Source organism: Desulfovibrio desulfopostgatei (genome assembly GCF_053570645.1).
The window spans coordinates 3,034,206-3,090,966 of the sequence record NZ_JBRBQS010000002.1 but is presented as its reverse complement, the minus strand read 5'-3'; the positions used below and the strand labels follow the sequence as shown (position 1 = coordinate 3,090,966).

The 56,761-nt window shown below is 59.0% G+C and carries 50 protein-coding genes and 1 pseudogene (2 of these 51 only partly in view); 19 read left to right on the top strand and 32 right to left on the bottom strand.

The annotated features are described in order from the left end of the window. The 4 genes from ACUZ9Q_RS13460 to ACUZ9Q_RS13445 form a co-directional block, all read right to left on the bottom strand. Positions 1-636 carry the 5' portion of an aminotransferase class IV gene (locus ACUZ9Q_RS13460; RefSeq protein ID WP_215648210.1) on the bottom strand. Its footprint begins 315 nt before the window's first position, so 636 of the gene's 951 nt are visible here — the first part of the coding sequence; the start codon lies at positions 634-636; its stop codon lies beyond the left edge, outside the window. 61 nt (positions 637-697) lie between these two features. Then, positions 698-1,744, bottom strand: a complete 1,047-nt coding sequence (locus ACUZ9Q_RS13455) for an aspartate-semialdehyde dehydrogenase (protein WP_291446080.1) — start codon at positions 1,742-1,744, stop codon at positions 698-700. A gap of 215 nt (positions 1,745-1,959) precedes the next feature. After that, positions 1,960-3,324, bottom strand: a complete 1,365-nt coding sequence (gene asnS, locus ACUZ9Q_RS13450) for an asparagine--tRNA ligase (protein ID WP_227118693.1) — start codon at positions 3,322-3,324, stop codon at positions 1,960-1,962. A gap of 105 nt (positions 3,325-3,429) precedes the next feature. Further along, positions 3,430-3,873: a DMT family transporter gene (locus ACUZ9Q_RS13445; RefSeq protein WP_192112617.1), complete on the bottom strand. Its 444-nt coding sequence runs from the start codon at positions 3,871-3,873 to the stop codon at positions 3,430-3,432. Positions 3,874-4,132: 259 nt separating this feature from the next. On the opposite strand from ACUZ9Q_RS13445, the gene ACUZ9Q_RS13440 reads away from it, so the two are divergent. Beyond that, the gene (locus tag ACUZ9Q_RS13440; protein WP_192112618.1) at positions 4,133-4,609 is read left to right on the top strand and encodes a hypothetical protein; all 477 of its coding nucleotides are present in this window, start codon (positions 4,133-4,135) and stop codon (positions 4,607-4,609) included. Between the two features lie 241 nt (positions 4,610-4,850). On the opposite strand, the gene ACUZ9Q_RS13435 is transcribed toward ACUZ9Q_RS13440, so the two are convergent. The 4 genes from ACUZ9Q_RS13435 to ACUZ9Q_RS13420 all read right to left on the bottom strand — a co-directional run bounded on the left by ACUZ9Q_RS13435 (position 4,851) and on the right by ACUZ9Q_RS13420 (position 10,604). Continuing rightward, positions 4,851-7,694 (bottom strand): transporter substrate-binding domain-containing diguanylate cyclase, encoded by a 2,844-nt coding sequence (locus tag ACUZ9Q_RS13435; RefSeq protein ID WP_449248033.1) that lies wholly within the window; start codon positions 7,692-7,694, stop codon positions 4,851-4,853. A 135-nt stretch (positions 7,695-7,829) separates the two neighbouring features. Continuing rightward, positions 7,830-8,735, bottom strand: coding sequence for a DNA polymerase III subunit delta' (locus ACUZ9Q_RS13430; protein ID WP_449248032.1), 906 nt, complete (start codon positions 8,733-8,735; stop codon positions 7,830-7,832). Positions 8,736-8,758: 23 nt separating this feature from the next. Then, entirely contained in the window at positions 8,759-10,036 is a 1,278-nt protein-coding gene (locus ACUZ9Q_RS13425) for an adenylosuccinate synthase (protein ID WP_233483400.1), read from the bottom strand. A gap of 202 nt (positions 10,037-10,238) precedes the next feature. Then, positions 10,239-10,604 carry a hypothetical protein gene (locus ACUZ9Q_RS13420; protein WP_192112622.1) on the bottom strand — a complete coding sequence of 122 codons (366 nt, stop codon included), beginning with the start codon at positions 10,602-10,604 and terminating at the stop codon, positions 10,239-10,241. A 448-nt stretch (positions 10,605-11,052) separates the two neighbouring features. Here ACUZ9Q_RS13420 and ACUZ9Q_RS13415 point away from each other — a divergent pair, with 448 nt between their 5' ends. The 3 genes from ACUZ9Q_RS13415 to ACUZ9Q_RS13405 all read left to right on the top strand — a co-directional run bounded on the left by ACUZ9Q_RS13415 (position 11,053) and on the right by ACUZ9Q_RS13405 (position 15,603). After that, positions 11,053-12,330, top strand: a complete 1,278-nt coding sequence (locus ACUZ9Q_RS13415) for an IMP cyclohydrolase (protein WP_449248031.1) — start codon at positions 11,053-11,055, stop codon at positions 12,328-12,330. A gap of 201 nt (positions 12,331-12,531) precedes the next feature. After that, positions 12,532-14,385, top strand: a complete 1,854-nt coding sequence (locus ACUZ9Q_RS13410; protein ID WP_449248030.1) for a cobyrinate a,c-diamide synthase — start codon at positions 12,532-12,534, stop codon at positions 14,383-14,385. A gap of 18 nt (positions 14,386-14,403) precedes the next feature. Further along, positions 14,404-15,603, top strand: coding sequence for a glycosyltransferase family 2 protein (locus ACUZ9Q_RS13405; RefSeq protein ID WP_308584533.1), 1,200 nt, complete (start codon positions 14,404-14,406; stop codon positions 15,601-15,603). Between the two features lie 258 nt (positions 15,604-15,861). Here the strand turns inward: ACUZ9Q_RS13405 and ACUZ9Q_RS13400 are convergent. From ACUZ9Q_RS13400 to ACUZ9Q_RS13365, 8 genes and pseudogenes are all read right to left on the bottom strand, one after another. Continuing rightward, positions 15,862-16,182 (bottom strand): annotated as a pseudogene (locus tag ACUZ9Q_RS13400) (nitroreductase family protein); the annotation flags it as partial. Between the two features lie 127 nt (positions 16,183-16,309). After that, on the bottom strand, positions 16,310-17,095 hold the full coding sequence (locus tag ACUZ9Q_RS13395) for an adenosylcobinamide-GDP ribazoletransferase (RefSeq protein WP_227118714.1): 786 nt from the start codon (positions 17,093-17,095) through the stop codon (positions 16,310-16,312). 21 nt (positions 17,096-17,116) lie between these two features. Then, positions 17,117-17,758, bottom strand: a complete 642-nt coding sequence (locus ACUZ9Q_RS13390) for a redox-sensing transcriptional repressor Rex (protein ID WP_022658857.1) — start codon at positions 17,756-17,758, stop codon at positions 17,117-17,119. A 676-nt stretch (positions 17,759-18,434) separates the two neighbouring features. Beyond that, positions 18,435-18,758, bottom strand: a complete 324-nt coding sequence (gene atpE / locus ACUZ9Q_RS13385) for an ATP synthase F0 subunit C (protein WP_022658856.1) — start codon at positions 18,756-18,758, stop codon at positions 18,435-18,437. A gap of 126 nt (positions 18,759-18,884) precedes the next feature. Then, a complete protein-coding gene (gene atpB, locus ACUZ9Q_RS13380; RefSeq protein WP_192112627.1) occupies positions 18,885-19,589 on the bottom strand; it encodes a F0F1 ATP synthase subunit A in 705 nt (234 codons plus the stop codon). A 124-nt stretch (positions 19,590-19,713) separates the two neighbouring features. Next, positions 19,714-20,154, bottom strand: coding sequence for a hypothetical protein (locus ACUZ9Q_RS13375; protein ID WP_233483396.1), 441 nt, complete (start codon positions 20,152-20,154; stop codon positions 19,714-19,716). Then, positions 20,120-20,512, bottom strand: coding sequence for an AtpZ/AtpI family protein (locus ACUZ9Q_RS13370; RefSeq protein WP_233483395.1), 393 nt, complete (start codon positions 20,510-20,512; stop codon positions 20,120-20,122). Before ACUZ9Q_RS13370 ends, ACUZ9Q_RS13375 begins: the two co-directional genes overlap by 35 nt. 168 nt (positions 20,513-20,680) lie before the next feature. Beyond that, positions 20,681-22,315 carry a class I SAM-dependent RNA methyltransferase gene (locus ACUZ9Q_RS13365; protein ID WP_449248029.1) on the bottom strand — a complete coding sequence of 545 codons (1,635 nt, stop codon included), beginning with the start codon at positions 22,313-22,315 and terminating at the stop codon, positions 20,681-20,683. A 237-nt stretch (positions 22,316-22,552) separates the two neighbouring features. Here ACUZ9Q_RS13365 and rplU point away from each other — a divergent pair, with 237 nt between their 5' ends. The 5 genes from rplU (at position 22,553) to proB (ending at position 25,880) form a co-directional block, all read left to right on the top strand. Then, positions 22,553-22,861: a 50S ribosomal protein L21 gene (rplU, locus tag ACUZ9Q_RS13360; RefSeq protein ID WP_192112630.1), complete on the top strand. Its 309-nt coding sequence runs from the start codon at positions 22,553-22,555 to the stop codon at positions 22,859-22,861. 132 nt (positions 22,862-22,993) lie between these two features. Beyond that, positions 22,994-23,263 (top strand): 50S ribosomal protein L27, encoded by a 270-nt coding sequence (gene rpmA / locus ACUZ9Q_RS13355; RefSeq protein ID WP_192112631.1) that lies wholly within the window; start codon positions 22,994-22,996, stop codon positions 23,261-23,263. Between the two features lie 8 nt (positions 23,264-23,271). Beyond that, the gene (locus ACUZ9Q_RS13350) at positions 23,272-23,406 is read left to right on the top strand and encodes a hypothetical protein (RefSeq protein WP_256186036.1); all 135 of its coding nucleotides are present in this window, start codon (positions 23,272-23,274) and stop codon (positions 23,404-23,406) included. A 111-nt stretch (positions 23,407-23,517) separates the two neighbouring features. Next, positions 23,518-24,618 carry a GTPase ObgE gene (gene obgE, locus ACUZ9Q_RS13345; protein ID WP_192112632.1) on the top strand — a complete coding sequence of 367 codons (1,101 nt, stop codon included), beginning with the start codon at positions 23,518-23,520 and terminating at the stop codon, positions 24,616-24,618. A 17-nt stretch (positions 24,619-24,635) separates the two neighbouring features. After that, a complete protein-coding gene (gene proB / locus ACUZ9Q_RS13340; protein WP_215648226.1) occupies positions 24,636-25,880 on the top strand; it encodes a glutamate 5-kinase in 1,245 nt (414 codons plus the stop codon). A 260-nt stretch (positions 25,881-26,140) separates the two neighbouring features. Here proB and ACUZ9Q_RS13335 read toward each other — a convergent pair whose 3' ends face one another. Next, the gene (locus ACUZ9Q_RS13335) at positions 26,141-26,905 is read right to left on the bottom strand and encodes a hypothetical protein (RefSeq protein ID WP_215648228.1); all 765 of its coding nucleotides are present in this window, start codon (positions 26,903-26,905) and stop codon (positions 26,141-26,143) included. A gap of 347 nt (positions 26,906-27,252) precedes the next feature. Between ACUZ9Q_RS13335 and ACUZ9Q_RS13330 the strand changes: the two genes are divergently transcribed. After that, positions 27,253-27,351, top strand: coding sequence for an IS3 family transposase (locus ACUZ9Q_RS13330; RefSeq protein ID WP_449248146.1), 99 nt, complete (start codon positions 27,253-27,255; stop codon positions 27,349-27,351). Positions 27,352-27,433: 82 nt separating this feature from the next. Here ACUZ9Q_RS13330 and ACUZ9Q_RS13325 read toward each other — a convergent pair whose 3' ends face one another. Beyond that, positions 27,434-28,981, bottom strand: a complete 1,548-nt coding sequence (locus ACUZ9Q_RS13325; protein WP_192112635.1) for a lipopolysaccharide biosynthesis protein — start codon at positions 28,979-28,981, stop codon at positions 27,434-27,436. Positions 28,982-29,202: 221 nt separating this feature from the next. Here ACUZ9Q_RS13325 and ilvD point away from each other — a divergent pair, with 221 nt between their 5' ends. After that, on the top strand, positions 29,203-30,888 hold the full coding sequence (gene ilvD / locus ACUZ9Q_RS13320; RefSeq protein WP_449248028.1) for a dihydroxy-acid dehydratase: 1,686 nt from the start codon (positions 29,203-29,205) through the stop codon (positions 30,886-30,888). A 115-nt stretch (positions 30,889-31,003) separates the two neighbouring features. Further along, entirely contained in the window at positions 31,004-31,939 is a 936-nt protein-coding gene (locus ACUZ9Q_RS13315; protein ID WP_449248027.1) for an AEC family transporter, read from the top strand. Positions 31,940-32,073: 134 nt separating this feature from the next. On the opposite strand, the gene ACUZ9Q_RS13310 is transcribed toward ACUZ9Q_RS13315, so the two are convergent. The 12 genes from ACUZ9Q_RS13310 to ACUZ9Q_RS13255 all read right to left on the bottom strand — a co-directional run bounded on the left by ACUZ9Q_RS13310 (position 32,074) and on the right by ACUZ9Q_RS13255 (position 45,006). Next, a complete protein-coding gene (locus tag ACUZ9Q_RS13310; RefSeq protein ID WP_215648242.1) occupies positions 32,074-32,613 on the bottom strand; it encodes a hypothetical protein in 540 nt (179 codons plus the stop codon). 228 nt (positions 32,614-32,841) lie between these two features. Continuing rightward, the gene (locus ACUZ9Q_RS13305) at positions 32,842-33,702 is read right to left on the bottom strand and encodes an FAD/NAD(P)-binding protein (RefSeq protein ID WP_051135423.1); all 861 of its coding nucleotides are present in this window, start codon (positions 33,700-33,702) and stop codon (positions 32,842-32,844) included. Positions 33,703-33,881: 179 nt separating this feature from the next. Continuing rightward, positions 33,882-34,967 (bottom strand): 4Fe-4S dicluster domain-containing protein, encoded by a 1,086-nt coding sequence (locus ACUZ9Q_RS13300; protein WP_240825277.1) that lies wholly within the window; start codon positions 34,965-34,967, stop codon positions 33,882-33,884. Then, positions 34,964-36,412 carry a hydrogenase iron-sulfur subunit gene (locus tag ACUZ9Q_RS13295; RefSeq protein WP_192112640.1) on the bottom strand — a complete coding sequence of 483 codons (1,449 nt, stop codon included), beginning with the start codon at positions 36,410-36,412 and terminating at the stop codon, positions 34,964-34,966. The genes ACUZ9Q_RS13300 and ACUZ9Q_RS13295 overlap by 4 nt, the downstream gene beginning before the upstream one ends. Beyond that, a complete protein-coding gene (locus ACUZ9Q_RS13290) occupies positions 36,400-38,361 on the bottom strand; it encodes a 4Fe-4S binding protein (RefSeq protein ID WP_449248026.1) in 1,962 nt (653 codons plus the stop codon). The genes ACUZ9Q_RS13295 and ACUZ9Q_RS13290 overlap by 13 nt, the downstream gene beginning before the upstream one ends. Next, positions 38,361-39,293: a CoB--CoM heterodisulfide reductase iron-sulfur subunit B family protein gene (locus ACUZ9Q_RS13285; RefSeq protein WP_449248025.1), complete on the bottom strand. Its 933-nt coding sequence runs from the start codon at positions 39,291-39,293 to the stop codon at positions 38,361-38,363. The genes ACUZ9Q_RS13290 and ACUZ9Q_RS13285 overlap by 1 nt, the downstream gene beginning before the upstream one ends. Beyond that, positions 39,290-39,871 (bottom strand): 4Fe-4S dicluster domain-containing protein, encoded by a 582-nt coding sequence (locus ACUZ9Q_RS13280; RefSeq protein ID WP_022658838.1) that lies wholly within the window; start codon positions 39,869-39,871, stop codon positions 39,290-39,292. Before ACUZ9Q_RS13280 ends, ACUZ9Q_RS13285 begins: the two co-directional genes overlap by 4 nt. A gap of 119 nt (positions 39,872-39,990) precedes the next feature. Beyond that, positions 39,991-40,443, bottom strand: a complete 453-nt coding sequence (aroQ, locus tag ACUZ9Q_RS13275; protein ID WP_192112642.1) for a type II 3-dehydroquinate dehydratase — start codon at positions 40,441-40,443, stop codon at positions 39,991-39,993. Positions 40,444-40,467: 24 nt separating this feature from the next. Beyond that, positions 40,468-41,349, bottom strand: a complete 882-nt coding sequence (locus tag ACUZ9Q_RS13270) for a shikimate dehydrogenase family protein (RefSeq protein ID WP_192112643.1) — start codon at positions 41,347-41,349, stop codon at positions 40,468-40,470. Between the two features lie 257 nt (positions 41,350-41,606). Then, positions 41,607-43,097: a flagellar hook protein FlgE gene (locus tag ACUZ9Q_RS13265; protein ID WP_192112644.1), complete on the bottom strand. Its 1,491-nt coding sequence runs from the start codon at positions 43,095-43,097 to the stop codon at positions 41,607-41,609. Between the two features lie 247 nt (positions 43,098-43,344). Further along, entirely contained in the window at positions 43,345-43,764 is a 420-nt protein-coding gene (locus tag ACUZ9Q_RS13260; protein WP_227118711.1) for a rhodanese-like domain-containing protein, read from the bottom strand. A 51-nt stretch (positions 43,765-43,815) separates the two neighbouring features. Beyond that, positions 43,816-45,006, bottom strand: coding sequence for a pyridoxal phosphate-dependent aminotransferase (locus tag ACUZ9Q_RS13255; protein WP_192112645.1), 1,191 nt, complete (start codon positions 45,004-45,006; stop codon positions 43,816-43,818). An 88-nt stretch (positions 45,007-45,094) separates the two neighbouring features. Between ACUZ9Q_RS13255 and ACUZ9Q_RS13250 the strand changes: the two genes are divergently transcribed. Then, the gene (locus tag ACUZ9Q_RS13250) at positions 45,095-45,532 is read left to right on the top strand and encodes an MbtF (RefSeq protein ID WP_027180823.1); all 438 of its coding nucleotides are present in this window, start codon (positions 45,095-45,097) and stop codon (positions 45,530-45,532) included. Between the two features lie 294 nt (positions 45,533-45,826). On the opposite strand, the gene ACUZ9Q_RS13245 is transcribed toward ACUZ9Q_RS13250, so the two are convergent. Next, on the bottom strand, positions 45,827-47,626 hold the full coding sequence (locus tag ACUZ9Q_RS13245; RefSeq protein WP_227119308.1) for a 3-phosphoshikimate 1-carboxyvinyltransferase: 1,800 nt from the start codon (positions 47,624-47,626) through the stop codon (positions 45,827-45,829). Positions 47,627-48,118: 492 nt separating this feature from the next. Between ACUZ9Q_RS13245 and aprB the strand changes: the two genes are divergently transcribed. The 6 genes from aprB to ACUZ9Q_RS13215 all read left to right on the top strand — a co-directional run bounded on the left by aprB (position 48,119) and on the right by ACUZ9Q_RS13215 (position 56,528). After that, a complete protein-coding gene (gene aprB, locus ACUZ9Q_RS13240; protein ID WP_192112647.1) occupies positions 48,119-48,607 on the top strand; it encodes an adenylyl-sulfate reductase subunit beta in 489 nt (162 codons plus the stop codon). A gap of 37 nt (positions 48,608-48,644) precedes the next feature. Further along, positions 48,645-50,633, top strand: coding sequence for an adenylyl-sulfate reductase subunit alpha (gene aprA / locus ACUZ9Q_RS13235; protein WP_192112648.1), 1,989 nt, complete (start codon positions 48,645-48,647; stop codon positions 50,631-50,633). Positions 50,634-50,998: 365 nt separating this feature from the next. Further along, the gene (locus ACUZ9Q_RS13230; RefSeq protein ID WP_192112649.1) at positions 50,999-52,234 is read left to right on the top strand and encodes a CoB--CoM heterodisulfide reductase iron-sulfur subunit A family protein; all 1,236 of its coding nucleotides are present in this window, start codon (positions 50,999-51,001) and stop codon (positions 52,232-52,234) included. A gap of 5 nt (positions 52,235-52,239) precedes the next feature. Further along, on the top strand, positions 52,240-54,507 hold the full coding sequence (locus tag ACUZ9Q_RS13225; RefSeq protein WP_192112650.1) for an FAD-dependent oxidoreductase: 2,268 nt from the start codon (positions 52,240-52,242) through the stop codon (positions 54,505-54,507). 13 nt (positions 54,508-54,520) lie between these two features. Next, entirely contained in the window at positions 54,521-55,702 is a 1,182-nt protein-coding gene (gene qmoC, locus ACUZ9Q_RS13220) for a quinone-interacting membrane-bound oxidoreductase complex subunit QmoC (RefSeq protein WP_192112651.1), read from the top strand. A 103-nt stretch (positions 55,703-55,805) separates the two neighbouring features. After that, positions 55,806-56,528 carry a hypothetical protein gene (locus ACUZ9Q_RS13215; RefSeq protein ID WP_227119311.1) on the top strand — a complete coding sequence of 241 codons (723 nt, stop codon included), beginning with the start codon at positions 55,806-55,808 and terminating at the stop codon, positions 56,526-56,528. Positions 56,529-56,750: 222 nt separating this feature from the next. On the opposite strand, the gene ACUZ9Q_RS13210 is transcribed toward ACUZ9Q_RS13215, so the two are convergent. Beyond that, on the bottom strand, positions 56,751-56,761 hold the final stretch of the coding sequence (locus tag ACUZ9Q_RS13210) for a SlyX family protein (protein ID WP_022657521.1). Its footprint extends 226 nt past the window's final position; only the last 11 of its 237 coding nucleotides appear in the window; its start codon lies off the right edge, out of view; its stop codon occupies positions 56,751-56,753.

Below are 56,761 nucleotides of genomic sequence, written 5' to 3'. Positions count from 1 at the left end.
GTTGGCCACGGCCGCCTCGCCCATGATGCCGTTTTCGTCAAAGGTCACGGCCACGTCCATGCCCTTCTGGCGGGCTTCCATGGCCATGAACACATTGGGCAGATAGTTGGTATTCTTGATGCGGGCCAGATATTCCTGCTTGGGCGGGATGGCGCTGGCAAAGGCTGTGAGGCCTTTTTCATAGAAGGCCGCCGTGGGCAGGGCCTTTTTGAGGGCCACAATGTACAGGCCAGCCTGGGGGCATTCGGCGGGTGAAATGCCGAATCCGCCGGGGCCTCGGCTCAGAAAAACGCGCAAGTCGCCATTGTCCACGCCTGCGGCAAGGGCCACATCAATTATGCGCTGGCGCAGGGCTTCCCATGTGCAGGGCGGCGTGATGGAAAGGGCCGCAGCGCCGTCCACCAGCCGGGCCAGATGCGCGTCCAGCCCAAAAATTGTGCGTTGACGAAAACTGATGCTTTCAAAAAGGCCGTCGCCGCGATGGCAGATATGGTCATCAAGGGGCAGCAGCAGAAGACGCGGGTCGGTGCAGATATGTCCCACCCGGTGGTCATAAAAAGCGAGAACCTGCTCCGACCCTGGCCGGGGCGCGGAAAGCAGGGCCTTGAGATATGTTTCAGCGTCTACAGCTTGCACCGCAAAGGCCTCCAAAGCGCACGGGCGCGCAGGTCAACGAGACCCGCGCGCCCGCAGGCAATTACTTCAGGAACACGTTTTTGTCGGTCACGCGCAGCAGATCGCGCTTGATCAGTTCTTCGCCGATCTGCACGGCGTTGAGGGCTGCGCCCTTGCGCACGTTGTCGGCCACAATCCAGAGGTTCAGGCCGTTATCAATGGTTTCGTCCTCGCGGATGCGCCCCACGTAGGTTTCATCCTCGCCCACGCAGTAGGAGGGCATGGGGTACATGAGTTCGCGGGGATTATCGACCACGCGCACGCCGGGAGCCTGCGAAAGCATGACGCGGGCATCCTTGGCTGTGAGTTTCTTTTCGGTTTCAATGTTCACCGATTCGGCGTGGCAGTAGAACACCGGCACGCGCACACAGGTGGCCGTAACCTTGACCGAAGGATCTTCAAATATTTTGACGGTTTCATGAACCATCTTCATTTCTTCCTTGGTGTAGTCGTTATCAAGGAAGACATCGATGTGCGGCAGCGCGTTGAAGGCAATGCGGTAGGGATAGGTATTGCATTCCGGGTCGCGGCCATTGAAGAGGTCGCGCACCTGGCGTTCCAGTTCTTCAATGCCCTTCTGCCCGGTGCCGGAAACCGCCTGATAGGTGGAAACCACAACGCGCTTGATTTTGACGGCGTCGTGCAGGGGCTTAAGCACCACCAGCATCTGGATGGTGGAGCAGTTGGGGTTGGCAATGATGCCGTTGTGGCCCTCAAGGGCGTGGGCGTTGACTTCCGGCACCACCAGGGGGCAGCGGTCGTCCATGCGCCATGCAGCGGAATTGTCCACCACCACGCAGCCAGCCTTGGCCGCATGCGGGGCAAATTTTTGCGAAGTGCTGCCGCCGGCGGAAAAAATGGCCAAATCAATGCCCTCAAAGACATCTTCTTTAAGCTCTTGCACGGTCAGCTCTTTGTCGCCATACGGCACCTTGGTGCCCGCAGAACGGGCGGACGCAAAGGCGCGTATTTCAGTGGCGGGAAAGTCCCTCTCGTGCAGGGTCTTGAGCATTTCACGGCCTACGGCGCCTGTGGCGCCTACAACGGCTACAGTCAGCTTCTTGCTCATGGTATTTCGCTCTCCTTGGGCGATGGGCGGCGGCTCGATGCCTCCAAAAAGGTGAGCGCGTACTATACCCGGCAAAAAGGCAAATGTGAAGGGCATGGCGGCCCAGCTACGGCGCTGCCTCGGGCTTTTTTGCGGTTCGCGTACAGGCGGGTTGAAAAAAGCCAGCCCACCGCTTTCGCAACAGGCTGGCCAAAAGGTATCCTATCGGAATCGTTCTAGAATTCAAGATTTCCCGGAGTACGGGGGAAGGCAATGACGTCGCGAATATTGGTGATGCCGGTCAGCATCATGAGCAGACGCTCGAAGCCAAGGCCAAACCCGGCATGGGGCGCTGTGCCAAAACGGCGCAGATCCATGTACCACCAGTAGTCTTCGGGATTCTGACCAAGCTCCTGAATGCGGGCGGTCAGGCGGTCAAGGCGTTCCTCGCGCTGCGAGCCGCCGATGAGTTCGCCGATGCGCGGCACCAGCATGTCCATGGCGGCAACGGTTTTGCCATCGTCATTCTGGCGCATGTAGAATGCTTTGATTTCCTTGGGGTAATCATACACAGCCACAGGCTTTTTAAAATGCTCTTCCGCCAGATAGCGTTCGTGCTCGGTTTGAAGGTCCGTGCCGAATGAAACAGGAAAGGCAAATTCCTTGCCGCATTTTTGCAGGATTTCCACGGCTTCCGTGTACGAAACGCGGGCAAAGGGCGCAGCCACCATGCCCTTGAGGCGTTCAATGAGGCCCTTGTCCACAAAGCTGTCAAAGAGCTTGAGGTCGGATTCGCAGTGGGCGAGGGCGTGTTCGATCACGTGCCGGGTAAGGCTTTCGCCCAGTTCCATGAGGTCTTGCAGGTCTGCAAAGGCCATTTCCGGCTCAATCATCCAGAATTCGGCGGCGTGGCGCGGCGTATTGGAATTTTCGGCGCGGAAGGTGGGGCCGAAAGTGTACACGCGCCCAAGGCCCATGGCGAGGGCCTCGGCCTCAAGCTGGCCGGAAACCGTCAGATTGCACTGGCGGCCAAAAAAGTCGGCGGCTACATCCTTGTCGCCGGGTTCAAGGCTGGTGACGCGGAACATTTCGCCCGCGCCTTCGCAGTCCGCTCCGGTGAGCACCGGCGTATGCACCCATGAAAAACGGCGGCTCTGGAAAAACTGATGCACAGCCTGGCCCGCTTCGGAACGGATGCGGAAGGCAGCGCCGTACTTGTTGGTGCGGGAACGCAAATGCGCAATTGTGCGCAAAAATTCATCAGAATGGCGTTTTTTCTGCAAAGGGAAAGTTTCGGGATCAGCCAGGCCGAAAACAGTAACGCTCTGTGCCCTGATTTCCCACATCTGCCCCTTGCCGGGCGAAGCCACAAGTTCGCCCGTAACGCTGATGGCGGCGCCCGTGGCGGCCTGATCAAGTTGCGCGTGGGCGGTGGTGCCCGCGTCAACAATGCACTGCATATTGCCGAGGCAGGAGCCGTCGTTGAGCTCCACAAAAGAAAATTCCTTGGCATCGCGGCGGGTGCGGATCCAGCCGCAGATGGTGATGGAGGCTTGCGCTTCGGTCGCTGCGAGGGCGTCTATGATAAGGGTTCTTTGCATGGCATGTTCCTTGTGATGCGGCAATTTGCAGACACTGTAGCCCTTAGTGCGTCGCAGCTCAAGATGGCGCGCGCAGTGAAAGCCCTGTGCTGGAGTCACCTTGCGTTAAAAGACCCGCACAAGCCATGCGCCCGCAAAAAGCAGGGCAATGCCCGCAAGGCGCAGTGGCGAAACAGGGTGCTCGGGAAAGCCCACGAGGGCATAATGGTCAAGCAGCACGGAGGCCACCAGCTGGCCCGACAGCATGACGGCGGTCATGGTGGCAGCCCCCAGCCGGGGGGCAAGAAAGATGGTGCAACTCACAAAAATTGCGCCAAGCACACCACCTGTCCACATCCACCAGGGAACAGCGGAAAGCTGCGAAATGGAAGGCCATGTGTGCCTTGCCGCCAGGCTGTATACCCACAGCGCCAGCGTGCCCACGGCAAATGAAACAAGCGCGGCCTGCATGGGTTCGCCCAGAAAGCGCCGCAACAAGGTGTTTATTCCCGCCTGCACAGGGAGGCAGCAACCGGCCCCAAAAGCCAGCAATAAAAGAATGTGCTTCATGAAAAAATCCTTTGATCGGTGTCATTACCCCGATGGGCTTGAGCGCGGTAAAATGGCGGCAGGCAAGGCCAATCGGGTCAGGGCGCGGATTATATACATTTTTGCCAGTTTGCGCATGAAAAAATACCCGCTTCACCTTTTTCTAAAGATTATATAGAATGGATCAAGGTCAAGAACAAATCAGTTTCCTGCGGGCGTTCTGGTGGCCTTGCCCCGGCATTCGCTGACAGCGGGTATATTCTGAAATTGAGGGATAGGCATGAAAAAATTTTTTGGCGTTTTTACCCTGATATGCATTCTGGCGCTCACGGGCGCGGCCTTTGCGGCTACCCCACAGGCAGGCAAACCCGTGCAGGACAAGCCCGAAAAGACCGTTGACCGCGTGACCACGGTCAGCGTGTCGCTGGAAGGCACAGACAGCATTGGCGCGCGCCTCGGCACCAAGCTCAAGGAGCGCTTCAACCAGAGCAGCCTGTTCACCCTCAATGATGATGAAGAAAAAGACATCCCCAAGCTCTACGTCATGGTGAGCACGCAGCCTGAATTTGCCGGTCGCCCCGCTGTGGGGTCTGTGTATTCGGTATGCTGGGTGTTCAAGCAGGGCCGTGGTTACCTTGGCTACCTGCTGGCCCGGGATCTTGGCACGGCGAGCGTGGAAGATGTGGATGGCCTGGTGGACAAACTGGTGGAACGTACTGACGGCATAGCCGCCAAGTACAGCAGCCTGTGGAAGTAACAAAAGGCCAATGCTTGGCGCTTGCAGCAACATGCTGACGAGCATTGAGACTGGTGAATTTTATCGGCTGGCCTGATGGCTCGAACCAGAGCCGGGAGTGTACGGCTGAATCGAACAAGCTTCCTTCCAACCCCGCGCGCGCCGAAATTTGTGGCGCAAATAAAAAGGCTTCCCACGTGGCGGGAAGCCTTTTTATGTATAGCGGCAAAATAAGACGCGTTCCAAATGTTCATTGCAGGGATTACGTCGCTGCGCTTTCGCTAACTTGCTTGGCTGTATCCGTATCGTCAGCCCAGGCTTCAGGGGTTTCATCATAAAAGCGGTAGCAGTTCTTTCCAGCCTGTTTTGCCAGATACTGCGCATTGTCCGCGCGGTGCAAGGCCACATCGTAAGACGCCTCGGTGCCGTCAAACAGATATATGCCTATGCTCGTGGTGATCTCCACGCGCTGACCCTCGTGCTCGATAAATCTGTGCAGTTCTGAAAGCAGGGCCTCGGCCCGCTCCTTGAGCGCTGCGCGGGTGATATCCCTGACAAAAACGCAGAATTCATCGCCGCCGAAACGGCCCACAGCATCAGCATTGCGAAAGATGCGCTTGAGGGCATCGCTGGCTTCAAGCAGGGCGGCATCGCCCCTGACATGCCCAAAGGTATCGTTAATCAGCTTGAAATTATCCAGATCAAGGAACAGGAGCGCGTCTGTCTTATCCTGCTGCGGCCTGGCAGGCATGGCTGCGCATATTTTGTCGCGGAAGGCGGTCTTGTTCAGGAGATCCGTCAAACTGTCGCGCTGGGTGCGGCGCTCAAGCTCGGCACGGCGTCTCACTTCTTCATCAATATCAACAATTTTACCCACAAGGCGCAAGGGTGCGTCCTGCTTGCTGATGCGTGTGGCCTGCACTCGGCACCAGATATAGCGCCCCTCGGCAGTGGGGATGCGCATGACTGCAAAAGCAGTGGGGTTGCCGCTGCGGATGCGCCGCCGCAGTTCGTTGAGGGCGGGCAGATCTTCAGGATGGATGATGTGCCTGTTGGTTGGGCGGCCGGTTTCGTTAAAGAGGGGCGTGGCCTCCCTGCCGAATTTCAGCAAAAAGTTCGGCGAACAGCGGAACTGGCGTTTTTCGGTATCCACATCGAAAAAAATGTCCTGCGACTGCTCAAGCAGTATCCGGTAGCGCTCTTTTTCCTGCTCAAGCTCTTCCTGCATGCGCTTTTGCTCGGTGATGTCCACCACCACGCAATCAATGGAGCGGTGCGCATTCTCATCGCCGGAAAATGTGCCGCGCAACAGCAGGGGCAGCCATTGACCATCCTTGTGGCGAAGCCTCAGTTCCGTGGTGTTTGTCACAGGGCCGTTTTTTTTGTCTGCCAGCATGTCGAGCAGCTTTTTTGTGTCGTCAGCATGCAGCAGATCAATAAACGCGGTAGTCTGCGGCTTGTCGGCCTCGTAGCCAAGCAACTGCCAGAATCCGTTGTTGGCATCAAGAATCTGCAAGGGAAGTTCTGTAGATATGCTGATGACGCCGCCGTTGATGTTGTCGGCTATGTGGGCAAGGCGCTGCTCGCTGGCAATCTGGTTCGACAGGCTTTTGCGGCGAAGGTGCAGGGCGTAGGCCACAAGAGCGGAAACAAAGAGCATCAGCTCTGCTACAACCATCAGTAGCGAGCGGTTTTCATACACAATATCCGCCAGTGTCGGAGAAGTAGCTGCCGCTGCTATATTGCTGGAAATGATCTGGGTTCGGCTCTTTTCGTCAATGGTCAGTAGGAGGTTGTTCAAAATGCCCAGCAACATATCGGGCAGCCCCGGCCTGATGGTCAGGCGCGCTTCTTCAACATCGCTGTAGCTGGTGACAGGGTTGAACTCGCTGAAACGCGGGGAGCTCGTAAGGTTATTGAGAACCATGGAATTGCCCAGGATGGCGTTGGCTTCGCGCCGACCAGCGGCAGTCAGGCATGCTTCCTCATCAGGAAAAAGCTTGATTACCGCATTGGGAAACGTGTGGGAGGCGTACTCTGCTGCATTATAGATGCTTGCCGGTACTGCCAGTGTGAATAACGACTGTTGCTCAAGTTTTGTGTCGGGCTTGGCGTAAAGATACAGGCTGCTGCGTGTCAGCGGTGCGGTCAGGCGAAAATTTTTGTGCGATTGAAGGGCTGAAGAGGTAAACGAACCAAAGGCCATATCCAGTTTATTCTGGGTATAGGCCTCAGTAAAATTTGCGGGGCGTACAGCATAAGGTTCAAAAGTGACCTGTAAACCGCTACGCGCCGATGCATCGCGGAGGATGTCCGGGAGGATGCCACGTGCGTTCCCGGTCACAGTGTCCTGCCACGAATAGGGCTTGCGGTCAGGATCATAGCCCACGCGCAGGGGCGGCTGCTGGGCAATGTAAGCCAGTTCCGCCCGTGAAAGCGGCGTCTGAAACATGCGCGGAAGATACATGCGCCCCAGGCGATACTCCAGATCGGGCTGCTCCATCTTGAGCTGCACCATGGCCTGCTCAAGTTCCTGTATAAGTTTTGGGTTTTTGGGTGAACCTATGTAGAAAAAAGGTGTGAGCTTGCACTTTGCCAGAATTTTTTCGTCATTCCGCAACGAGAGTACGGTTTCCAGAATGGCGTCCACCTGGCCGGAGTGCATGGCTTCCCGCAGCTCTTCCCTTCCTGGGTACTCCACAATGGTGGGCATTGTGCCGCCGCGTTGCATGATAAAGTCGGTAAAGTCCTTAAGCCAGATGGGGTTGCCCATGCTCCCCACGCGTAATTGCGCGAGGCTTTCCAGATCGTCGTAAATAACCGGTGAATCATTGGGGGCCAGAATGGCCGTATAGGAAGTGCCGCCGGCGTATGCACAGTAGAGATACTGGCGGGCGCGGTCAGCCGAATACCGGGCGGGCGTGCAGATGTCGACCTCGCCCTTGTCCAGCGCGGCAAGGCAGGCGGCCCAGTCTTTTTCAACAACGTAGGTGATGTTCCACCCTGTATAGCGGGTGAGCTGCGCCAGATAGTCGGGAATGTAGCCCGTAACCTGCCCGTTTTCTACACGGTTAAACTGCGAAATGGGGGGGAGCGCCACACGCACGGTGCGCTGCTGATCAGCTAAAGCCGGATGTACAGTGATCTGCAGCGGGCACAATAAGGCAAAGCAGAACAGGAGCGTAAGAAGGAAAAAATGCCTGTTGCCCATATGCCTTAACCCAGTGACGCAGAACGCCTGTTACGATTGACCCGCCATACGCCGCAAGGCAAAAAGCCGGGCCGCCAGCGCCTCAAGGATTCTGGCCGGAGTAACTCCGTAGTTCAGGGCATCCTGAGCTTCGGCAAACCATTGGCAGGCTACCGCGCGGGCCTTGCCGCGCAGCCCGGCCAGAGCCGCATCCAGCGGGCGCGCCGGGTCATGCCTGCCTGAAAGTATTCTGCTCATGGCCTTTTGGCAGCACAGCAGCAAACGGGTAGCCCCTGCTGCGTCGATAGCTCCCTTGGCAGCAACACGGTCAAAAAAACCTTGCCCTTGAACAAGAAATTGCGCAAGGGCGTCTTCCCAAGGGCGCATGTCTTCATCATCGGCGCGGCTGTCAGGCCAAGGCAGCGTGAGGCAGAATGAGCGGGAAACCAGGGTGGGCAAAAGCTGTTCGCGCTGGGGCGCAAGCAGAACGAAGACGGTGGTGCTAGAGGGTTCTTCCAGGGCCTTGAGCAGGGCGTTGGAAGCTTCGTCGCGGGTGAGGCTGAGCCCCATAAGTATAACAACCCTGCGTCCCTGCCCGTGCGGAGCATCCCGCAGGCGAACCTTGAGTTCGCGCACGCGTTCCATGTTGAACGCACGGACAGGGCCAGGGTTTTCTTCATCTTCACGGTTGCTTATGCGACCATCATACGCTGCTAGATCAAGGTGCTCCCCAGCGGCAATCTGCATGCACACCGGGCATGTCAGGCAGGGAGCGCCGGATGCTTCCGCCTGCGGGCAGTTGATGCGGGCGGCCCAGTAGCGTGCCGCATCAAGGCGCTGGGCCTCGCTGCCGCCTTCAAGCAGCAATACCTGCGGCGGAGTCGCACCCAGATTGTCGAGTACGCTCTTCAGCCGGTCAAGGGCGGCATCAGCTATGGCGGGCAGCAGGGTGTTCATGACCTGTAAGGCCGCTGCGCCTCCTAGCGCACGATGGTCTGGCGGCGGTCAGCGCCCACCGAAACCAGCGAAACCTTGACGCCCGTCAGTTCTTCAATGCGGGCGATATAGGCGCGCACAGTGGCGGGCAGCTCTTCATAGCTGGCGCACTGGGTGATGTCTTCTTCAAAGCCGGGCATTTCTTCGTAGATGGGCGTTACGCTGCCAAGGGAGCATTCTTCCTGCGGCAGGTAGCTCAGGCGCTTGCCCTTGTATTCGTAGGCAACGCAGATTTTCAGCACCGGCAGGTTCTGCAACACGTCAAGCTTGGTCAGGGCAATGTCCGTGAGCCCGTTCAGGCGAACGCTTTCGCGCAGCACCACGGCATCCAGCCAGCCGCAACGGCGGGGACGGCCCGTGGTGGCGCCGAATTCATGACCCTGGGTGCGCAGGTAGCTGCCTGTGTCGTCCAGCAGTTCGGTGGGGAAGGGGCCGGAACCCACGCGCGTGGTGTAGGCCTTGACGATGCCCACAATGCGGTTCAGGGCCGAGGGCGCAATGCCGCAGCCAGCCGATGCATTGCCCGCCACCGTATTGGACGAGGTCACAAAGGGGTATGTGCCGTGGTCGATATCAAGGTGGATGCCCTGAGCGCCTTCGAAAAGGATATCGCCGCCTTCGGCCTGCACTTCCTGCATGCGTTCTTCCACCTCGGTGAGGTAGGGAACAAGGCGCGGTGCAAGGGCCAGCAGCTCTTCACTCACGGTGTTTTCATCGAGAGGTTCAAATTTGTAGAGCTCGCGCAGCAGAACGTTTTTTTCCTGCAGGGCGTGGGCTACCTTGGCGCGAACAAGATCCGGGTCGGTCAGGTCGCCTGCGCGCAGGCCCACCCGGGCGGCCTTGTCTTCATAGCAGGGGCCGATACCGCGTCCTGTGGTGCCGATCTTGTGTCCGGCGCGTTTGGCTTCACGGGCCTGATCCAGGCTTTTGTGATACGGCATGATCAGATGAGTCTTCTTGCTGATGCCAAGACGTGCGGGTGAAACGTCAATGCCTCTGGCGGCAAGGTGATCCACTTCTTCCAGGAACACATGCGGGTCGAGCACAACGCCGTTGCCGATGAGGCAAATTTTGTTTTCGTGCAGTATGCCGGAAGGGATCAGGTGAAGAATGGTTTCTTCGCCCTGCACCTTGATGGTGTGCCCTGCGTTGTTGCCGCCCTGAAAGCGGACGATAACGCGGCTCTGGGCGCTCAGCATATCAACAATCTTGCCCTTGCCCTCGTCGCCCCACTGAGCGCCGATGATGACCGTATTCGCCATGGTGTTACCTGCCTGCAATGCCGCCGCGCAACGGCGGGTGATGTAAGGCGCGTTCATACGCCGGACGCGACAGATCAACCGAAGGGAATCTACCCTACGGCCCCACTGCCGCTGAAGCGGGACGCAAAGCCTTTGATGGTACGTATCCCGTATGCAACTGCAAGTCAAATGACCATCCAGAGCCATCTAACCTGCATGCGCGTCAACTTTCGGGCTTGGGGTCAGTTTGTTCCCTTTCGCTCGATCTGGAGGGCTTAAACTCAAGCACTCTGCACTTGCTGGCCGCCGGGGCGGCCTCCGGCCCTTCAAGCTCAAATTCCGGCATGGGATTGACCGCGCCTTCAGGCTCCTTGCCAAGCGGCTGCGCCTGCCTGGCCCAGTGGTAGTTGAAAAGCTGGTTTTTCCAGCGTTTAGCCTGAATCAGCGAAAATACGAGCGTAGCTTCCTCCCACCTCTTGGTGGGTTCAAAGCGACTGGCCGTCGTAGCATACTTGCTCCACAACGACATAAGCGAGGCTTCGTCAATGGCGTCCAGTTGCTGGGCCAGCCTGACAAGCAGCTTTTCCATATTACCTCCCATGTAACGAGGTACTGTAGTGTGCGCATGAAATTTCGTCAACGCGGGCGAGGGCCGGGCAGGTTTGCCGTCAGGCGGCGTCAGGCTGCGGCTGCTGCGGGTCGAGTACCATAAGAGTACACTCCCCTTGCCAGCCGTGCGCCTTCCTTGCCTGACAACAAACGTGCTCCGGCCCTGTCATTGTAATCCGGGCAGGTTTGCCGCCATGCGGCGTCAGGCTGCGGCTGTCGCGGGTCGGGTACCATAAAAGTAAACTCCCCCTTGCTATCCGCGCGCCTTCCTTGACTGATGGAATCCCCGGCCTCCTGCCGATGGGCTTTGCCGAACCGCAACCTCCAGGCCGCCCCAACCGCCGTCAGCAGCGAATCGGGGCTGGTTGTCCGGCATGTTTTATGGTATGCGAATGCCTCACTTGATCGGCGAACATCTGGAGGCAAGCATGTCGGATCTCAAGTCCATGTACAGCACCGTCCACAAGGACGCTTTCCCTGACACCATGACCATCATTCTGGGCGATGAAAAACTCGTCTACCAAAAGCGCACCTGGACGCTGGACAACGAGGAAAAGGGCCTGCGCTACGGCGAAAATCCCGACCAGCCCGCAGCCCTCTACGCACTTAAGGAAGGCTCCATTACGTGCGGCGGTCTGAACTGGCGCGGCCCCGGCAACGGCATTGTTTCCGCGCTTACCGAAAGCCAGATGATTCAGGCCGGCAAACACCCCGGCAAGACCAACCTTACGGACGTGGACAACGGGGCCAATATTTTGCAGTACCTCACCGAGCGCCCTGCGGCGGTGATCTTGAAGCACAACAATCCCAGCGGCGCGGCCTGGAGCAATGACGGCATTGCTGCGGCCCTTGAAAAGGCCTTCTGGTGCGACCGCATCGCCGCCTTTGGCGGGGCCGTGGTGGTCAACCGTCCCTTTACCCGCGAAGCTGCGGAAATTGTTGCTGCCAACTATTTTGAAGTGGTTGCCGCTCCCGCCTTTGAAGAAGGCGTGGTGGAGATCCTCAAGGGCCGCAAAAATCTGCGCATCATGGAACTGCCCGGCCTTGGGCGGCTTGAAGAGCTGACCAGCTCGGCCTTTCTTGACATCAAGAGCCTCGCTGACGGCGGTATTATTGTACAGAAGTCCTTTTTGAACCGCATTCTTGAAGCCAAGGACTTTTTGCCCGCCACCGCCACCACCAAGGAAGGCGTTTCTGTGGCCGCCCGTGCTCCCAGCAAGCAGGAACTGGACGACCTGCGCTTTGCCTGGGCCGTGGAAGCCGGGGTTACGTCCAATTCCGTTATTTTTGTGCGCGACGGGGCCACCCTTGCCATCGGCACGGGCGAACAGGATCGCGTGGGCTGCGTGGAACTCGCCATCCACAAGGCGCATACCAAGTATGCAGACACGCTTGCCTTCCGCGAACTCGGTCTGTCGCTCTATGAACTCAAAGAAAAAGCCGCTACCGACGCGACTATGGCCGCCAAGCTTGCGGATATTGAAAGCCGCACCGAAGCCTCCCACGGCGGACTGGCCGGGTCAGCGCTTGTTTCGGACGGATTCTTCCCCTTCCGTGACGGGGTGGACGTAGCTGTGGCCCAGGGCGTTGCGGCCATTGCCCAGCCCGGCGGCTCCATGCGCGATGCGGAAGTGATTATGGCTTGCAACGAGGCCAAGCCGCAGGTTGCCATGGTGTTTACGGGGCAGCGCTCCTTCAAGCACTAGGGATTTTTTTTCAATAATTCTTTTGGCCGAGGACTGTGTCAGCCAGCATTTTTTACTCCAGTCATGGACAGAAAGAGTCCACTCCTGTCGTAAAAAACACTGTTTTCCTTGTCCTCGGCGCAAAATCTTTATTGAGAAACAGCCCTTGGAGCAGATTAACACTGAAAATGTTTATCTGCGCTGCACTGTGATGAATGGCTTTTGTCCCTGATTCTGTCTGGTGCGCGGCCCGGTCTGGTCAACGTGTATTTTCGCGTTCCGGTCGGGCCGCAAGCCTTTGAGACCAAGAACTGCGCCATATCTGTGCAAACTGATGGGCGCAATACCATTGAGAGCACTGCTCCACAGGGCCGCCGCATGCAGCACTCCTTGCCACAATCCGACCTCTCTCGCACCGTCTGCGGTTCAGCGGCTGTATCCATGCCCCGGCTGTGTGTATCGGCTCTTTCTGGCGGCGGCGGCAAAACGCTGCTCTCTCTGGGGCTCACGCGCGCCTTTGCCTCGCAGGGGCATACGGTCAAGCCCTTCAAAAAAGGGCCGGACTACATTGACGCCGCGTGGCTGACCATGGCCGCCGGAAGGCCCGCCACCAATCTTGATCCCTATATGCTCCAGCCGGAACGTCTCAAGGCTCTGTTTGCGCACGCCATGCGCAAAACACAGGCGCAAAGCGGCGCAGCAGAAGTGCTCGGCATGATTGAAGGCAACCGGGGGCTTTTTGACGGCATGGACGTGGCTGGCTCATGTTCCACAGCGGAGCTGGCGCGTATGCTTGGCTGCCCCATCATCCTCAGCATCAACTGCACAAAGATGACGCGCACGGCAGCGGCACTGGTGCATGGCATGACAACCTTTGAGCCGGGGCTGCAGTTTGCGGGCGTGGTGCTCAATCAGGTGGGCACGGCACGACACGAGGCCCTGCTGCGCAAGGTTATTGAGGAATATACGGATGTGGCAGTGCTTGGGGCTTTGCCGCGCCTGAAAGACAACCCGCTGCCCGAGCGCCACATGGGCATTGCCTCCTGCGGCGATGAACTTTCGTCCGAGGCCCGCGCAGTGCTCGACAAGCTTGGCACTTTTCTGGCCGAACACATCAATCTTGATGCCCTGATAACTGCTGCCCGCGCAGCGGCCATTGCCAATCCCTGGCCGGAACAGGCCGAGCCTTTTTGGTCAACCAATGGGGCGGTAGATGCGGCGGTGGAATGTTTCAGTTCTGCGGAAGCGCCAAAGGAAGCGCCGCTCACGGATGCCTCCACTCCGGCTGAAAATTCGGGCGGCACGATGCCCGATGCGCAGGCCGTCAAATCAGCCCGACCGCCGCGCATAGCCTATGTGCGCGACAGCGCCCTGTGGTTTTATTATGAAGAAAATCTTGAAGCCCTGGAGCGCGCAGGGGCGGAACTGGTGCGGCTTGAGATCGTGGGGCCGCGTTCCGGCGTCTGGCCTGTACTGCGCGGTGAAAAATCGCAGCATGCCGATGCTGGAGAAATAGACGGCCTCTACCTTGGCGGTGGCTTTCCCGAAGATTGCGCGGCAGACCTCAGCGCTTCACCCCATCTGCGCACCTTGGCCGCATGGGCTGGAGCTGGCCTGCCCATCTATGCCGAATGCGGCGGTTTTATGTTGCTGGCGCAAGGCATAGAACGCGAGGGCGTGCTCTGGCCCATGAGCAATATTTTCCCTGTTTTCGCCCAGTTTTGCGGCAAACCGCAGGGGCTTGGCTACGTGCACGGCACAGTGGTGGAGGAAAATCCATTTTTCCCCAAGGGGCTGGAAATTCTGGGGCATGAGTTTCATTATTCGCGCTGCTGCTGGCAGGGCGCAGCTCCCCGACACGGCCTGCGCCTGCGCAAAGGGCAGGGCATGGGGTGCGAGGCAGAGCAGGCCGGGCAGAAAATGGGCAACGCGGCTCAAGCCAGCCGCGCGCCAGCACTGGACGGACTGCTGCGGCAGAATGTCTGGGCTTCGTACACGCATATTTTTGCCCCGGCAGTCCCTTGCTGGGCCCCCAATTTTGTGGCGGCTGCCGCCCGTTTTGCTCAGGGGCGCTGATGCCCGGAGGGTGCTGAAATGTCGGAAGCAAGCCGTGTTTCTGTGGTCATTCCTGTCTGGAATCTCTGGGACATGACAGAGCCTTGCCTGCGTTCGCTGGCCGAGCATTCCGCAGGCGAGAACATGGAAGTGGTGGTTGTGGACAACCACTCCACAGATGCCACGGCTTCAGAACTTGGACCCTTGGGCGAGGCCCTGTTCGGCACGGCATTCAAGGCCGTGCGCATGGCTGAAAATGCGGGTTTTGCACGGGGCTGCAATGCCGGGGCTCAGGCGGCTGGCGGCGATCTGCTGTTTTTTCTCAACAACGACACCACGCTTACCCCGGGCTGGTTGCCCCCTTTGCGTGCGGTCATGTCCGATCCCAAGATCGGCGCGGCTGGGCCGTTGCTTCTGTATCCTGACGGCACCGTGCAGCACTGCGGCATCTATGTGAATCCCTTCAATGCGGTGGGGCACCTCTACGAGCACCTGCCCGGCAGCTTTGCCGCAGCCCGCAAACCCCATCCCCTGCAGGCCATCACCGGCGCGGCCATAATGCTGCGCAAAATGCAGTTTGAATCCTGCGGCGGCTTCCATGAAGGGTTTCGCAACGGATTTGAGGACATTGACCTGTGTTTTGCCCTGCGCGCGCAGGGACTAAAACTGCGTGTGGAGAGCCGCAGCATCATTTACCATCATACAAGCCGGACGCCGGGCCGCTTTGCCCATGACAGGGAAAATTGCACCCTGCTCATGCAGCGTAAAGGCGGGGCAGTGCGCCCTGATGAACACGTGCTGGCAAAACTGGACGGATACGACCTGCGTATTGGTGAAAATCTCGATACCTGGATGGTGTTGCCCGAGGAACAGCAGCAGCGCATCAGCGCGGAGTTCTGCGCTAAGCCCTTTAACAGCGAAGCCTGCAAGGCTTTGTTGCGTGCCGAACCTCTTTGGCTTGAGGGCTGGCTCTTGCTGGCGCGGCATCAGGAGCAGGCGGGCGACCTTGTTGCCGCAACGGGCACGCTTATGGACTGCCTGCGGCTCATGCCCGACCCACGGGTGTGCAAAGCGTTGTCGCAGCTTGATCCTCAGGCAGTATTTGAGGGCGGCACGGGCGACCCTGCAATGGCAAAAGTCCGTGTACAGCAGGCGCGCCGTGCGGCTTATGCCAACGGCGATACAGCTCTTGCACAGTTGCTAGGCCAGTGGCTTGTGGAACATGCTGGCAGGCTCTGAAAATATAAAAAATCGCGGTAGAGGCAAGCTCTACCGCGATTTTTTACCATCAATCCAGGCGATAATGACCTAGAATCGTGCAACGATCAGGTCTTCAAGACTCCGCTTCGGCACATAGTGGACGCCTTCGGCATCGCGCCAGTAGGCAGTTGCGCCACCCTCAGGCATAGGGGCCACAACGCGCTTTTCCTTGGCAACGCCAAGGCCCAGCACCAGAGCGATTTTCATGTCTTCCGGCACGTTCAGCAGGGAAGGCGCGGCCTGATGGTCAAAGGACTGAATCATGCAGCAACCCCAGTCTCGGCTGGTGGCGGCAAGCTGGATGGTCTGGGCCGCAATGCCTACATCCATGCAGGTCAGTTCCTTGCCGGTCTTGGGCATAAGAATGACCACAAAAGCTGTAGGGCGATCACCGGGGTGCGGGCCGCCCCAGTCTTTCAGCGCGCCTGCCCAGCGGGTGAGAGCGAACAGCTTCTGGCAGGTTTCGCCGTTGCCCACAAGCATGAAGCGCAGTTCCTGCCCGTTTTTGGCGCAGGGGGCGAGGCGTGCGCAGTCCACAAGCCATTCCAGCTCGGCCATGCCAAGCGGCTGGTCTTCATAAAAGCGGCGGCAGGTGCGGGCCGCTTCCGCAAGCGCTTTAAAATCCATAGCTGGCTCCTTGGTTTTTCCGGGACAAACCCGGTCGTTTGCGTCAGTCAGACTCAGCTTACACTGTTACCAACAGGAACCACAACTGGCTCCACTGGATACACGCGCCAAGAAAATCTCCGGAAACTCCGCCGTGTTCCCGTGTAGTGTCAATCAGGCTGTGGATCAGCAGAAATTGTCCAAAGGCCAGCAGGGGCAAGCGCCAGAATGGGCAATTGCCCAACAGCAGAACCAGCACAAGCATGCCCGTTGCCAGCACAACTTGCCAGCGGGCCAGTTGCGGGCTTGACCCAGCGCAGGCAAGGCCGCCGAGCGAGCGTTCATCGTGCGGCACGGTATATGCCGCCAGCCAGATGCAGGCTGCACGGCCCCAGGCGGGCGCGAGCAGGGGGGCAATCCACTGGCCGTTGGCAAGCTGCCATGTGAGGGCCAGCCACAAGCCGCTGAAGGCCACAAGAAGATGCAGCGCCCCAAAAGCGCCCAGGCGGCTATCCCGCAGCACGGCCCAGAAGCGCTCGCCGCTGGCTCCACTGCTCGTGGCGTCGCCAAGGTCTGATAATCCGTCCCAGTGCAGGCCTCGCGTTGCCCATATTTCGCAAAGCATCCAGGCCCAGGCGGCAAGGGCGGCGACAAGGCAGCGGCCCGCAAAGCCTGTGTCTGGGGCGTCAAAGAGCCACAGGCAGAGAAAGGCGGCTGCCGTGCAAAGTGCGCCAAGCACCAGACCCACAGGGGCAAAAAAAGGCATGGCCGCGCTGAGTGAATCTGCGGTGCAGCAGGGCCGGGGAGGGACAAGGCGGGTCAAAAAAGCCAGGGCGTCATGAAAGCGCCCTGGCCAGGATGTCACAGAAGTGAGTGCCACGGTTGATTACCGCGTCTGGGGATGATTGAACGCCAGCGCATAGAGATGGTGGAAAAAGTCCACGTACTCCACGTTGATTCTGTCCGGTACCTTGATGCGCGAGGGGGCAAAGTTCAGAATGGAGGTAATGCCTGCGTCCATCAAATGCTGTGCTGCCCTTTGCGCCCGCTCCGGCGGTGTGGTGATGATGCCGATCTCGATGTTCAGATCAGTCACCATATCTTTGAGGTCGCGTGTGCAGTGCACTTCAAGACCGTGGACAATTTCGCCGATTTTGAAGGGATCGCAGTCGAAAATGCCCACAATGTTGAATCCGCGTGAGCGAAATTCGCCGTGGTTCAGAATGGCCTTGCCGAGGTTGCCGACGCCGATCAGCGCCATGCGCCATTCGCGGTCAACACCCAGGGATGAGGTGATGGCGGCAATGAGCGATTTGACATGATAACCAACGCCACGGATGCCGAATTCGCCGAAGTAAGCAAGGTCTTTGCGCACCTGCGAGCCGTTGACGCCGCAGGCTTCTGCAAGGGGATTGGATGAAATGACTTCGACACTGTCACGTGCGAAATTTTCCAGCACCTGAACATATGTGGCAAGGCGCTGGATAGTCGCGCGGGGGATGTGTTTGCTTTTGGGTGGGTTGACCATGTTGTACCTTCTGGGATGCCAAGCGTGTCTTGTTGTTACAAACTTTGTGAATTTGATTTTATAGCAGAAATACACACAGGCGCAAGCTTTGTGAATACATGGCGCACATGGCAGGCAACTTCGCTAAATAGCAGGAAAAGAAGCGTGTTATGCCTGCAATGTTCAGCTGGGACCAAGAACAGTGGAACCGAGCCTTGGCTTTTTCCTGCTGACTTTTTTGATAAAATTTATTTCACCACTTAGCAAGTTGCAGCTAACGCAAAGACACAAGTTCGCCATCTGTTATTTCAATACGTTAGGTTCTAAAAGCGATGTAGGACATAATCTATACCATAAAAGTTAACAAAGGTTAAGCCTCTTACGAAGCTTGGTGAATGCTGACTCAAGGAAAGGTATTTGCTGTGTGGTCGATAATGGTCTTTCTCTATATATCAAGTCTATCCCTGTGGAAGCGTGTACTCAACAATGTTTGACATTCTTTGTCAGGTATTGTGACTGAGGCAAAGTTTTATCTTCATGGTTTTTACTGTTGCAGGCAGTTAGGACTTCAAAAAATTGCTGGTTGGAAGCAGTGGCGGATTCGAATCGATAGCTACAGACGTAGCAGATTTGATCTGTTGCAAATAAAAAAGGCGGCCCAAGGGCCGCCTTTTTTACAAATCAATGTGATCCGGACTTACGCGTAGGGGTTGGCGTACAGCAGGATGAAGCTGATAACCAGGGCGTAAATGGCCAGCGATTCGATGAAGGCGAAGGCCAGAATCATGGTACCGGTGATCTTGCCGCTCACGTCAGGGTTGCGGGCAACGCCTTCGCAGGCGCCCTTCAGGCCAAGGCCCATGCCGATGCCGCAACCGAAAGCGGCAATGCCGATGCCAAGGGCGGCGGCCAGGCAGGTGTAGCCCAGAGCCGAGGCGTCGAGCTGGTTGGCAGCAAAAGCCATGGTGGCCATGCCGAGAAGGGCCACGGTGTTCAGGGCGATCATCAGAAACTTACGCATGAGACACTCCTTGCACTGTTGTATTGTTGGGTCGTTATCGACCATTCCCCACTATGTGTCGTGTGTAACGTCCCGCAATTTGCCGATGATTATTCGGCGGGCCGCAGGTAGCCCGTGGCCATCGGCCTAATGCTCGGGTGCTTCAAGCGCGCCCTTGATGTAGAACATGGTCAGCATGAAGAACACGAAAGCCTGCATGGTCTTGCCCAAAAGGAAGAGGGCGTAGATGGGCAGGGTGCCGAGTATGGGAGCCATTACGAAGAACAGCACCATAACAATTTCTTCACCGCGGATGTTGCCGAAAAGACGGAGAGAAAGCGAAACCGGGCGCGAAAGATGCGAAACCACTTCAAGCGGAAACATGAGCGGAATGAGCACCTTGGAGGGGCCGGTAAAATGGTGGATGTAGTGCGCCTTCCAGCGGATCAGGCCCACGGCGTTGTAGAACACGAGCACAAACAGCGCCATGCACACGGTGGTGTTGAGGTTGGCTGTAGGAGCGTCAAAGCCGGGCACAAGACCCATGAGGTTCATGCCGAAGATGTAGATGAACATGCCAGCCAGGAGGCCAACGAACTTGCGTCCATGCTCACCCATGGTGGCAAGGATGAAGTTCTCGATGGTATCCACCAAGGCTTCAAAAAAGTTTTGCAAACCTCCGGGAACCATGGTCAGCCGACGGCGCATGATCAACGCTACGGTGAACAGAATGGCCATACAGACCCAGGAGTAGAACACATGTTTGAATTCCACCATCGTTCCACCGATGGTGATCTCGTCCATGCCCATAAATGTGGAGAGCAATACCGGATGCGGCAAACCACCTGCCATGAGCCATGCCTCCTGGTGAGTACGCGCCAAAGCGCGGCGTTAATGTTAGACCCGTGCGGGCCATTCCCCAAAATTTGCGGCCTTGGGCATTTGCCCTGCCGTGCTGCGGCTGTAGTGCCCCGGTTTAGTCTGCCCGGCGTCGCGGTCCACGCGCTGCCAGGGCATAACTTGCCAGAGCGCAAGCTCCGGCTGCTGCCATGCCGCCTACTATGGCGAAAACAGGTGCCTGATACACAATCAGCGAAACATAGAGAAGCGCGCCGATTATAACCAGCCGACCCATCCAGCGCACAAGTACTATGCGCAAAAAGGCCGTGCTGTAATCCCCCAGGCCCTTGCGCAGAAAAAAGCGCGCCAATCCCCAAAAAGTCCAGGCCATGATGGTCAGGCCCACTCCAAACCAGAAAAACCAGGGTGTGGCCGTAAAGGCCAGCCCGCCGATCAAAAGACTGCACGCGGCGAGCAAAATTTCGTTACGCAGCAAAACACGGATAGCCGGGTGATCTATGCCGCGCCGCCAAAGCCAGGCGTCAAGGCTGTGTATCATCTGTTTCAGTCTGCGCACGGCTGTTTGTTTTGCCTTGCCCCGTTGGGGGCGTTTCGCTTTGCTGTTCCGGCGCAAGGCCTTTCCGGCGGGCGTCTTGCGCCGCCATTTTGCGCAGCAGGGCCTGAGTGTCGCGATACACGTTCAAAAAACCCGCCGCAATGCCGATGAACAGAAAAACCAGCTTGCCCCATGGGCTGGTGCCAAACCAGTGGTCAATGCCGTAGCCTATGGCAAAACCCACTGCGGGGCCGCTCACCAGATGCAGGCCAATGACCCCTGTGTTGGCCATGGCTTCCATGCCGGTTTGCTGCTGCTTAAGAAAATCCTTGAACGACATAAGGCCTCCGCGCACGTGGCTGGAACCTGTAAGCGTCATGGTCCCCTTAACGCTGTTCAAATTATCACAGGCGACCCGACGCGTCAATGACTTTGGGCGGAAACTTGTGATTACGCTGCATTCCTTAGGGGCCACAGACGCGGAAAACTGGCTGTTGATACCAAAAATCGAGCCTCGTGAATATGAAAAAAAATGTCTGCCCGCAGCTCAGTCGAGCCTGCGCCAGAGGCTCAGGCACTCAAGGTGCGGCGTGTGGGGAAAAAGATCAACGGCTTCAAGCCGCTCCAGGGAATACCTGTTGCGCAGCTGGGCGGCATCGCGCGCGAGCGTCGCCGGGTTGCACGATATATAAAGGATTCTGTCTGGGGCAATCTGCATGAGTGCATCCAGCGCGCGCGGCGAAAGCCCGGCCCTGGGCGGATCTGCCAGAGCGTCTGTTGCCTGCGGAATGCTGGCTGACTCGTCAAACCCAGCTGCCAGCCAGCGGCTTGCAGGTTCCAGAGGCGCAAGGTGCTCAAGGCGGTACGCCGCATCCCCTGCCTCATACTGGCAGTAATTGATGTCATTGGCCCTGGCATTTATGGCGGCAAGCTTCACGGCCCGACTGTCCTGCTCCAGGCCCAGCAAGGCGGAATAGTTACGCGCCAGCAGCAGGCCCGGTGCGCCAACGCCGCAATAAAGATCGAGCAGGCCTCGGGGGCGGGCGTCCTGGTGACTCGCCGCCGGGCTGTCAGCCAAAAGAATGCGCTGTGCCGCATGCGCAAGCGCCTGCGCCCCGCCAGTATTCACCTGAAAGAATGAAGCCGCATCGAGGGTAAAGTTCATGCCGGCAAGGGGCAGAAACAACCGTGCGGCCGAGGGATTTTCCCGGCCAGTGTCGTCCAGGGTCTGCACGCGCTTTTCGCCAAAAGCAAAGGCATCGGCGGTGGCGCGTTCTTCATGGATAAAGGCCGCCAACTGGGGGAATGCGGCCAGTACCTCCCTGCCGAGCATCCGCACGGCTGCACGCTGTGCGGTATCGCCAGGGCTTGTGATGCACAAGGCCCACCAGCGCGGAGTGCGCATGTCCGCTGCAAGGCCTCGCCTCAGTACAAAAAAACGCCAGAATCCATAGTCCACGGCCTCGTGAATCGGGATGGCGTGGCTGTGCGGGGTGCGCCGGGCAAAGCCGCCCCGGCGGCCCAGTCTTTGTTGACCTTGCGTGGGGCGAAAGGGCTGACCTTGCCTTGCATCGGGCGCTGCATAGGCAGCAAGGCCGCTTTGCGCCGCCAGTTTGCCCACCATACTTACTATTTGAAGCGCTTCGGATGGCATGAGGGCGCAGTGCGGCACATCCACTACATCGCGGCCATTGCGGCGGCGTAGGCCAAGTTTCAGTCCCGTTCCGTCTTCAGTGTCGTGCCCGAAGGCAAATTCCATTTTATTGCGAAACCGCGTCAGCGCGGGCGACCCTGTGACGGGCGGCAGCATTGATTCAATCTGAGCGCGGTCAAACTTGCCAATGCGGGTCAGGGCGTCCACTGCCAGAGTGCGCTTCCAGTAAAGTTGCTGCGCATAGGGCATGGTTTGCAACGGGCAGCCGCCGCATTCGGCATGGTGGGGGCATATGGGATCGACGGCGTCCGGCGACTGGCTGAGCAAGGTCGAGGCTTCTGCATCTATAAAGGAGGTTTTGCGCCGCAAAACGCTCGCGTTCACCCGCTGGCCCGGCAGGGCATTTGCCACAAATACGACGGTGCCCTTGCTGGCATGGTCGTCGGCTGGCGCAAGGCGTGCAATGCCGCGCCCATCGTGCGAAAGGGCGGTGATATCAAGCGTGAGCTGTGTGGGGGCTGTGTTCATGCGCCCCACAGATAGCAGCAGGCTTGCGGCTGTGCAAGTGCGGGTGGAAGAGGAAGGGGGGGGGACGGCGCGTGGCTGGGTGCAGAAAGGCATTGCTCCCTGCCATGAAGTTGTGTATTCTCGCCACTCGCGCAAGTCGCGGACTGTTGTAGCGAGTTTTGCAAAAATTTCTGCGAAACGCGCTTGACATTTGTCGGCCTGTGGGGCAAATATGCCTTTCTCTTTTTGGAGGTTGATATGTACGCGATTATCGAGACCGGCGGAAAACAGTACCGCGTCGAAGAAGGTTCTAAAGTAGTTGTGGAAAAGCTTGCGGTTCAGGCCGGAAGCGAAATTTCCCTGGACAAGGTGCTGATGGTCGGCGGCGCTGAATGCAAAGTCGGCGCTCCCTATCTTGCCGGGGCCGCCGTTATGGCGGAAGTGGTGGATCACGGGCGCGGACCCAAGATCAAGGTGTTCAAGCGCTGGCGTCGTAATGACTCGCGCAAGCTGCGCGGTCACCGCCAGGATTACACCACCATTCGCGTTAAGAGCATCAACGCCTAGAACCCGGCTTTAGCTGAGGTTCGGCAGGCCGCGGGCATGGTCTGCCAATAGCCCCGCTTTCGTGCAGGGCGCGTTGAAAGATATTTATTTTGCCCCGCCGGTCCACAGGGTCGGCGCCCCAGGGAGGCTACCATGGCACATAAGAAAGCAGGCGGCTCTTCGCGCAACGGTCGCGACAGTGAAGGCCAACGCCGCGGCGTAAAGCGTTTTGGCGGTCAGAGCGTTCTGGCTGGCAATATTCTGGTGCGTCAGCTCGGCACTACCGTTTACCCCGGTGTGAACGTGGGCATGGGCAGGGATTTTACCCTGTTTGCCAAAGTGGCCGGCGTTGTGCGCTTTGAGAAGTATATCCGCAAGCGTCGCGTTCACACGCGAGTGCATGTGGAGGCGGCCGCCGACTAAGCGGCCGCGTGGAATTTGCCGATGAGGGAAGGGGCCGCGAGGCTTCTTCCCTCTCGGTGTTTGTGCTGGGGTATGTGTGGCGCAGGCCACAGACCGAAAAGCAGGGAACGTGGGGCAAACAGGTGTTTGCCATGTGGCGTTGACCTGCATTGCTGCAATATTTGCGCGGTTTTTCGGAACGGCAGCCCCTTATACATTACGGCGAGCGCCAGCATTGCAGGCGCAGCCGCGCGGACTGACCGCAAGGATATCCCATGCGATTTGTAGATGAAGCTCGAATTCAGGTGCGCGCCGGTAAGGGCGGGCACGGTTGTTTGTCTTTTCGGCGCGAAAAGTTTGTGCCGCGCGGCGGCCCGGACGGCGGCAACGGTGGTGACGGCGGTTCAGTGCTGCTGAAAGCCGATGGCCGTTTGCTGTCATTGTACGATTTTCGGCTCAAGCGCCTTTACGAGGCCCGGAATGGTCGCCCCGGCGAGGGTAGCCAGTGCGATGGCAAAAAAGGTGAAGACATGGTGCTGCACCTGCCGGTGGGCACGCTTGTTTTTGTTGAAGGGCCTGATGGTGAAGAGCTGCTGGCCGACCTCAGCGATCCCGAAGCGGAAGTGATGGTTGCACGCGGCGGACGCGGCGGCAAGGGCAACGAACATTTCAAGTCTTCCACCATGCGCGCACCGCGTTTTTGCCAGCCCGGCGAACCGGGTGAAGAAAAGAATCTGCGCCTTGAGCTGAAGATTCTGGCCGATGCCGGTCTGTTGGGCTTGCCCAATGCGGGCAAATCCACCTTTATTTCGCAGGTCTCTGCGGCGCGTCCCAAGATCGCGGCCTATCCCTTCACCACGCTCACGCCCAACCTCGGCGTGATGATTGACGAAGTGGATCCTGACAGGCGCATGGTCATTGCCGACATTCCCGGCCTCATCGAAGGCGCGCACGAAGGTCAGGGGCTGGGGCTGCGCTTCCTCAAGCATGTGGAGCGCACACGCTTTCTCGTGCACATTCTCAGCGTGGAAGACGTGGGCGAGGATGACCCCTGGGCGGGCTTTAACCTCATCAATGAGGAACTGTGCCGCTTTGACGAAGAACTGGGCGAGCGTCAGCAGATCGAGGTGGTCAACAAGATCGACCTCATCAGCCCCGAGCGCCTGGAAGAGCTGAAAAACAGGGCCAAAGCCGATGGCCGGAATATCTTCTTTATTTCCGCGCGGGACAACATCGACCTTGAGCCTCTGGTGGAAGAGTTGTGGCGTATGCGCGATGAAACCGCCAGCCACGCGCCTATCCTGCATTTTGCCGATACAGACGGTGATGAGGAAGAGGACTTCCCAGAAATTGAAGTGATCTATACCCGCGAATAGCGGTCTGTGGAGCATATATGACAGCGCCGACGGAAGACTGGCGGCAGGAACGCGCACGGGTGCTTGCCCAGGCGCGGGTGGTGGTCGTCAAGGTAGGCAGCGCCGTACTCACCGATGCCCAGGGCCTGAGCATGCCTGTGCTGGAAAATCTGGCCGGGCAGTTGGCGCGTCTGCGCAACCTGCTGCCTGCGGGCGATGTCGCATCCAGTAACGCGGGGGGCGCGGAGCCGCGCCGTCTGGTGCTTGTTTCTTCCGGCGCTGTGGCCGCTGGGCGGGCCGCGCTTGCCACGCGCGGGCATGTGGTTGAAACCACGGGCCTTGCGGCGCGTCAGGCCGCGGCAGCAGTGGGGCAGGGGCAGCTCATGCAGAGCTGGGACAAGGTGTTTTTTGCGCACCGCATGCCCACCGCTCAGGTGTTGCTGACCCGCGATGACCTGCGCGCGCGTCAGCGCTTCCTCAATGCGCGCAATACCTTTGCCGAACTGCTGGAATGGGGCGTGCTGCCCATTGTCAATGAAAACGACACCGTATCCATCAGCGAACTGAAGTTCGGCGATAACGACTGCCTTGCAAGCCTTCTGGTCAATCTGACCGGAGCTGATCTTTTCATCAATCTCACTTCCGCCTCGGGCGTGCTGGCTGCCGATCCGCAAAAAGATCCCAACGCCCCCATCATGGATCACATTGATGATGTGGCGGCCCTCGACCTGGGTCAGCTTTGCGGCGGCAAGACTTCCGTAGGCACGGGCGGCATGTATTCCAAGTTGCTGGCGGCCCGTCGCGCCGCGCAGATTGGCGTTCCCACGCTGATTTTGCCGGGGCGCGAGCCGGAGATCATCACGCGGGCCTTTGCCGCCAGCGGTATTTGTCCGGCTCCGCAGGGGCACGAGCCATTTACGGGCGGCACATGGGTTTGCCCGGCGCGGCATGCCATACCGCGCCGTAAATTCTGGCTGGCCTATCAGTCTGATCCGGCGGGCAGCGTGCATGTGGACGCAGGCGCGGCCAAGGCCCTGCTGCACAAGGGCGGCAGCCTGCTGCCCGGCGGCGTGTTCCGCGTTGAGGGCAACTTTCAGCAAGGCGGGCTGGTGCGCGTGCTGCACGAAGGGCAAAGCCTTGGCGTGGGCCTCTCCAACTACAGCACCTCAGACCTGAAAAAAATTATGGGCCTGAAACGGCACGAAGTCGCAGCTATTCTGGGTGATGCGCACTACCCTGAGGTGATTCATAGGGACAATCTGCTGCTTGATGCGGCAGTGTGAATACAAAGGGCCGGACTGAGTAGCTTGCGATAGAAAGGTCACCCAGGCTTCGCTGCGATGCTCCCCATCAGATAGACAACATAAAAAAGCGTCACAGGCGGAACATGTGCAAGAGCCGCTTGTGACGCCTTTCAATAAGGTGTCAGTGTTAGTGGTTGCTGCGCGGGGAGAAATGCAAAAATCCGGAATGTTGGTGAATGGGAGCATTGCCGGGATATAAACTGATGCATGCCCCAGGGAGATTTGCGCAGCGACAGTACTCAGGATGTTGTGGAAATAATACTGCCAATATCCCGCAAAAGAGGGTCTTCCTCACTCGGCATCGCATCCTCCGCGGCCTTCTTCAGAATGTCTGCTTGTTCCACCAGGACATTCGCCTCGCTTGTGTAAGACCCTGACAGCGAATTATTCCGGCTATATATCACATCGACTGTGTTTATTTGTGTCGAAAGATCACTGATAAGCGCATCTATATCAAGCGATCCGCTGCTTAAATCAACACTCTTCAGGTAATTCAGATACGACAAATCATTCAGTGTAAAGGTTGAGCTACCGTATCCCATCTGTAGTTTAAACGTCGAGGATTTCCCATCGCCGCTGATGGTGAGGCGACTGTCATTCGTCCAGCCAGTTTTGTCTAACAGAGAAATATTATTGTATTTTGTGCCAGAAACAACTGACGAGAGCTCTCCGGCAAGGGCTGTAAACGCGGCGCCGTTGACGCTGCCCTTGGTCGGATCGGCCTTTACCTCTTGGGCAAGGGTTAACATCTGGTTCAGGTTGTCGCGCACCGTGGATGTGGACGTTGCGATCAACGTGGCTATATTTGCCCCTTCCGTTGCATTTTTCGCCCCTTGCCGCAGCATGGATGCATCAGTCCGAATTCGTCCGGTCAAGGCTGCGGCAAGCATTTCCTTGCCGGATGTGTACGTTGGGGGCACAGACTGCGGCAAACTATCCAGCAGAAGGCTCAAGCTTGCCTTCTTTAAATATGTGGCTGTCAAAATATCATCAAAAAAGTCCATTCCGACACCTCACTTGCGCACAGTTTGGTACTCCTCATCTCCCTAACGACATTTTTTTTTAAAAGTTTACCTGAATTTTGCCGCTCCTTGCAATGTGGAAGCCACGAAATATGAAGCCTGAAAACAGCTTACTCCTGTATTGCTTTATTTTTAGTGCACTTACCAAACGCGAGAAACATCCCATAGCAACCATCGCCGATGGGTAGGACTTTAAATCTGCATGAAGCAGGCCCTATCGGGCGGCAAAGATTAAGCCACACAAATTGCTACCATAGCCACCTGTCCCTTAAAAAACTAACTGAAGCGTTCACATGGAAGAGGTGTGCAGCTAGCAGGAAACCGTCGCTCTGCTAGAAGAACACATACGTTTTTATACTGCGAAGAGATTTCAAAAAAAGTTCGGCCAGCTCTCTCCGATAGAATTTCGGGAAAAGCTGGCCGATTGAATATTCGCCCTGGCCTTTTTGGCCTGTCCACTTGATGGGGAGCAGACCACTGTCCGGCCTTTCTCTTTTGTTGGACAGGGGGTTAGCTGTGCGATCTGGATTTGCTGAACCGGATGAATACTTCGCGCAATTCCTGCCGGGAAAAGCCCATTACAGCGGGCATGCCCAAGCAGAGCAGCCCGATAGCCGCGGTGTAGATGACGCCGGAAACAAGAAAACGCGGCAGGGAATCCACATCGCCAATGCCAAGATAGAGCGTAAGCTGGCGGCAGCCAAAGGCCAGCAGCAGCAAAACGGCTAGGCTCCATATCTGGTGGGCCACGTTGCGCCAGAACTTGAGCGGAATAAAGCGCGATGCCAGCCAAAGATACACGTTGACCGTGATGATCTGCACGCACACGGTTTTAATCGCCAGCCCCACAGCACCGAGGCCAAGGCCGAAATATTCCGGCGGCGCAAGCAGAAACCACGCTGTGCTGAAACCGTAAATGCATTCCAGCGCCGCCATATTGCGCAGCACCTTGGTGCGGCCCGTGGCGTGAAAAACCGATCCGGCAAGCTGCCCATAGGCCTGATGCAGGGGATATAGCGCCATGATCTGCACAGGCAGGGTCGCAGCGGCAAACTGCGCGCCGCCGAAAAAGTTCACCAGGGCGGAACCCTCGGCCAGCGTAAAGCACGAAAAATAGGCAGCCACCACGTACAGCAACGGGGCAAAACGCGTGAGCAGGCGACCCATGGCCTCGCGGTCGTTGTTGCCCCAGGCGATGGAAAGCTCGCGCATGACCAGAGGCGTCATGGCTGAAACAAAAAGAAAACAGGCCATGCTGACTTTTTGGGAAAGGGCAAAAAAGCCCTGTTCCACGCTGCCGTCAAACCATTGCAGCAGCCAGCGCTCGGCAGTGAGGAGCAAAAAGGAGAGCAGAGCCTGCACGAACAGCGGGTGGCTGTAATTGAAGAACTCCCGCCCATAGGCGCGCGTCTGCTCAGGCGTGAGCCGAAAGTGCAGGGGAATGCCCGCCTGCCGCCAGTAGGTGCGCGTAACCAGCCAGTAGCCAAGGGCAGTTGCCCCCAGCATGAGGTATTGCTGGGCAAAGAGCGTGTGAATATTCAGCCAGTCGGCCCAGAACATGAGCCCCAGCAAGCCCACAGTAAACAGCGACACAACGGTGCGCACCATCTCGGAAGAAACAGTTGCGCCCACGGCATCGTTCATGGAGCGCAGCACGCGGCCCCACCATGTCAGAAAAGCCCACAGGGCTGCCAGCGGTGCGAGCCACAGGGGCACATCGGGCATGAGCAGTTCGCCAGCCGCAGGAATTTGCAGCAGACCTGCGGCCAGCAAAATAATAGCGAATACCGCCACTGTAACGCGCATGTAAAAGCCGATGAGGCCGGTCTCTGCCTGCCGCCGCGAAAGGGAATTGTAAAAGCAGGTGGAGGTTCCCATATCCAGAAAGCCGGAAAGCTGCTGGAACAGGTTGGTGGCAAAGCTGTAATTGCCGTACATCTGCGGCCCGAGAGCGCGGGGCAGAATGGCCTCCATGACAAGGTAGACCGGGACGGAGGCGATATTGGCCACGAGCTTGAATATGTAGCGGCGGGCCAAAGTTGGGGTAGAGCTTTGCATGCCGGGAAATTAGCTCACTTCGGCGGCGCGCTCAAGTGGCTGAGGCCCGTGCGGAAAAAATACCTGTTCAGCCGAGGGGATTCCCACACGTCCGGTTGTGTCGGGGCACTGGGCAGGGGCGGCTACGGCGTGTTTACGGGCGTAAAAAATTACCGTACCATTCACATTCCAATTGCGGGCGCAAGAGGAATGTTTGTTGTTCATACCATAAGGATACCGTCATGGATGATGAAGCACGCAGCAAAAAAATGAAGTCCGGGCTGGAAAAAGCCCCCCACCGCTCCCTGCTCTATGCTCTGGGCCTCACCAGAGAAGAAATGGAACGCCCCCTGATAGGTATTGTGAACGCCGCCAGCGAGGTCGTTCCCGGGCATATGCACCTGAACAGCCTGGCCGATGCGGTCAAGGCCGGTGTACGTATGTCGGGCGGTACGCCGCTGCAGTTCCCGGCTATTGCCGTGTGCGACGGCCTGGCCATGAACCATGAGGGCATGCGTTTTTCCCTGCCCTCGCGTGAATTCATCGCGGATTCCATTGAAATTATGGCGCGCGGTCACGCCTTTGACGCTCTGGTGTTCATTCCTAACTGCGACAAGTGCGTTCCCGGTATGCTTATGGCCATGATGCGCCTGAACATTCCCTCGGTGCTGGTTTCCGGCGGCCCCATGCTGCCCGGCGACATCGGCCCCGGCAAGCGCGGCGATCTCATCACCGTGTTTGAAGCCGTGGGCAAGGTGCGCAGCGGCGCCATGACAGAAGAAGAGCTGGAATACATGGCTGAACGCGCCTGTCCCGGCTGCGGCGCCTGCGCGGGCATGTTCACGGCCAATTCCATGAACTGCCTGTCTGAAACCATAGGCGTGGCCCTGCCCGGCAACGGCACCATCCCCGCTGTGAGCGGCGCGCGCATTCGCCTTGCCAAAACGGCGGGCATGCGGGTTATGGATCTGCTGCGCAAGAATATCCGCCCGCTGGACATCGTAACGCCCAAGTCTGTTGCTAACGCCGTGGCCGTGGATATGGCCCTTGGCTGCTCCACCAATACCGTGCTGCACCTGCCCGCCGTGTTCGGCGAGGCCGGGTTGAAGCTTGGCCTGGAAATTTTTGACGAAGTCAGCAAAAAAAGCCCCAATCTGTGCAAGCTTTCCCCGGCGGGCAAGCATTACATGGTTGATCTGGATAACGCGGGCGGCATCCCTGCCGTCATGACCGAGCTGGACAAGCTGGGCCTCATCAACAAGGACTGCATGACCGCCACGGGCAAGACCGTGGGCGAAAACCTCAAGGACATGAACGCCCGCGTCATGGACCCTGAAGTGATCCGCAGTGTTGAAAATCCTTATTCCAAGCAGGGCGGCATTGCCATTCTGCGCGGCAGCCTGGCCCCCGAGGGCGCTGTGGTCAAGCAGTCTGCGGTTGCCCCGGAAATGATGTGCCGCGATGTTACGGCCCGCGTTTTCGAGTCGGAAGAAGACGCCATGAAGGCCATTCTTGACGGCAAGATCAAGGCCGGGGACGGCGTTGTGATCCGTTACGAAGGCCCGCGCGGCGGCCCGGGCATGCGCGAAATGCTCTCGCCCACGGCGGCCATCACAGGCATGGGCCTTGGCAAGGATGTTGCCCTGCTGACGGACGGCCGTTTCTCAGGCGGCACCAATGGCGCGGCCATCGGGCACATTTCGCCCGAAGCGGCGGACGGTGGTGTTATCGCCCTGGTGCACGAAGGCGATACCATCCATATCGACATTCCCAACCGCAAGCTGGATCTGCTTGTGGACGAGGCCGAGCTTGCCAAGCGGCACGCCGCCCTTGTGGTGCCCAAGAAGGATTGCCCGTACCCTGTGCTGCGGCGTTATGCCTATCTGGTCAGCTCGGCTGCCAATGGCGGGCGTTACAAGGAAATCTAAGTAACTTGCCGAAATGATTCAAAGCCCCCACGTGCCGGATTTGTTTTTGGCACGTGGGGGTTTTCTGGCCCCTGGGCCAATATTGCGAAATGGTTATTTGAAAGGATAAAGAGACATGGCGTTTTTGCATGCGCTGGGCGGTGTATTCGGGCTGATGCTGCTGGGTTTTGTGGGTTTCATGCTGGCGGCGCGCAACTGGTTTGGCGCGGAAACCCGTATTGTTCTGCCGCGTCTGATCACCCAGATCGCCCTGCCGCCCTTTCTTATGTACACCATCATGCACTCGTTCCATCGGGACGACCTGATCATGCTGGCAAAGGGGGCGCTGCTGCCGTTGGGCTCTGTGACCCTCACCTTTGCGTTGGCCATTGCGCTTGCCAAACTGGCCCGCGTCAAAAGGCAGCATTTTGGCCTGTTTTGTGCCAGCGTCGCCAATTCGAACACCATTTTTATAGGTATTCCCGTCAATCTGGCCCTGTTTGGCGAAAGTTCCATCCCCTATGTATTGCTGTACTATGCTGCCAGCACGGTTTTTTTCTGGACTGTGGGGGTCTACTCCATTACATGCGATATTGCTGAAAACAGAGGAAAAATCCCCCTGCGCACCAGGGTCAGGCAAGTGTTTTCCCCGCCTTTCCTGGGTTTTATCACAGGGTTGATTCTGACCATGCTGGGCGTTGAACTGCCCGAATTTTTGCAGAACGTCGCCCGCTCGCTGGGCAATCTCACTACGCCGCTGGCCATGATTTTTATCGGTATTTCCATCTACGATATGGGATTGCGCAGCATCAGGATCGGCAAGGATATGGTTCTGCTGGCGCTGGGGCGCATGATGCTTGGCCCGCTGGTGATGACTGGCCTGCTGTATTTCTTCCCGGTGCCTGCGCTTATGGGCAAGGTTTTCATCATCCAGGCATCCCTGCCTGTGATGGCCCAGGCGGCGATTTTGAGCGCCCACTATCATACTGACCCGGAATTTGGGGCGCAGGCCGTCAGCCTGACGACGTTGCTCTCCATGATCACCATTCCGCTTTACATGGTTATTTTTTAGAGCTGTTCGGGCATTGAACCGCCTTTATTCAGCGGTGGCATTTCAATCAACATCCCTGCTTTTTCCCTTTTTTCAAATGCAAAGGCCGCAGATTTTGCAATCTGCGGCCTTCAAATTTTTGTGGCGGGCTTGGGCTACTTGGCGCTTTCAGCCAATACGTCCAGCATGAGGGAATCGGGCTTTTTGCTGCAAGCGTCGAGGTAGGCCTTGAGGGTGTCATCGCTGTTAAGCACGGATGCAGGCTTGCCGCTCTTGCCCCGGTTGTAGCCGTCAAGCCAGATCACAAAGCCGCTGCCATCGTCGGGGTTGGCGGTGTAATCCTTGCACAGGGTCTTGTCTGCGCGCCATGTGCTCTCTGTATCGACTGGAAAGGTCTTGCGGGCTTCCTGCCAAACGGCGGCGACCTTTTTGGTGGGGTCAACCTGGCAGGCGCCGTAAACCTGGCCCAGCATGGGGGCGAGGGTCTCCGGGTCTGCAATGGGGTTGCCCATCTTGGCGCTCACATAGCCGTCAATCTGCAGGCCTTCAAATATGGGCGGCTGGCCGCCTTCAGCCATGGGCTGGGTGACAAGTTCGGCGCAGATATACGTGGAAGGATCAATCTTGTCGTTACCGGCCTGAACAGCCACGGGCAGTCCAAGCATCAGGCAACAGAGAATCAGCATTTTTTTCATGAATACTCCCTTGAAGAAAGCGTTGTACTTCCTTGACCCACTGTGCCCGTCCTGTCAACTGCCGCCGAATGGATGCGCAGCGGCAAAACCGGCCTGGCTCAGTGGTCTGTGCGATTGTGCAGGCAGAACTCCACAGGGGCACAAAAAAGGGGAGGCTCCATTATGGCTGCCCAAGGGCAATCACAAGGGAACCCCCCGCAAACAGACTATGCTGAATGCCGCGGAATCCTACAGTTCCGGCGGCAGATCCTGCAGTTCCTGCCAGGTGAACACGGGGCCGTCCACGCAGACGTAGCGGCCGCCGATGTTGCAGCGTCCGCAGATGCCCACGCCGCACTTCATGCGTTTTTCAAGCGTGGTCACGATGTTTTCAGGCGCAAAATTGAGTTTTTGCAGGGCCTGCACCGTGAACTTGATCATGATGGGCGGGCCGCAGAGCACAGCCACGCAGTTTTTGGGATCGGGGTTGAGTTCCAGCAGCACATTGGGGATCAGGCCCACCTTGTGCGGCCAGCCGTCAAAGGGGGCGTCGATGCACAGGGTGCAGTCCAGATCATCGCGGCGCAGCCAGTCTTCCGTTTCATAGCTGAAGGCCATGTCGCGCGGGGAACGTGCGCCGTAGAGGAGGCTCACCTTGCCGAAATCGGCGCGGTGTTCCAGCACGTGCAGCATGATGGTGCGGATGGGGGCCATGCCGATGCCGCCGCCCACAAAGAAGATGTCCTTGCCCTTCCAGTCGGCGTAGGGAAAGTAATTGCCCAGAGGTGCGCGCACGCCCACCTTGTCGCCGGGCGAGAGCCTGTGGATGGCCGAGGTCACTTCGCCCGCCTGCATGACGGAGAACTGGAGGTAGTTCTTCTGCGACGGCGGCGAGTTGATGACAAAGGTGGATTCGCCAGCGCCGAATACAGAGAGCTGGCCCACCTGGCCGGGTTCGTAGGTAAAGGACTTCATGGCCGCATCATCGTCCAGCACCACGCGCAGGGTCTTGATGTTGCCGGTTTCCTGTATGACTTCGGCCACAGTGGCGGGCATGGGCAGGTAGGGGTTGCCCTGCATCATGGGACGGGCCGTGATTTCGCGCAGCATGCCGCCGTCGGGCGCGGGCTTGAGGCCCGGCTTGGCGGCTGGCTTGGCGGCGGCAGTTGGCTTGGTATCCACAGCGGGTTCTGCCTTTGCAGCGGCCTTTTCAGGCGCGGCGGTATTTTGGGGCTCAGTCTTGGGGGTAGTGGCTTTGCCGGTAGTTTTCTTGGTTGCCATGTCTGCTCCTACTTGTCCGTGGACTTCTTGTCATCGTTGCCGTCTTCAATGGCGGCCAGCACGATGGAGCGGATGTCCAGGCAGACGGGGCAATTGCTGATGCAACGGCCGCAGCCGCTGCACGAGAACGAACCCCAGTTTTCAGGATAGGTGGAGTACTTGTGCGAAACGCGGTTGCGCATGCGGAATGCCTTGAGCATGCGCGGGTTGTGGCCGCTGGCCTCGCGGGTGAACAGCGAGGACATGCAGTTGTCCCAGCTGCGCAGACGGCGGCCACCTTTTTCGCTCAGTCCTTCGCCCTCATCGGTGATGGTGAAGCAGTAGCAGGTGGGGCAAAAGTAGGTGCAGGCCCCGCAGGAGAGGCAGCGGTCGGTCTGATCCTGCCAGAACTGCGTGTCGTTAAAGCGGGCAGCCACTTTTTCGGGCGCGTTCTTGATATTGGGTGCTGGCACAAGGCTGGCCCAGGCTTCCTTGCGGGCGGCTTCCGCCTTGGGGAAGAGTTCGGCCCCTTCCGAGAGGGAAGACGCAGCCAGCAGTTCCTCGCCCTTGGGCGTGATGCCTTGCAGCACATAGCCGCCCTCGATCTCGGTCATGAGCACGTCCGAGCCTTCGGGGGAGGTTGGGCCGCCGCCAACCCAGTGGCAGAAGCAGGTGTTGCAGCCGCTGCCGCAGGTGAGCGTAACCACCGTGAGCTGCTCGCGCCGCGCCTTGTAGTAAGGATCGGCGTAAGGCCCTTTAAGGTAGGGGCGGTCAAGCACCGCATAGCCCCGCGCATCGCAGGGGCGGCAGGCAAAAACCACGGTGGGCTGAGCCTCGGGCTTGTCGTCCAGGCTCATGGTGACGCGCTCGAGGTTTTCCGGATCCTTGGTTTTCTTGTAGCGCACCAGGGTTTCGCACTGGGGCAGCACGGCTTCCTTGGCGGGCACAGTGGCCTTTTCCAGAGTAAACGGCTTGCCTTCCTGCCACGGCTCAAAGACCACAGAGCGCTTGTTGGCGGGCTTTTCTACCGGCACAAGCACACGGCGGCCATTCTGCGAGAGGTAGGCAAGAAACGCGGGCAAGCCGTCAGGGGTAACAAAGCGGATCATGCTCATTTCCAGTCCCTCTCATGAATGTTCTTTTCAACCACTTCATAACCCAGCAGGGGCGGCACTTCGTCCGGGTTGAGGCCGGGCTGGTAGCCGTCGAAAAGCTGGGCCACAGCGCGGGCAATCTGCTGGCGCAGGGCCAGGATGGGAATGCCCACGGGGCAGGCGCGCTGGCATTCGCCGCAGCCTGTGCAGCGGCCAGCCAGATGCATGGCGTGGATGGTCTGGAAGAAGAGTTTTTCCTTGGCGCTGTCTTCCTGCGTCATCCAGTGCGGATCGCGGCTGTCGGAGACGCAGTAGTCGCGGCACACGCACATGGGGCAGGCGTTGCGGCAGGCGTAGCAACGCAGGCAGCGGTCCATCTGGCCGCGCCAGAAGGCGAGCCGCTCGTCCAGAGTCATGGAATCGAGCAGGGCCAGTTCCGGCGGGGTATTGGGTGCGCCGTCCACCTTGACGGGCTGACCAAGCAGGGTGTCGGCCAGCACCGCCGAAGGCGTGGTGCAGCCGTAGCATTTGCCCTGGGCGTAGTCGGTCATGCAGAAGCGGTGATCCTTGCCGTCGGCGGTGATGGTCACACCGGCCTCGTCATAGGTCACGCCGTCGATCTTGGTGTAGCGGCCCAGATCCTGATTGACGCGGGCCATGTCGAGCGTGCCTTCGCAGGGCAGGGCAAAGATGGTCACATCCTCGCGGCGGATCAGGTTTTCCTGAAGCAGCTCGACAACGGAGCGGGAATCGCAGCCCTTGACCACAATGCCCACCTTTTTGCCCTTGAACGAGGGCAGGTACACGGCGGGATTGTTGACGTTAAAGGGTCCCCACACCAGCTTGTCCACGTCCTCGGGGGTCTTCATGAACAGGGGCACGGTGTGCGCGGCGTCATAGCCCTGCTGCCAGCCGAGCACGCAGTCCAGCTCGGGCAGCTTGGCCTTGATGGCTTCCTTGAGCTCGGCAAGGGCGGCGTTCTGCCCTGTGCCGAGGGAGCGCAGGGAGGTCAGCGCCATGTCGGCGATTTTGAGCAGCGGTTCGGGATCTTCCAGCTTGGGCGCGGGGCCGAGCTTGTGGATGCGGTCGGTAAAGACCGTGACCACCTGCTGCCAGCGCTGGCCTTCGGAGGCCGAAACCCAGGTGTACTCAAAGCGGCGTTCGTCAATGCCCAGCACGGGCAGGAACTGCTTGAGCACCTCAAGGCGACGGCGGGCGTAGAAGTTGCCCGCGGCATAGTGGCAGTCGCGGGGGTGGCAGCCGGAAACCAGCACGCCGTCCGCGCCGTTGAGCAGCGCCTTGACGATGAACAGCGGGTCAATGCGGCCCGAGCAGGGAACACGGATGACGCGCAGGTCAGTGGGCTGGGTGGCGCGGGCCACACCGGCCGTATCCGCGCCGCCATACGAACACCAGTTGCAGAGAAAACCTACAATTCTCAGTTCTTTGCCGTTTAGCACTGGCATAAGGCGTTTACCTCCGCAAGGATCTGGTTGTCAGTAGCGTGTGAAAGCTGGATGGCCCCCTGCGGACAGGTGGACGTACACAGGCCGCAGCCCTGGCACACGGTCTCGATGACCTGAGCCTTGCCCTCGCCCCGGATTTCCACTTCCTTGATGGCTCCAAAGGGGCAGCAGCGGATGCACTTGCCGCAGTTGACGCAGCGGCGGATGTCCACCTGGGCGATCTGCGGGTCGCTTTCAAGCTTGTCCTTGGAGAAGAGCGCCAGAACCTTGGCCGCAGCGGCGGAACCCTGGGCCACGGAGGCGGGAATGTCCTTGACCCCCTGGCACACGCCCGCCAGATACACGCCGGCGGTATTGGTTTCCACAGGCTTGAGCTTGACGTGGCTTTCCATGAAGAAGCCGTAGCTGTCGTAGGAGATACGCAGCTTTTCCGCCAGTTGGGGCGAACCCTTGCTGGCCTCGACGCCCACGGCAAGCACCACCAGGTCGGCCTTGATTTCCACGGGCTGGCCCAGCAGGGTATCCACGCCCATGACGGTCATCTGGCCGTTGCCGTCAGGGTAAATCTGCGACACGCGGCCACGGATGTATTCCGTGCCGTATTCTTCCATGGCCCGGCGGGTAAACTCGTCGTACATTTTCCCTGGAGCGCGGATGTCCATGTAGAAGACAAAGGACTTGGAATCGGGAATGTGATCCTTGGTCAGGATGGCCTGCTTGGCCGTGTACATGCAGCAGAAGCCGGAGCAGTAGGGACGGCCCACGGATTTGTCGCGCGAGCCGACGCACTGCACAAAGACGATGTTCTTGGGTTCCCTGCCGTCAGAGGGGCGCTTCACATGGCCGCCCGTGGGGCCGGATGCGGAGAGCAGGCGCTCGTACTGCAGGGAGGTGATGACGTCGGGATAAGCGCCGCCGCCGTATTCCTGGTAGATCGTCCAGTCCATGAGGTCATAACCGGTGGCGGCAACGATGCTGCCCACTTCTTCGGTAATGACTTCATCTTCCATGTCGTACTTGATGGCCCCGGTGGGGCACACCTTGGCGCACACGCCGCACTTGCCCTTGAGAAGCTGGCGGCAGAACTGCGGATTGATGACGGCCTTCTTGGGGATGGCCTGCGGAAAGGCAATGGTGATGGCCGTGGTGTTGCCCGTCAGTTCATTGAAGGTGTCGGGCGTTTTCTTGGCCGGGCATTTCTCTGTGCATGCGCCGCAGCCCGTGCACAGGCTCCAGTCCACATAGGTGGTGCGCTTGCGGATCTTGACCGTAAAGTTGCCCACATAGCCCGAAATGTCTTCCACTTCGGAATAGGCGTAGAGCGTAATGTTGGAGTGCTGGGCCACGTCCACCATCTTGGGGCCGAGAATACAGGCCGAGCAGTCAACGGTGGGGAAGGTCTTGTCGAGCTTTGCCATCTTGCCGCCGATGGTCGCATCACGTTCCACCAGCACCACCTGAATGCCGCCGTCGGCGCAGTCAAGCGCGGCCTGAATGCCAGCCACGCCGCCGCCGATGACAAGCACGCGCTTGTTGACGTCAAAGCTCTTGGCCAGCAGGGGCTTGTTGTTGCGCAGCTTTTCCACCGCAAGCTGCACCAGCTCGGCAGCCTTGTTGGTGTTAGCTTCCATGTCCTTGCCGATCCACGAAACATGCTCGCGGATGTTGGCCATTTCAAGCATGTAGCGGTTCAGCCCCGCGCGTTCCACCGTGCGGCGGAAGGTGGGTTCGTGCATGCGCGGCGAGCAGGAGGCAACAACCACGCCGTCAAGCTTGTGCTCGTGGATGGCAGCCTCAATGGCCGCTTGGCCCGGTTCGGCGCAGGTGTACATGGGGTCGTCGGCATAGACCACGTCCGGGTAGGTGCGGGCTATGGCCGCCACCTGGGCGCAGTCGACAGTACCGGCGATGTTGCTGCCGCAGTGGCAGATAAAGACGCCTATTCTCATTACCTGCCTCCTTCAGCGGCCTTGGCCTTCTGCTCTGTGGGTTTGGCCGCTTCCTCGCGGCGCAGCTCGCCCAGTTTGCGGATAAGGCCGTTGGGGCTCACGCACAGCTTGTTCAGGCCCAGTTCTTCTTCCGGCAGATCAAAGGCAATGCCCATCATCTGGGTGAAGTAGAGCACCGGCATACGGAACTTGGTGTCCATGGCCGCGCTGGCCTGATCCTGGCGCAGGTCAAGGTTCATCTGGCAGAGAGGACAGGCCACTACGATGGCGTCCGCGCCGAGGCGGGTTGCCAGCTCAAGGATGCGGCCCGAATTTTTGGCTGTCATGGGGCGCTCGGGAATGCCGAACGATGCGCCGCAGCAGGCTGTCTTGAGCGGAAAATCAAGCATCTCCGCGCCACAGGCAGACATCATTTCTTCCATGAGCGTGGGATTTTCGGGGTCGCCAAAGTTCATCACTTCCGCCGGGCGGCTCATGAGGCAGCCGTAGTAGGCCACGAGCTTGAGGCCCTTGAGGCTCTGGCGCACGCGGGCGGCGATGGCGTCCATTTCCATCTGCGCGGCAATGCCCTGCATGACGGAGGTGACAGGCGGAAACTGTTTGGCCGAGGGGCCGTCCAGCAGCTCGTCAACCCGGCTGCGGAAGGCGGGGTTTTCCATACGCTTGGAGGCCAGGCGCAGGTTGGAAAGACAGCTGGGGCATGGGGTAAGCAGAACTTCAGCCTTTTGCTGGGCGGCGATATCAAGATTGCGCACGCACAAGGCAGCGGAAAGTTCCGTATCCACGGCATGGGCCGGGGTGGAGCCGCAGCAGTTCCAGTCGGGAATATCCACAAGTCTCATGTCCAGAGCTTTGCACACAGCCTGGGTGGACATTTCGTAATCTTTTGAGGAACCCCTGGCAGAGCAGCCGGGGTAGTAGGCAAAATTCATGGGCGCACCCCCTCGCGCTTGGCGCGTTCCTTGTAGCGCGTAAAGATACGGGTAACCGGCCCTGCCCCGCCCGGCAGAATATGGGGCTTGAGGCCCAGCTTGCCCTTCTTGAGGGCTTCGGGCGCGAGGTCAACATCGGTAAACACGCGGAGCGAGCGCATCATATAGAGTGCCATGGTGCCGATTTCGTGGGTGCGGCCAAAGGTGCGCACCGTATCCAGGAAGGAAAACCAGAATTTCTCCACCTTGGGAACGGCCACGCGGCCTTCCTTGCGGGCCATGTGACGCAGGGTCTCCATGACTCCGGCCACATCGATGTTGTTGGGACACCGTTGGCTACAGGTGGAACAGGACAGGCACATCCAGATGGAACGCGAATCAAGTACCGCGTCCTTCAAGCCCAACTGTACCGCCCGCATGATCTGGTTGACCTGCATGTCGTAAACGAACCCTGCGGGACAGCCGGCAGTACAATTGCCGCACTGATAGCAGGTGGACACTTTTTGCCCGCTGTGCGCATCCACTTCCTCCGTAAAGGCGGGGTCGCGCAGGCGGTTCAGGTTAATGGCTTCGTTCATGGGAACTCTCTGGTTAGAAGCTGATGGGGTGCCGCTGTGACAAGACTATCTACAACGCTACAGCAGAAAAAGTCAAAAATCTAGGCTCGCACCCCAGCAAATTATATACTGCGTCTTTACTACGCTTTGGCTGCGGCTTTAGCCGCCAGCGATTGCGCGGCTCGCAGCCCGAGAAGATAACTCTCAACGCCGAATCCGCACACGCTGCCCGCGCACACTGGCGACAGCACAGAATGGTGCCGGAACGCCTCGCGCGCGTGAACATTGGACATGTGAACCTCCACCACAGGCACAGGCAGAATGGCCAGGGCGTCAGCAATGGCATAGCTGTAGTGCGTCCATGCGCCCGCATTGATAACCACCGCGTCAGCGCCCTCACCAAGCGCCTGGTGGATGCGCTCCACCATCAGGCCCTCGTGGTTGGTCTGAAAGCATTCCACAGTCGCGCCCATTTCCTGGGCAAGCGATTGCAGCGCTGCGTCAATGTCCGCCAGGGTGGCCGTGCCGTACTGTGAGGGGTCGCGCTTGCCAAACATGTTCAGATTGACGCCGTGCAGCACCAGAATTCGCATGGAAGCCTCGCTTTTCATGTCGGTTTATTGGGGCTGTTGCCCAAGGGCGTCCTCAAGGGCGCGGCGTGATTCGGGCGGCAGGCCCTGCCCCGTCCAGAGGCGGAACTGCGCGTCACCCTGACCAAAAAACATTTCAAGGCCCGATATGCAGCAACGACCAGCAGCGCGGGCCTCGCGCAGAAAACGGGTTTCGAGGGGGTTGTACACAATATCGTAGGCAATGGGTGTTGCCTTGGCAGCACCGTTGGCGGGAAGTGCCCCTGCCAGCGAGAAATCGTATGGGGTGTCATCCTCTGCCTTGCCGCGCATGCCAAGGGGAGTGGTGTTGACCACCAGCAGGGCCGAAGGCTCGTGACGGTCTTTCCACAGCAGGGGCGTAAGGCCGAATTCGTCGGCCAGCGGCAGGTGCGATTTATCGGAAGGCGTGGCCACAAAGATTCTGGCAGGGCGCTTTGCATTGTCCGGCGCGGCAAGGCCAGCGGCAACGGCCCGGGCAGCGCCGCCCGCACCCAGCAGCAGCACATCCGCCCCGCCAAGAGGCATCTCTGCAAGCGGAGCCATGAATCCGGCCACATCGGTGTTTTCGCCGCAAAGGTGGTCGCCCTTCCAGTAAATGGTATTGGCCGCGCCCACCTGACGTGCAAGGGGGCTGATTTCGTCCAGCAGGGCCAAAAGGCCAACCTTGTGCGGGATGGTCACAGAACAACCGCGAATATCGAGCAGGCGTACACTTTCCACAAAGGCGGGCAGTTTCTCGGGCGGCACTTCCCATTTCTGGTACAGTGCGTTGATGCCCAGCGTCCGGAAGCCCGTATTGTGCAACAGGGGCGAAAGTGTCTGGGCCAGCGGCCAACCGGTGACGCCATAGAGAGCGGTACCATTGGTGGAGGATGCTGCGACGCTCATGCGGGGTGCTCTCCTGCGGGAAAGTGCGGCAAAAAAGTGTTTCTTTACAGGGTGATCCACATCTTGAGGCAACACTGTACCCTATGGGGCGGTACGGAGCAATGCTGCTGCGTCCGGATCGCCCGGATAACCAAAATGGTCAAATATGGTATGGACGCACCCGCCTGGCAGCGGTATCCTGCCAGAAATACAAAAGGCCCCGGGTTATGCCGGGGCCGGAAAATCATTACACCAAACAAAGGGCTGAGCCCATGCGGCTATGACCGTTTGAGTTCCATGGCCTTTTGCAGCATCTGATCTGCCGTGGTCACAACCTTGCTGTTGGACTGAAAGCCGCGCTGGTTGACAATCATGTTGACCATTTCCTGGGACATGTCCACGTTGGAATGTTCAATGTTGTACGCGTTTATCTTGCCGTAGTTTTCCGTACCGGCAACGCCCATTTCCATATTGCCGGAATCTTCAGTGGCGGAAAAGAGGTTGTTGCCCTCGCGGCGCAGGCCGTCTTCGCTGGTGAAACGGCATACGGGAATCTGCCAGAGATCCATGCTTTCGCTGTTGGAAAACTTGCCCACCACAGTACCATCGGCGTTGATGCTGATATTGTTCAGTGTGCCTTCGGCATACCCATTCTGGGTTCTTGTGCGCGTCACAGGAGAGGAAGAGGTGTAGTTGGTTGTGGCGTCTGCTGCGCGGGTGTAGGCGTTGCCCATGCTTGCCAGCGCAGTGGGATCGGTGCCCACGCTGGCGGCATTGCCTGGGCTGTTTTGCCAGCCGCTCTTGGCGGTGATGCCCAGGTTCACAGTGACAGGCGCACCGTTGACAGTCATCTGGGGTATACCGTCCTTGGAGAGTGTGGCCGCGTTCCAGTCCGCAAGGTTTGTACTGCCTGCAGTGGATGGAGTGTAGGCCGACATTCCGGTAACTTCGCCCTTGGCATTGAAGCTGAGGGTACCCGCCATCAGGGGCTGGGCCTTGCCGCCATTGGCGTCGGCATCCGAGGCAATGAGGTACTCCACAGTGCTTCCGGAGCCTGTGGATGGTGCGCCGTCAAAATAGATGGTGGCCGAGTGGGCCGTGCCATCGGCGCCATACATGGTAATGCTTTGCCCGTATCCGTAGCTGGAACTGGCCAGGGGTGGATCATTGGCGGCGTTATACTGGCCGATGAGGCTGAAATAGGGATTTGCGGGGTCACTGGTGGTGTCTTTGGACTGCCCCACATTAAACCGCATATCAACGGCCGTGGTGGCCTTGGCGGGCATCTTGGCGAATCTGTCAACTGTAACCTGCGCCAGACCGCCCTTGGTGCCATCCTCAGCGTACTTGTAGCCCATGAGGGCCATGCCGGCAGGCGTGCGCCAGACGCCCTGGTTGTCGGGGCGGAAGTCGCCCGCGCGGGTGTAATACTCCTGGCCGGTTTTGTCCGTTACCTGAAAGAAGCCTTTGCCGTTGATGGCCATATCCGTAACGGTATTGGAAGATTCAAGGGCCCCCTGGTTGTACCGTGTGAGTACTGCGTCCAGCTGTACGCCCTGACCTACCTGCCCAAGGGCTACCTTGGAATTGGTCTGCGCATCCCACCAGTCGCCTATGGCCCCTTGCTGCGCGTAAAAAACGTCAGAGAACAGAGCGGTTTGCTGCTTGTACCCGATGGTGCTCACATTGGCGATGTTGTTTGAGATAACGTTCATGCCGCTACTCAACGTTTTCATGCCTGTGGCGCCGATAAACAATGACGAGTTCATGCTCTGCCTCCTGTCGGGAGGGAATAATTTTCCCTTGCCCGGAAACGATGCCCCAAACGGCAAGACGTTTCTGTTGCGAAAGCGTCAGCCGCAGCGCCGTCCATATGTGCGGCGCGCCTTGCCTGCTGTGCGTTAGTCGCACATATGGACAGGCAAAGAAAAAGGGCGGGAGGAAAAATCTTCCTCTCCGCCCTGAATAGAAGCAGAATCCGTGCCAGCGTAACGCTGCTCGCGCTACTGCGGCGCGCTATTTTTGCAGCGGCAGGCCTTGTTTCTGCCAGCCCGTGATGCCTTCATTCATGTGGAGGATATTGGTTATCCCTTCTTTTTCCATGGCATCGTAGGCTCCGGCAGAGCGGTTGCCCGTGCGGCAGTAGAGCAACACGGGCTTGTCCTTGGGCAGGCCAAGTATCTGCGAATCAAAGGATGCGCCGAAAAAGTCCATGTTGATTGCGCCTGCAAGATGCCCTTCGCGGAATTCCGCCGGGGTGCGCACGTCAACAATGGTCAGCCCCTGTGGAGGATTCTGCAACAGGGTTGCGGCGTCCTTCACGCTGATATCCTTGGCGGAAACCTGAACGGCAGCCAGCAGGAGGAAGCATGCGAGCGCCGACATCAGGCCGTAAAGCCTGCCGTGCGATGGCGTTGCGGAGTGGGTGTGCGTCATTTCTGCTACCTGTAGTGGTTTGAGATCTGGGCCTTGGGCCAGCCTGCGATGCTATTTTACGGAGGCGCGGGCCTTGGCAAAGCCGTCGGCAGCCTTGCGGATCACTTCTTCGCCCACGCAGAATGCCAGACGGAAGTAGCCGGGGCAGCCAAAGCCGGAGCCGGGAACCGCCAGCACGCGTTCTTCGACCAGCCTGTTCACAAAGGCCACATCGTCCCCGCCGGGAGCCTTGGGGAAGAAGTAGAACGCGCCTGCGGGCATCTGGAATTCATATCCGGCGTTCTTGAGCACTTCGCCCATGGCCTTGCGCCGGGCGGCGTAGACGTTCAGGTCAACCTGGCTGCCCAGGGCGGCGGCCATGATGTGCTGGCCCACCACGGGAGGGTTCACAAAGCCAAGAATACGGTTGGTGAGCGTGAGGGCGGCCATGAGCTCGGCCTTTTCGTGCAGCAGGGGTGAAACAGCGGCAAAGCCCACGCGTTCGCCCGGCAGCGAAAGATTTTTGGAGAAAGAGCTGATGACCACGGCGTAAGGATAGAGCGGCAGCACCGAAGGCACTTCCGCGCCGTCATAGGCAAGGAAGCGGTACGGTTCATCGGCCACCAGCCAGATGGGCTTGCCGTATTCCTGGCTCTTGTTTTCCAGCAGTTCGGTCAGCGCCTTGAGGTCTTTGCGGCTATAAATCACACCTGTGGGGTTGTTGGGCGAGTTGATGAGCACCACACGGGTTTTGGGGCTGATGGCTTCTTCAAGCGCGGCAAGGTCGGGCGCAAAGGTGTCGGCCTTGCTCATGACAGCGCGGAAGGTGCCGCCGTGGTTGGCTACATAAAAGCCGTATTCCACAAAGTAGGGTGCAAAGCCCAGCATTTCTTCGCCGGGATTGATGACTGCGCGCAAAAAGGCGTTGAGCACACCAGCAGCGCCGCAGCCCAGCAGCACATCATTGGCGGTGAGGTCTACGCCCTGCTCCTTGCTGAGGTGGGCGGCCAGTTTTTCGCGCGCCCAGACAAAGCCGCCGTTGGGCATGTAGCCAAAAGCAAAAGGTTCGCCAGCGTGTTCTGTGAAGGAACGCAAACCGTCCACAACGGCGGGGGGGGCTGGCAGGTCGGGGTTGCCCAGGCTGAAGTCATAAACGTTGTCCGCGCCAAAACGGGCCTTGAGCTGGCCTCCGGCCTCGAACATGCGGCGGATCCACGAAGAGTGTTCCAGATACCCCGTAACGCTGTCTGCAAGAATGGACATATACTGCTCCCACTGGTTGTTGTATTCGACCTGACTATTGGTTATGCTTCCAAAAGCCGCATAAAGCAATTGTCATTTGGAGGCCCTGATGCGTTTTGAAATTTTAGGCAAAGCCCGGCGTGCGCTCTTCCCTGTGCTGTGCGCGGCAGCCCTGCTGCCCGCTTGCGCCTCCAAGGAGACGCAGGAAATTCCGGACGGCATGGCCGTTACCGTTACCTTGCGCGAAGTTCACCGCTGTTCCCGGATATCGCCTGAAATTCAGGTGGCACAGACCCCCGGCAGCACCGATTACTATGACGTGCGCCTGGTGGAATTTACCAGCGATGGCCAGGATCTGTTCCTTGGCGGTGGCGAGTGGAACAACGATGGCAGCGGCATTATCCCCGAGGGCGGCCTGACGCGCCACTATCGTGGCCCCTGCCCGCCCGCCGGACAGCCCCGAAACTATGCCTTTATTGTTTCGGCCATGAATCGGCAGAACATGCAGCCCCTTTCCGTGCGGCTGTTCCGCTTTACTCAGGAATAATTTTCGCAGCCGCGTTTTTTGTCCGCTATTGCGGAGTGGGCATGGCGGCCCAAACGGAATTTCCGTCCCGTTGCAGATATGCTGCGCGGGGCGGATTTTTTTTGTCGTTGCACCGATTTTGCCGGACAGAAAATTTTTCCTGTGCCCCGCATAGCATTGCAATAGCGCAGGGGCAGAGACTTGCCGCTGCGCTCCGGCCTCGTGCAATGCCTGCGTGCCTGCGCTTGCCTTTGTAAACGCCAACAGGCGCTGGGGACGATATTTCGCCGCCAGCGCCTGTTGTTTATTCTTTATCTAATAGTCGTCTTCGTCTTTCAGTTCCGGCGGCACAGCCACTGCGCCGGTGATAATGCGGCGTCTGGGAGCGGCAGCCGGAACTTCCGGCGCGGCCGAGCGGCGCACTGCCGGTTCGGGCAGGGTATTGTACAGCGCCCAGAAGGGCGGGTACAGCCCGGTCATGATGCCGGGGTTGCCCAGCTTCTGGTGGGGGCTTGCGCAAGCAGCCAGTGCAAGGGCCATTGCCCAGACCGGATCAGGGGCATTCCAGCCCGTGCGCGGGCCAGATTGTTCTTTTTTGCACAATCTGCTGTTTTCATCCAAATCCAGACCCACAGCAGAAAGAAAACTTTCTACCGTTGTGCGGTCTGTGCCAGAGGGCAGGGCGGGCAGAGCGGCCTTGTCGCCCCTAAGGGCTGCACAGGCGGCCAGAGCCACTGGCAGCGGGGCCCATGCCGCGGGGAATCCGGCGGGCAGATCACCCTTTGCGTACTGTTTCAGGGGCGCGGCAGCGCGGGCGCAGACTTCGCCGCCGTTTTTGCCCGCTTCGTAGCGCAGGTCAAGGCCAAGCTGCTGCAAAAGATCCCAGCCAGCTTCAGCGGCGGGCAGAGCGGGCCACTGGCCGTCAAGCAGGGCTTCGCCGCCCAGAGCCAGGGGCAGGGCCAGGAGAAAGAGCGCAAGTTCCGGCTCCATGCCAGCCTGAGGCAGGGCGGGCAGGCTGAGGGGGCCGGGGTTGACGCGCACCTTTGCGCCTTCCACCTGCGCATCTGCGCCAGCTGCGCGCAGTATGGGCAGTATGCGGGCAACAATGAGCCTGTGCTCGGGATGCGAGCCAAGATCAAGTGTGATTGCCCTTTCGTAGCCGGGAGCCGCCAGCAGGATGCCCTCGGCCAGTTCGGCGGGCACATCGGCAGGCAGTTTGACGGAATCGGGCAAAATGCCGGAGCACTCAAGGCGCGCGGGCAGGCCGTCGCTCTTGGGCACCACATGCACGAGGCGCGCGCCCAGAGTGGGCAGGAAGTGCCGCACAGAAGAAAAGTCAGCCAGTTTCAGGCTTGCATCGCCAGTAAACTTGGCACGCGAGGGGCGGCCAAGATAGTGCCCCAGCAGCATGAAAAAGTTCCAGGCGCTGTCGCCCGTGTGGATAACCTTGTCAGACGCGCCAAGCGGAGCAGCCGGGCGGGCGGAAACGCCTTCATCCTCGCGGGTCAGCGAGGCGCCTGCCTGATTGAGCATTTTGACGCAGTCCACGATGGGATCATTCATGAGGCAAGGCGCTATATGCAGGGGCTGACCTGTGGCTGCGGCCAGCATCAGCCATGCGCGCGTGGCCCGGCAGGCCAGAGGTGCAGGCATGTGCAGGCGTACGTGTTTGGCGGGCGGCGCAAGGTTAAAGGCCGTGCGCGGCGGTTCTTTCGCTGCTGCGCCGCCGGGTTCGCCGCCTTCATCCGCGCCGTCAGCGCGGGTAGAGGCGGGACGGGGCTGAAATTCCACTTCCTGCATGAGCGAAAAAAAGTGGCCCGAAAGGCGCGCATCGCGGCTGATGTGGGAAACGGCGGCTTCCCACGACTCACGGATGGTTTTTTCTTCCGTGGAGTCAAGCCGGGGTTTGTCGCCGCGCATGCGGACAAGAATATTATTGCGGCGAAGCAGCAGCCGCAGAATGTCGCGGTCGATCTCGCAAACCACTTCGCGCAACGGCTTGCGGGCGCGCGCATCGCCGGTTTCGTGCCCGTTACGGGGGCCGCGCGGGGCGCGCTGGCCCCGTGCTTCGCGCGCATCGCGGGGAGCGCGGGAATCGTTGGAATTGTCGGTCATGCCTTGTCCTGTACTGATAATGAAATTTGGATAGGAGGGGTCCGCCCGTGGCGCAGCATTGAAAAAACAACAGGTTGCCGACTCATGGCTCGTTTTGCCGCGGGGGCTTCCCTTATCTGCCCAAGCGTGTTAGCTTGAAATGACTTCTCTTGCAAGGGTTGCCCATTGGGCAGCCCCGCGTGGCATGATCCGTTAACTTTTGAAATGGTTGTGACGCAAGAGTGGCGAAAATGTGAAATAGATTTTTTTTCACAAGGCAGTTAACTTTCTGAATTTGCTGTAAATCCACATGACGGCTCTGTGAAGTTTCCACGAATTTTTGCAGAGGGGGGTTGACTCAAAGGCTAAGTGCTTGTTACTAATTGCGCAAGCCATACGCCCAACCTTCGTTGTGGAGGCGCTCGGCTAACCCCGGCGTGACGGATTTGCCGCGCGCCTCGCCGAACCCGGCGGGTTTTTCTGAAACACTTTTAAAAGAGTTGGAGGATACGTATGCCGACGTTTGTCGATCCGTCCAAGTGCGACGGCTGCAAGGGTGGCGAAAAGACGGCCTGCATGTACATTTGCCCCAATGACCTCATGATTCTTGATTCTGAGGAAATGAAGGCATACAACCAGGAACCCGATGCCTGCTGGGAATGCTATTCCTGCGTTAAGATCTGCCCCCAGGGCGCCATTACGGCCCGTCCCTATGCAGACTTTGCCCCCATGGGCGGGACCTGTATCCCCATGCGTTCGGCTGACTCCATCATGTGGACCGTCAAGTTCCGCAATGGCAACGTGAAACGCTTCAAGTTCCCCATCCGCACTACGCCGGAAGGTTCCATCAAGCCCTTTGAAGGCCATCCCGAAGGCGCCAACATCGAAGATGAACTGCTGTTCACCGAAACTGCCCTGGCCGTCCCGAAGACCGCCCTTGGCAAGAAGTTCGATGTTAAGGACGCTAACAAGACCTTCACCTGCATGGAACACGGCCGCTAGGCTATTGCAACCGCTAGTGCGATAAGGAGAAACAATTATGCCAATGATTCCCGTCAAGGAAGCGACGAAGGGTGTGGCCATTGCCGAGCCTGAAGTTAAGGAACATGCGGTTGACCTGCTGATCGTGGGCGGCGGCATGGGTTCCTGCGGCACCGCTTTTGAAGCAGTGCGCTGGGGCGACAAGCACGGCCTGAAGATCATGCTGGTTGACAAAGCCACCCTCGAGCGCTCCGGCGCCGTGGCCCAGGGTCTTTCCGCCATCAACACCTACCTGGGTGAAAACGACGCCGATGACTACGTCCGCATGGTCCGCACCGACCTTATGGGCCTGGTTCGCGAAGACCTTATCTTCGACGTAGGCCGTCACGTTGACGACTCCGTGCATCTGTTTGAAGATTGGGGCCTTCCCTGCTGGATCAAGGGCGAAGACGGCCACAACCTGAACGGCGCTGCCGCCAAGGCCGCTGGCAAGAGCCTGCGCAAGGGCGACGCCCCTGTGCGTTCCGGCCGCTGGCAGATCATGATCAACGGTGAATCCTACAAGTGCATCGTGGCCGAAGCTGCCAAGAATGCCCTGGGTGAAGACCGCATCATGGAACGTATCTTCATCGTGAAGCTGCTTCTCGATAAGAACACCCCCAACCGCATCGCCGGCGCCGTGGGCTTCAACCTGCGCGCCAACGAAGTGCACATCTTCAAAGCCAACACCATCATGGTGGCCGCTGGCGGTGCCGTTAACGTGTACCGTCCCCGCTCCACCGGTGAAGGCATGGGCCGCGCCTGGTATCCTGTGTGGAACGCCGGTTCGACCTACACCATGTGCGCTCAGGTTGGCGCTGAAATGACCATGATGGAAAACCGCTTCGTGCCCGCCCGCTTCAAGGACGGTTACGGCCCCGTGGGTGCGTGGTTCCTCCTGTTCAAGGCCAAAGCCACCAACTCCAAGGGTGAAGATTACTGCGCCACCAACCGCGCCATGCTGAAGCCTTACGAAGATCGCGGCTACGCCAAGGGCCATGTCATCCCGACCTGCCTGCGTAACCACATGATGCTTCGTGAAATGCGCGAAGGCCGCGGCCCCATCTACATGGACACCAAGAGCGCCCTGCAGAACACCTTCGCGACCCTGAACGAAGAACAGCAGAAGGATCTTGAATCCGAAGCTTGGGAAGACTTCCTCGACATGTGCGTTGGCCAGGCCAACCTTTGGGCCTGCACCAACACCGCGCCTGAAGAACGTGGTTCCGAAATCATGCCCACTGAACCCTACCTGCTCGGCTCCCACTCCGGTTGCTGCGGCATCTGGGTTTCCGGTCCCGACGAAGCTTGGGTGCCCGAAGACTACAAAGTGAAGGCTTCCAACGGCAAGGTCTACAACCGCATGACCACCGTTGAAGGTCTCTTCACCTGCGCCGACGGCGTGGGCGCTTCCGGCCACAAGTTCTCCTCCGGTTCGCATGCTGAAGGCCGCATGGCTGGCAAGCAGATGGTTCGCTGGTGCCTCGATCACAAGGACTTCAAGCCTGAGTTCGCGGAATCCGCTGACGAACTGAAGAAGCTGATCTACCGTCCTTTCTACAACTACCAGGAAGGCAAGGCCGCTTCGACCGATCCCGTGGTGAACCCGAACTACATCACGCCCAAGAACTTCATGATGCGTCTCGTGAAGTGCACCGACGAATACGGCGGTGGCGTGAGCACGTACTACACCACCTCCAAGGCGCTGCTTGACACCGGCTTCAACCTGCTCGCCATGATGGAAGAAGACTCCTTCAAGCTGGCCGCTCGTGACCTGCACGAACTGCTGCGCTGCTGGGAAAACTACCATCGTCTGTGGACGGTGCGCCTGCACATGCAGCACATCGCCTTCCGTGAAGAATCCCGCTACCCCGGCTTCTACTACCGTGCGGACTTCATGGGCCTGGACGACGACACTTGGAAGTGCTTCGTGAACTCGAAGTACAATCCCGCCACCGGCGAGACCAAGATCTTCAAGAAGCCCTACTATCAGATCATCCCCGACTAGTCGGCGGCACTGATGCCAAATGGGGGCGGCCGCAAGGCCGCCCCCTCTGCTGCAAGCTCTGGCTTTGCCAGGCTCGCGGCGGCGAAAAACGCGTGCCGGCGGCGGCCCAGGCCCTGCCGGAAAAAGAGCGGTTTTCGTGCCAGCCTGTTGGTGTGCCGATTGTTTGGGCATAGGTGCGCAGCACAAGGCAAATGTTCGGCAAGGGGATGACCGGCAGCAGGCCCCCCTTTGTCGGCGGGCGTGGTGCGGGCAGTTTTGTGCGCTGGCGCTCGCAGAGGTCGGCCACGGGGCCGCTCCTTTTTTTTCGCGGCGGGAGTCCTTTTCCTTCTTCAGCCGCTATGCAACAACGCAGGAGGATATCCAGGATGTCCAATGCCATTCTCGTCGTGGGCGGCGGCTTTGCAGGCCTCACAGCCGCCATTGAAGCGGCGGAACTGGGCCACGACGTCTTTATCGTCGAAAAGTCGCCCTGGCTTGGTGGGCGCGTGGCTCAGCTCAATAAGTATTTTCCCAAACTTTGTCCCCCCTCCTGCGGCTTGGAAATTCAGTTCCAGCGCATCAGGAACAACCCGCGCATAAAATTTTTCACCCAGGCCGAAGTGGTCGGGTTTATGGGCGTAAAGGGCGATTACAAGGTGAAGGTGCGCATCAGCCCCCGTCACACCGCCCCGCACAACATCGATTTCAGCCTGCTGGCCTCCAGCCTGACCGGCGAAGTGGAAAGCGAATTCGAGCTTGGTCTTGCCACGCGCAAGGCCCTGCACAAGGATATGCCTTTCGCCTTCCCCAGCCGTTACACGCTCGACCTTGATGCGCTTTCCAAGTCTGACAGCGCACGGGTTGCCGGGGCCAAGTTCCTTGATGTGAATGAACCGCAGCGCGAGCTTGATCTCAATGTCGGCGCTGTGGTCGTTGCCACAGGCTGGAAGCCCTATGATGTTACCCAGTTGACCAATCTTGGCGCGGGCAACGTGAAAAACTGCGTGTCCAACATGCAGCTTGAACGCCTTGCTTCGCCCTTTGGCCCCACCGGTGGCCGCATTGTCCGTCCTTCCGACGGCCGTGCTCCCCACCAGGTTGCCTTTGTGCAGTGCGCTGGTTCCCGCGACCAGAATCACCTGAACTACTGCTCCTACATCTGCTGTATGGCCACGCTCAAGCAGTGCCTGTACATTGCAGAGCAGAATCCCGACACGCAAATCACGGTGTACTACATCGACCTGCGCGCCCCGGGCCGCTATGTGAAGGTGCTGGAAAAGGTCAAGGCGCTGCCCAACGTGAAGTTCGTCAAGGGCAAGGTTGCCGACGCCGTGCAGGCCGAGGGCAACAGGGTGCGCATTACGGCGGAAGACGCCGTGCGCGGTGAAAAAATGACCCTTGATTATGATCTTGTTGTGCTGGCCACGGGCATGCAGCCCTCGCTGGCTGGCGAAAATGCGCCCCTGCCCCTGCCGCTGGACGAAGACGGCTTTATCGCGGGCGGAGAAGAGGCCGGCATTTTCGCCGCTGGTTGCGCGCGCATGCCCCTTGATGTGATGCGCTCGGCGCAGTCCGGCACAGCCGCCGCCCTGAAGGCGGTACAAACGGTGAAAGGGAGGTAGGCGGCATGTCGGGTAAAATTGGCGTCTATTTTGACCAGCAGAACATTGGCGGCGGGCTTGATCTGACCGCTCTGGCCGAACAGACGAGCCAGAAGTGGGGCAGTCTTGTGCCCGTAGTCAAGGTCGTTCCCGTGCTGGCCCTGGCCGTGAGTGAAATCAAGGCCGACATCGAAGCGCAGGGGCTGGACGGCGTGCTGCTGTGCGGCGCTTCCCCCCGCGTGGATGCGGACATCTACCGCCTGCCCGTGCAGGTGGAACACGTAAACCTGCGCGAACAGTGCGTGCAGGCCTATAAAAATCCTGATCACACCCCCGTGGACACGGCCAACGGCGCGCCTGAACTGCTGGCGATCATGGCCCGCGACTATGTGAACATGGGCGTGGTCAAGCTGCAAAAGAGCGAAGTTCCCGATTCTGCCGCCATTACCGGCGTGCCGAGGGTGCTCGTTATCGGCGGCGGCTGGACGGGCCTTACCGCAGCTGCGGAAGCTGCTGAAACCGGGTATGAAGTTGTGCTCGTTGAAAAAGCCGAAAAGCTCGGCGGCGCAGCCAACAACATTCCCATGGGTTCGCCCCTGGCCTCCCCCTGGACGGACAAGCAGCCCACCAACGTGGCCGACAAGGCGAGCAAGGTGCTCGGCAACAGCAAGATCACCGTGCACCTGAACACCCGCATGGAAAAGCTGGAAGGCCAGCCCGGCGAGTTCAAGGCCACCTTTGCCACGCCCTCTGGCTCGCAGACCATTGAAGTGGGCGCTGTGGTGCTGGCTACCGGCTGGGTGCCGCTGGATCAGAAGTTCCTTGCTCCCATGGGCCTTGGTCAGAGCACCAAGGTTGTGGACGCCGCCACTTTTGGCAAAATGCTGGTAGCCGATCAGGTGAACGCCCGCCGTATCGCCTTTGTGCTTGATACCACTATTGCTGAAGAGGCCGTGCGCAAGGCCGCTGAAGAAGCCGAAGCCGCTCCTGAAGCCGCCGAAGCTGCCAAGCCTGCGGAAGGTGAAGAAGAAAAAGGCTTTGTAAAAGCCAACCTCGAAAGCTTCCGTCATGTTGCGTATTCCAACGCGGTCAACAGCGTGGGCATGCTCCGCCTTGCCAATACGGTCTGCGAAAAGACCAACGACACCTGTCAGACCTTCATCCTTTATAAGGACATGACTGTTCCCGGCATTCTTGAACGCTTCTACAAGAAGATGCAGGATCGTCTGGGCGTCATGATGACCAAGGCCGACGTGACCGACATCCGCGAAGCTGGCGACCACATGGTTGTGAGCTGCAAAAATACCCTGCTGGGTATGGATTTCGATCTGGATGTGGATCTGGTTGTGCTGCCCACGGGCCTCGTGCCCACCACGGCCAAGGACGTGACCGTCTGCTTTGACTACCGTCAGGGCCCGGACTTCCCGGATCTGAACCTGTTCGATGGTTTTGCGGATTCCAACTACATCTGCTTCCCCTACGAAACGCGCCGCACCGGCGTGTACGCAGCGGGTTGCGTGCGTCAGCCCCTGACCATGGACGCCTGCGAAGAAGACGCCAAGGGCGCTGTGCTCAAGGCCATGCAGTGCATTGAGGCCGCCAGCCACGGTGTTGCCGTGCATCCCCGCTCGGGCGACCTTTCCTACCCCGTGTTCAACTTTGTGCGTTGCACCCAGTGCAAGCGCTGCACGGAAGAATGCCCCTTCGGCGCTCTGGACGACGACGAAAAGGGAACGCCCAAGCCCAATCCGGCACGTTGCCGCCGCTGCGGCACCTGCTTTGGCGCTTGCCCGGAACGCGTTATCTCCTTCGCCAACTACAATATCGACCAGATTGGCTCCATGATCCGCGAAGTGCAGGTGCCCAAGGACTTCAAAGCCGATGGCCCCCGCGTGCTGATTCTGGCCTGCGAAAACGACGCCTACCCGGCGCTCGATATGGCAGGTGCCCGCAACAAGCCCTGGAGCCCCTACTGCCGCATCATTCCGGTGCGCTGCCTTGGCTCGGTCAACGCCATCTGGGTGTCTGACGCCATGAGCAAGGGCTACGACGGCGTCATGCTGCTGGGCTGCAAATATGGCGATGACTACCAGTGCCACTTTGTGAAGGGCTCTGAAATCTGCTCCCGCCGCAAGGAAAACATTGCCGAGACGCTCAACCGCCTTGGCGTGCAGCCCGAACGCGTGGAACAGCTTGAAGTGGCCATTGACGAATACGACAAGGTTCCCGACCTGATCGACGGCTTTGTTGACCGCATCATGGCCATGGGCCCCAACCCGTTCAAGGGCATGTAGGAGGATGGCAGCAATGGCACAATGTACAATCAAACCTGATATGGAGTTTGTCAGGGCGCTGGAAGAATCTGGGGGAGAGTCCCTCAAGAAGTGCTACCAGTGCGCCACCTGCTCCGTGGCCTGCCCTCTCGCTCCGGCCAATGCGCCTTATCCGCGCAAGGAAATGGTCTGGGCTTCGTGGGGCCTTAAAGACAAGCTGCGCGCCGACGTTGACCTGTGGCTCTGCCACAACTGCGGCAACTGCTCCGACCTTTGCCCGCGCGGCGCCAAGCCTGCGGACCTCATGGGCGCAGCGCGCAACGTCATTTACCGCGAACTGACCGAACCCACCTGCGTGGGCAAGCTCATGAGCAAGCCTGCTGGCCTGCCTGTGCTCTTCGCCATCCCGGCTGTGCTGTGGCTCTTTGTGTGGTGGATCCGCGCCGGTTTCAACGGCGGTCAGTGGTTCCCCCGCGCTGCCGATGGCCGCATTGTTTTTGGTCAGATTTTTTACGGCGACTACACCATCGACCCCATCTTCATGCTGACCTTCTTTGGCGCGGCCTTGATCATCGCGCGGGGCGTCATGAAACTGTGGGGCATGTTCAAGCCTGAAGGCTCACTGGCCGTCATTGGCAAGAAAAAGTGCTGGGTCTGGCATTTGTGGGACGTGCTGTGGGATGAAGTCATCACCCACCGCAAGTTTGACGACTGCGAAGACGGCCCCGCCACCGGCAAGGAAACCCCCAACCGCAAATTCGGCCACATGCTGCTGGTTTACAGCTTCGCCATTCTGGCCTTTGTTACGGCTGTGGTGGCTGTTGGTCACTGGGGCGGCAAGGTCATTCCGCTCATCCACATTGAAACGCCCATGCCGCTGCTCTTCCCGGTGAAGATTCTGGCCAACCTGGGCGCGCTCATGCTGCTGGCCGGTCTTGCCATCCTTACTGTCCGCCGCGTGATGCTGAATCCCAAGTTCCAGGGTTCCAGCTGGTACGACTGGTATCTGCTGGGCATCATCTGGCTGGTGGCCGTCACCGGTGTGCTGTCGCAGTGCTTCCGCCTGGCGGACGCCATTGTGCCCGCCTTCCTGGTGTACTACCTGCACCTGGTATTTGTGTGGATGCTTTTCGCTTACCTGCCCTGGTCTAAGCTTGGCCACTTCGTGTACCGCACGGCGGCCCTGGTTTACGCCCGCATGTACGGCAGAAGCTAACGGCGTTGGCCCCTGGCTTTGCGCCGGGGGCCGCCCTTGAGGATGCGCACAGTTCCCCGTGAGCTTTTCTGAAAAAAATACGATCTCCGAGGAGGAGGCCGCCATGTCCGATACATCTCGTAAGGTTTTTCCCGTGGAGTCCGTGCTTGCCCTGGTTGTGGGCAAGGAGGGCGTAGACGTCAAGGAAATCGCCGGTTTTGTTGCCGGTCGTTCCGTTGCCTGTGATACCTGCGCCAAGGCCGTTGGCCCCTTTGCCGCCGCATGGCTGGCCCGCTGGTACCCCAAGTTTGCCGATCTGAACTGGGTTGAAGGCCAGTCCTGGGACGCCTTTGTCAACACTGGCCGTAGCGCCCTTGGCGACAATGTTTCCCTCACCTGCATGGACGGCCTGACCAAGGCCCTGTGCGACAAGGTGCTGAACTACCTTGGCGAAACCTACGCCAGCATGGCCGCTCAGACCGCTGCCGCCGTGGCCCTTGAAGACCGCGTGCGCGCTCTGGAACCCGCTGAAGCCCGCGCTGCCGCTCTTTCCAAGAAAGTTGATGAGCTTGAAGCCAAAATCAAGACCATGAACACCGATATGGGCGGGCTGCGCAAGCAGGTTGCCGAATTCCAGGGCAAGGTTGCCATCAACCATGACGAACTGATGATGAACATCAAGGACGCCATCAAGGACGGCCTGAAAGGCATGGTTGTGGGCGGCGTTGCCGCTGGCGCTGCCGCCGCTGCCGGTGATGAAGCTGCTCCTGTTGCTGAAGAAAGCGCTGTGCCGGATGATTTCGGCTTCGGTGCTTCCGGCGCCAACAACGATGGCTTCGGTTTCTAAAGCAAAGACTGTCTGCGAGAGGGTTTGGGGCCTTGCCCCGAACCCTCTCGCAAATAAAAAAACCCGCCAACTGGCGGGTTTTTTTATTTGCTGCGATACTTATTGCACTGTACTTGTGTGCCGTGCTGGGAAGGTGTACGTCTGCTGCCCTCGGTTGCTGTAACAGTCACAGAGCCGCCCTTGTCAGCGCATCCTTTGTATCCTGCGCGCTGGGCGTAGCGGCTACCAGCGTT

Excerpts from the sequence above, each read along its gene's own strand:
- ACUZ9Q_RS13455 (WP_291446080.1), bottom strand. The coding sequence starts at position 1,744 with ATGAGCAAGAAGCTGACTGTAGCCGTTGTAGGCGCCACAGGCGCCGTA.
- asnS (WP_227118693.1), bottom strand. The coding sequence starts at position 3,324 with ATGCAAAGAACCCTTATCATAGACGCCCTCGCAGCGACCGAAGCGCAA.
- ACUZ9Q_RS13445 (WP_192112617.1), bottom strand. The coding sequence starts at position 3,873 with ATGAAGCACATTCTTTTATTGCTGGCTTTTGGGGCCGGTTGCTGCCTC.
- ACUZ9Q_RS13440 (WP_192112618.1), top strand. The coding sequence starts at position 4,133 with ATGAAAAAATTTTTTGGCGTTTTTACCCTGATATGCATTCTGGCGCTC.
- ACUZ9Q_RS13430 (WP_449248032.1), bottom strand. The coding sequence starts at position 8,735 with ATGAACACCCTGCTGCCCGCCATAGCTGATGCCGCCCTTGACCGGCTG.
- ACUZ9Q_RS13425 (WP_233483400.1), bottom strand. The coding sequence starts at position 10,036 with ATGGCGAATACGGTCATCATCGGCGCTCAGTGGGGCGACGAGGGCAAG.
- ACUZ9Q_RS13420 (WP_192112622.1), bottom strand. The coding sequence starts at position 10,604 with ATGGAAAAGCTGCTTGTCAGGCTGGCCCAGCAACTGGACGCCATTGAC.
- ACUZ9Q_RS13415 (WP_449248031.1), top strand. The coding sequence starts at position 11,053 with ATGTCGGATCTCAAGTCCATGTACAGCACCGTCCACAAGGACGCTTTC.
- ACUZ9Q_RS13405 (WP_308584533.1), top strand. The coding sequence starts at position 14,404 with ATGTCGGAAGCAAGCCGTGTTTCTGTGGTCATTCCTGTCTGGAATCTC.
- ACUZ9Q_RS13390 (WP_022658857.1), bottom strand. The coding sequence starts at position 17,758 with ATGGTCAACCCACCCAAAAGCAAACACATCCCCCGCGCGACTATCCAG.
- atpE (WP_022658856.1), bottom strand. The coding sequence starts at position 18,758 with ATGCGTAAGTTTCTGATGATCGCCCTGAACACCGTGGCCCTTCTCGGC.
- atpB (WP_192112627.1), bottom strand. The coding sequence starts at position 19,589 with ATGGCAGGTGGTTTGCCGCATCCGGTATTGCTCTCCACATTTATGGGC.
- ACUZ9Q_RS13370 (WP_233483395.1), bottom strand. The coding sequence starts at position 20,512 with ATGACGCTTACAGGTTCCAGCCACGTGCGCGGAGGCCTTATGTCGTTC.
- ACUZ9Q_RS13365 (WP_449248029.1), bottom strand. The coding sequence starts at position 22,315 with ATGAACACAGCCCCCACACAGCTCACGCTTGATATCACCGCCCTTTCG.
- rplU (WP_192112630.1), top strand. The coding sequence starts at position 22,553 with ATGTACGCGATTATCGAGACCGGCGGAAAACAGTACCGCGTCGAAGAA.
- rpmA (WP_192112631.1), top strand. The coding sequence starts at position 22,994 with ATGGCACATAAGAAAGCAGGCGGCTCTTCGCGCAACGGTCGCGACAGT.
- obgE (WP_192112632.1), top strand. The coding sequence starts at position 23,518 with ATGCGATTTGTAGATGAAGCTCGAATTCAGGTGCGCGCCGGTAAGGGC.
- proB (WP_215648226.1), top strand. The coding sequence starts at position 24,636 with ATGACAGCGCCGACGGAAGACTGGCGGCAGGAACGCGCACGGGTGCTT.
- ACUZ9Q_RS13335 (WP_215648228.1), bottom strand. The coding sequence starts at position 26,905 with ATGGACTTTTTTGATGATATTTTGACAGCCACATATTTAAAGAAGGCA.
- ACUZ9Q_RS13325 (WP_192112635.1), bottom strand. The coding sequence starts at position 28,981 with ATGCAAAGCTCTACCCCAACTTTGGCCCGCCGCTACATATTCAAGCTC.
- ilvD (WP_449248028.1), top strand. The coding sequence starts at position 29,203 with ATGGATGATGAAGCACGCAGCAAAAAAATGAAGTCCGGGCTGGAAAAA.
- ACUZ9Q_RS13315 (WP_449248027.1), top strand. The coding sequence starts at position 31,004 with ATGGCGTTTTTGCATGCGCTGGGCGGTGTATTCGGGCTGATGCTGCTG.
- ACUZ9Q_RS13310 (WP_215648242.1), bottom strand. The coding sequence starts at position 32,613 with ATGAAAAAAATGCTGATTCTCTGTTGCCTGATGCTTGGACTGCCCGTG.
- ACUZ9Q_RS13305 (WP_051135423.1), bottom strand. The coding sequence starts at position 33,702 with ATGCTGCGCGAAATCACGGCCCGTCCCATGATGCAGGGCAACCCCTAC.
- ACUZ9Q_RS13300 (WP_240825277.1), bottom strand. The coding sequence starts at position 34,967 with ATGAGCATGATCCGCTTTGTTACCCCTGACGGCTTGCCCGCGTTTCTT.
- ACUZ9Q_RS13295 (WP_192112640.1), bottom strand. The coding sequence starts at position 36,412 with ATGCCAGTGCTAAACGGCAAAGAACTGAGAATTGTAGGTTTTCTCTGC.
- ACUZ9Q_RS13290 (WP_449248026.1), bottom strand. The coding sequence starts at position 38,361 with ATGAGAATAGGCGTCTTTATCTGCCACTGCGGCAGCAACATCGCCGGT.
- ACUZ9Q_RS13285 (WP_449248025.1), bottom strand. The coding sequence starts at position 39,293 with ATGAATTTTGCCTACTACCCCGGCTGCTCTGCCAGGGGTTCCTCAAAA.
- ACUZ9Q_RS13280 (WP_022658838.1), bottom strand. The coding sequence starts at position 39,871 with ATGAACGAAGCCATTAACCTGAACCGCCTGCGCGACCCCGCCTTTACG.
- aroQ (WP_192112642.1), bottom strand. The coding sequence starts at position 40,443 with ATGCGAATTCTGGTGCTGCACGGCGTCAATCTGAACATGTTTGGCAAG.
- ACUZ9Q_RS13270 (WP_192112643.1), bottom strand. The coding sequence starts at position 41,349 with ATGAGCGTCGCAGCATCCTCCACCAATGGTACCGCTCTCTATGGCGTC.
- ACUZ9Q_RS13265 (WP_192112644.1), bottom strand. The coding sequence starts at position 43,097 with ATGAACTCGTCATTGTTTATCGGCGCCACAGGCATGAAAACGTTGAGT.
- ACUZ9Q_RS13260 (WP_227118711.1), bottom strand. The coding sequence starts at position 43,764 with ATGACGCACACCCACTCCGCAACGCCATCGCACGGCAGGCTTTACGGC.
- ACUZ9Q_RS13255 (WP_192112645.1), bottom strand. The coding sequence starts at position 45,006 with ATGTCCATTCTTGCAGACAGCGTTACGGGGTATCTGGAACACTCTTCG.
- ACUZ9Q_RS13250 (WP_027180823.1), top strand. The coding sequence starts at position 45,095 with ATGCGTTTTGAAATTTTAGGCAAAGCCCGGCGTGCGCTCTTCCCTGTG.
- ACUZ9Q_RS13245 (WP_227119308.1), bottom strand. The coding sequence starts at position 47,626 with ATGACCGACAATTCCAACGATTCCCGCGCTCCCCGCGATGCGCGCGAA.
- aprB (WP_192112647.1), top strand. The coding sequence starts at position 48,119 with ATGCCGACGTTTGTCGATCCGTCCAAGTGCGACGGCTGCAAGGGTGGC.
- aprA (WP_192112648.1), top strand. The coding sequence starts at position 48,645 with ATGCCAATGATTCCCGTCAAGGAAGCGACGAAGGGTGTGGCCATTGCC.
- ACUZ9Q_RS13230 (WP_192112649.1), top strand. The coding sequence starts at position 50,999 with ATGTCCAATGCCATTCTCGTCGTGGGCGGCGGCTTTGCAGGCCTCACA.
- ACUZ9Q_RS13225 (WP_192112650.1), top strand. The coding sequence starts at position 52,240 with ATGTCGGGTAAAATTGGCGTCTATTTTGACCAGCAGAACATTGGCGGC.
- qmoC (WP_192112651.1), top strand. The coding sequence starts at position 54,521 with ATGGCACAATGTACAATCAAACCTGATATGGAGTTTGTCAGGGCGCTG.
- ACUZ9Q_RS13215 (WP_227119311.1), top strand. The coding sequence starts at position 55,806 with ATGTCCGATACATCTCGTAAGGTTTTTCCCGTGGAGTCCGTGCTTGCC.